At 41.0% G+C, this 57,671-nt stretch carries 45 protein-coding genes and 1 tRNA gene (1 of these 46 running past the window's edge); 1 reads left to right on the top strand and 45 read right to left on the bottom strand.

The window, feature by feature from the left end; translation table 11 throughout:
* From T543_RS10075 to T543_RS10000, 16 genes are all read right to left on the bottom strand, one after another.
* Positions 1 to 201, bottom strand: the 5' portion of a protein-coding gene (locus T543_RS10075) for an acetyl-CoA carboxylase carboxyltransferase subunit alpha (RefSeq protein WP_035768013.1). The gene continues 804 nt to the left of window position 1, outside the view; the window shows 201 of its 1,005 coding nt (coding positions 1-201); the start codon lies at positions 199 to 201; its stop codon lies off the left edge, out of view.
* An 8-nt stretch (positions 202 to 209) separates the two neighbouring features.
* The gene (gene accD / locus T543_RS10070) at positions 210 to 1,061 is read right to left on the bottom strand and encodes an acetyl-CoA carboxylase, carboxyltransferase subunit beta (RefSeq protein WP_035768011.1); all 852 of its coding nucleotides are present in this window, start codon (positions 1,059 to 1,061) and stop codon (positions 210 to 212) included.
* A gap of 50 nt (positions 1,062 to 1,111) precedes the next feature.
* A complete protein-coding gene (acpP, locus tag T543_RS10065) occupies positions 1,112 to 1,339 on the bottom strand; it encodes an acyl carrier protein (RefSeq protein WP_035768008.1) in 228 nt (75 codons plus the stop codon).
* 191 nt (positions 1,340 to 1,530) lie between these two features.
* A complete protein-coding gene (gene feoB / locus T543_RS10060; protein WP_035768005.1) occupies positions 1,531 to 3,876 on the bottom strand; it encodes a ferrous iron transport protein B in 2,346 nt (781 codons plus the stop codon).
* A 179-nt stretch (positions 3,877 to 4,055) separates the two neighbouring features.
* Positions 4,056 to 5,024 carry a substrate-binding domain-containing protein gene (locus T543_RS10055; RefSeq protein WP_035768003.1) on the bottom strand — a complete coding sequence of 323 codons (969 nt, stop codon included), beginning with the start codon at positions 5,022 to 5,024 and terminating at the stop codon, positions 4,056 to 4,058.
* Between the two features lie 5 nt (positions 5,025 to 5,029).
* Positions 5,030 to 7,057 (bottom strand): methyl-accepting chemotaxis protein, encoded by a 2,028-nt coding sequence (locus tag T543_RS10050; protein WP_051638684.1) that lies wholly within the window; start codon positions 7,055 to 7,057, stop codon positions 5,030 to 5,032.
* Between the two features lie 261 nt (positions 7,058 to 7,318).
* Positions 7,319 to 8,089, bottom strand: a complete 771-nt coding sequence (locus tag T543_RS10045) for a PHP domain-containing protein (protein ID WP_051638683.1) — start codon at positions 8,087 to 8,089, stop codon at positions 7,319 to 7,321.
* A 94-nt stretch (positions 8,090 to 8,183) separates the two neighbouring features.
* The gene (locus T543_RS10040; protein WP_035768001.1) at positions 8,184 to 8,876 is read right to left on the bottom strand and encodes a YkgJ family cysteine cluster protein; all 693 of its coding nucleotides are present in this window, start codon (positions 8,874 to 8,876) and stop codon (positions 8,184 to 8,186) included.
* Between the two features lie 117 nt (positions 8,877 to 8,993).
* Positions 8,994 to 9,512: an arsenate reductase/protein-tyrosine-phosphatase family protein gene (locus T543_RS10035; RefSeq protein WP_442856091.1), complete on the bottom strand. Its 519-nt coding sequence runs from the start codon at positions 9,510 to 9,512 to the stop codon at positions 8,994 to 8,996.
* A 265-nt stretch (positions 9,513 to 9,777) separates the two neighbouring features.
* Entirely contained in the window at positions 9,778 to 10,785 is a 1,008-nt protein-coding gene (locus tag T543_RS10030) for a virulence RhuM family protein (protein WP_035767997.1), read from the bottom strand.
* A 52-nt stretch (positions 10,786 to 10,837) separates the two neighbouring features.
* Positions 10,838 to 11,155 carry a hypothetical protein gene (locus T543_RS10025; protein WP_035767996.1) on the bottom strand — a complete coding sequence of 106 codons (318 nt, stop codon included), beginning with the start codon at positions 11,153 to 11,155 and terminating at the stop codon, positions 10,838 to 10,840.
* Entirely contained in the window at positions 11,142 to 11,786 is a 645-nt protein-coding gene (locus T543_RS10020) for a hypothetical protein (protein WP_035767994.1), read from the bottom strand. The genes T543_RS10025 and T543_RS10020 overlap by 14 nt, the downstream gene beginning before the upstream one ends.
* Positions 11,787 to 12,014, bottom strand: coding sequence for a BRO-N domain-containing protein (locus T543_RS10015; RefSeq protein WP_035767992.1), 228 nt, complete (start codon positions 12,012 to 12,014; stop codon positions 11,787 to 11,789).
* Complete coding sequence (locus T543_RS10010; protein WP_035767990.1) at positions 12,001 to 12,231, bottom strand: helix-turn-helix domain-containing protein; 231 nt, start codon at positions 12,229 to 12,231, stop codon at positions 12,001 to 12,003. The genes T543_RS10015 and T543_RS10010 overlap by 14 nt, the downstream gene beginning before the upstream one ends.
* A 383-nt stretch (positions 12,232 to 12,614) precedes the next feature.
* Positions 12,615 to 15,593 (bottom strand): TOTE conflict system archaeo-eukaryotic primase domain-containing protein, encoded by a 2,979-nt coding sequence (locus T543_RS10005; RefSeq protein WP_155843223.1) that lies wholly within the window; start codon positions 15,591 to 15,593, stop codon positions 12,615 to 12,617.
* 21 nt (positions 15,594 to 15,614) lie between these two features.
* On the bottom strand, positions 15,615 to 15,959 hold the full coding sequence (locus T543_RS10000; RefSeq protein WP_035767988.1) for a hypothetical protein: 345 nt from the start codon (positions 15,957 to 15,959) through the stop codon (positions 15,615 to 15,617).
* Positions 15,960 to 16,056: 97 nt separating this feature from the next.
* Here T543_RS10000 and T543_RS09995 point away from each other — a divergent pair, with 97 nt between their 5' ends.
* Positions 16,057 to 16,836 carry a transposase gene (locus T543_RS09995; RefSeq protein ID WP_051638682.1) on the top strand — a complete coding sequence of 260 codons (780 nt, stop codon included), beginning with the start codon at positions 16,057 to 16,059 and terminating at the stop codon, positions 16,834 to 16,836.
* Here the strand turns inward: T543_RS09995 and T543_RS09990 are convergent.
* The 29 genes from T543_RS09990 to T543_RS09845 form a co-directional block, all read right to left on the bottom strand.
* Positions 16,808 to 17,698, bottom strand: coding sequence for an aminoglycoside 6-adenylyltransferase (locus tag T543_RS09990; protein ID WP_051638681.1), 891 nt, complete (start codon positions 17,696 to 17,698; stop codon positions 16,808 to 16,810). The genes T543_RS09995 and T543_RS09990 overlap by 29 nt on opposite strands.
* A gap of 75 nt (positions 17,699 to 17,773) precedes the next feature.
* The gene (locus tag T543_RS09985) at positions 17,774 to 18,700 is read right to left on the bottom strand and encodes a DUF1848 domain-containing protein (protein WP_035767986.1); all 927 of its coding nucleotides are present in this window, start codon (positions 18,698 to 18,700) and stop codon (positions 17,774 to 17,776) included.
* A gap of 76 nt (positions 18,701 to 18,776) precedes the next feature.
* Positions 18,777 to 19,538 carry an HD domain-containing protein gene (locus T543_RS09980; RefSeq protein WP_035767985.1) on the bottom strand — a complete coding sequence of 254 codons (762 nt, stop codon included), beginning with the start codon at positions 19,536 to 19,538 and terminating at the stop codon, positions 18,777 to 18,779.
* A 152-nt stretch (positions 19,539 to 19,690) separates the two neighbouring features.
* Complete coding sequence (locus T543_RS09975; protein WP_035767982.1) at positions 19,691 to 21,733, bottom strand: methyl-accepting chemotaxis protein; 2,043 nt, start codon at positions 21,731 to 21,733, stop codon at positions 19,691 to 19,693.
* Positions 21,734 to 21,901: 168 nt separating this feature from the next.
* On the bottom strand, positions 21,902 to 22,915 hold the full coding sequence (locus T543_RS09970) for an HD-GYP domain-containing protein (protein ID WP_035767979.1): 1,014 nt from the start codon (positions 22,913 to 22,915) through the stop codon (positions 21,902 to 21,904).
* Between the two features lie 24 nt (positions 22,916 to 22,939).
* Positions 22,940 to 24,253 carry an ABC transporter substrate-binding protein gene (locus T543_RS09965; RefSeq protein WP_197023950.1) on the bottom strand — a complete coding sequence of 438 codons (1,314 nt, stop codon included), beginning with the start codon at positions 24,251 to 24,253 and terminating at the stop codon, positions 22,940 to 22,942.
* A gap of 55 nt (positions 24,254 to 24,308) precedes the next feature.
* The gene (locus T543_RS09960) at positions 24,309 to 27,137 is read right to left on the bottom strand and encodes an ATP-binding protein (protein WP_051638680.1); all 2,829 of its coding nucleotides are present in this window, start codon (positions 27,135 to 27,137) and stop codon (positions 24,309 to 24,311) included.
* A 293-nt stretch (positions 27,138 to 27,430) separates the two neighbouring features.
* On the bottom strand, positions 27,431 to 28,471 hold the full coding sequence (locus T543_RS09955; RefSeq protein ID WP_035767973.1) for a threonine aldolase family protein: 1,041 nt from the start codon (positions 28,469 to 28,471) through the stop codon (positions 27,431 to 27,433).
* A gap of 219 nt (positions 28,472 to 28,690) precedes the next feature.
* Positions 28,691 to 29,827, bottom strand: coding sequence for an aldo/keto reductase (locus T543_RS09945; protein WP_035767966.1), 1,137 nt, complete (start codon positions 29,825 to 29,827; stop codon positions 28,691 to 28,693).
* A 107-nt stretch (positions 29,828 to 29,934) separates the two neighbouring features.
* On the bottom strand, positions 29,935 to 32,253 hold the full coding sequence (locus T543_RS09940; RefSeq protein WP_051638679.1) for a glycoside hydrolase family 31 protein: 2,319 nt from the start codon (positions 32,251 to 32,253) through the stop codon (positions 29,935 to 29,937).
* A gap of 27 nt (positions 32,254 to 32,280) precedes the next feature.
* Positions 32,281 to 34,506: a glycoside hydrolase family 95 protein gene (locus T543_RS09935; RefSeq protein WP_051638678.1), complete on the bottom strand. Its 2,226-nt coding sequence runs from the start codon at positions 34,504 to 34,506 to the stop codon at positions 32,281 to 32,283.
* A gap of 226 nt (positions 34,507 to 34,732) precedes the next feature.
* Positions 34,733 to 35,170 (bottom strand): metal-sensing transcriptional repressor, encoded by a 438-nt coding sequence (locus T543_RS16475; RefSeq protein WP_081830014.1) that lies wholly within the window; start codon positions 35,168 to 35,170, stop codon positions 34,733 to 34,735.
* Positions 35,171 to 35,377: 207 nt separating this feature from the next.
* Positions 35,378 to 35,743, bottom strand: a complete 366-nt coding sequence (locus T543_RS09925; protein WP_035767963.1) for a DUF1667 domain-containing protein — start codon at positions 35,741 to 35,743, stop codon at positions 35,378 to 35,380.
* A 43-nt stretch (positions 35,744 to 35,786) separates the two neighbouring features.
* A complete protein-coding gene (locus T543_RS09920) occupies positions 35,787 to 37,061 on the bottom strand; it encodes an NAD(P)/FAD-dependent oxidoreductase (RefSeq protein WP_035767960.1) in 1,275 nt (424 codons plus the stop codon).
* Positions 37,058 to 38,509 carry an NAD(P)/FAD-dependent oxidoreductase gene (locus tag T543_RS09915; protein WP_035767958.1) on the bottom strand — a complete coding sequence of 484 codons (1,452 nt, stop codon included), beginning with the start codon at positions 38,507 to 38,509 and terminating at the stop codon, positions 37,058 to 37,060. The genes T543_RS09920 and T543_RS09915 overlap by 4 nt, the downstream gene beginning before the upstream one ends.
* Before the next feature lie 143 nt (positions 38,510 to 38,652).
* Positions 38,653 to 39,363: an MIP/aquaporin family protein gene (locus T543_RS09910; RefSeq protein ID WP_035767955.1), complete on the bottom strand. Its 711-nt coding sequence runs from the start codon at positions 39,361 to 39,363 to the stop codon at positions 38,653 to 38,655.
* A gap of 123 nt (positions 39,364 to 39,486) precedes the next feature.
* Entirely contained in the window at positions 39,487 to 40,989 is a 1,503-nt protein-coding gene (gene glpK / locus T543_RS09905) for a glycerol kinase GlpK (RefSeq protein ID WP_035767952.1), read from the bottom strand.
* 63 nt (positions 40,990 to 41,052) lie between these two features.
* On the bottom strand, positions 41,053 to 41,631 hold the full coding sequence (locus tag T543_RS09900; RefSeq protein ID WP_035768375.1) for a glycerol-3-phosphate responsive antiterminator: 579 nt from the start codon (positions 41,629 to 41,631) through the stop codon (positions 41,053 to 41,055).
* 273 nt (positions 41,632 to 41,904) lie between these two features.
* Positions 41,905 to 42,807: a ribosome small subunit-dependent GTPase A gene (gene rsgA, locus T543_RS09895; protein ID WP_035767949.1), complete on the bottom strand. Its 903-nt coding sequence runs from the start codon at positions 42,805 to 42,807 to the stop codon at positions 41,905 to 41,907.
* Positions 42,807 to 44,828 (bottom strand): Stk1 family PASTA domain-containing Ser/Thr kinase, encoded by a 2,022-nt coding sequence (gene pknB, locus T543_RS09890; protein ID WP_035767947.1) that lies wholly within the window; start codon positions 44,826 to 44,828, stop codon positions 42,807 to 42,809. Before pknB ends, rsgA begins: the two co-directional genes overlap by 1 nt.
* A complete protein-coding gene (locus tag T543_RS09885) occupies positions 44,825 to 45,568 on the bottom strand; it encodes a Stp1/IreP family PP2C-type Ser/Thr phosphatase (protein ID WP_035767944.1) in 744 nt (247 codons plus the stop codon). The genes pknB and T543_RS09885 overlap by 4 nt, the downstream gene beginning before the upstream one ends.
* A 201-nt stretch (positions 45,569 to 45,769) precedes the next feature.
* Positions 45,770 to 50,782 (bottom strand): family 43 glycosylhydrolase, encoded by a 5,013-nt coding sequence (locus T543_RS15290; protein ID WP_051638677.1) that lies wholly within the window; start codon positions 50,780 to 50,782, stop codon positions 45,770 to 45,772.
* Positions 50,783 to 50,931: 149 nt separating this feature from the next.
* Complete coding sequence (locus T543_RS09875; RefSeq protein WP_035767941.1) at positions 50,932 to 51,792, bottom strand: patatin-like phospholipase family protein; 861 nt, start codon at positions 51,790 to 51,792, stop codon at positions 50,932 to 50,934.
* Between the two features lies 1 nt (position 51,793).
* Entirely contained in the window at positions 51,794 to 52,936 is a 1,143-nt protein-coding gene (locus T543_RS09870) for an alginate O-acetyltransferase AlgX-related protein (RefSeq protein WP_035767940.1), read from the bottom strand.
* Positions 52,937 to 53,050: 114 nt separating this feature from the next.
* Positions 53,051 to 54,499, bottom strand: a complete 1,449-nt coding sequence (locus tag T543_RS09865; protein WP_035767938.1) for an MBOAT family O-acyltransferase — start codon at positions 54,497 to 54,499, stop codon at positions 53,051 to 53,053.
* A gap of 511 nt (positions 54,500 to 55,010) precedes the next feature.
* Positions 55,011 to 55,084, bottom strand: a tRNA-Met gene (locus tag T543_RS09860).
* A 142-nt stretch (positions 55,085 to 55,226) separates the two neighbouring features.
* Positions 55,227 to 56,126 carry a GNAT family N-acetyltransferase gene (locus T543_RS16470; protein ID WP_081830013.1) on the bottom strand — a complete coding sequence of 300 codons (900 nt, stop codon included), beginning with the start codon at positions 56,124 to 56,126 and terminating at the stop codon, positions 55,227 to 55,229.
* 17 nt (positions 56,127 to 56,143) lie between these two features.
* Positions 56,144 to 56,596 carry a GNAT family N-acetyltransferase gene (locus tag T543_RS09850; RefSeq protein ID WP_035767936.1) on the bottom strand — a complete coding sequence of 151 codons (453 nt, stop codon included), beginning with the start codon at positions 56,594 to 56,596 and terminating at the stop codon, positions 56,144 to 56,146.
* Positions 56,597 to 56,658: 62 nt separating this feature from the next.
* On the bottom strand, positions 56,659 to 57,324 hold the full coding sequence (locus T543_RS09845) for a C39 family peptidase (RefSeq protein WP_035767933.1): 666 nt from the start codon (positions 57,322 to 57,324) through the stop codon (positions 56,659 to 56,661).
* Positions 57,325 to 57,671: the final 347 nt, after the last annotated feature.

Below are 57,671 nucleotides of genomic sequence, written 5' to 3'. Positions count from 1 at the left end.
GTACTCACGCATGTGGCTAAGTTCATCTATCTTCCTTTGATACTCACCCCACTTGGAATAATCATCCTCAGTTTCTTCAAGAACTTCCTTGCTCTTAATAGTCTCCTTTACAAGCTTTCCTGTCGTTTTGGCAGCTTTGCTCTTCAAGGTATCTATCTGTAAGTCAAGCTCTTCAATCTTCTTTAACATTGTTTCTATCATAGGTCCCCCTATTTCTGATGCAGCTTTATAAGCTTAATAAGCGTATCCTTCATGTCTTTTCGCTCAACTATCATGTCCACAAAGCCATGTGATTCGAGATATTCGCTCCTCTGAAAGCCCTTCGGAAGCTTCTTGTGGATTGTCTGTTCTATAACCCTTGGTCCTGCAAAACCTATGAGCGCTCCGGGCTCTGCAAGTGTAATATCTCCAAGAGAAGCAAAGCTTGCGGTCACGCCTCCTGTCGTGGGGTGCGTTAAGTAGCTTATATACAGGCCGCCCTGAGCACTGAACTCTTCTATCGCTGCCGCGGTTTTGGCCATCTGCATAAGTGAGTAGATTCCCTCCTGCATTCTGGCTCCGCCGCTCGCTGAAAAAATAATAAGAGGAAGGTGCTTTTGTGTTGCGTACTCAACGGCTCTGGTAACTTTTTCTCCAACAATGCTGCTCATACTTCCCATGAAAAATCTGCTGTCCAGAACAATCACGCATGCCTTGTGGCCACCTATTTTTCCTATCACAGTTACTGCAGCTTCCAAAAGCCCGGTTTCATTTTTCTGCTTACTAATCTTTTCCTTGTATTCCGGAAAATCCATCGGATCGCTTGCAGTAAGATCGGCATTTAGCTCCTGTACACTTCCTTGATCCATGATCAGAGACAATCTGTAATACGCCCCGATATTTTTATACTTGCCGCAAACAGGACATACATAGTAGTTGTCCTTCCAATCCTTTTTAAGGGCTCTTCTTCCGCAGGCCTTACAGGTAGCAAAAGCTGAGTCCTTATCATTTTTCAAAAAAGCTTCGCTTGCCTCTTTGCGGACCTTGGTTGAAAAAGCCATTTTGTTAAGTATAGGTACCATTACGTTCCTCCTGCTGCGCTTAATAAAAGCACACACATCATTTTGCAAATTTATTTATTTGCAGCGATGGCATTAAGTACATCCTGAACTGTATGAAGATCTGTGATAGCTTCATCAGGAATCTTGATCCCTGTCTTTTCCTCGATTTCCATATGAAGCTCAACTATAGCAAGTGAGTCCGCTCCGAGATCATCAATAAGATTTGCCTCAGGTGTTACTTCGCTCTCATCAACTCCAAGTGTCTCTGCGATTATTACTTTGATTTCATCTAAACTCATTTTAGTTATCTCCTTTTTAATTAAATTCTATTTAACTAATTTACTTTGAAATAGTATCCGATTAATTCCCATTTGTCAATCACATAATAAATAAAAAGGACATATAGTTTCCTATATGCCCTAAACTTACAATAATTCTTTTTAATGAATTTGCCCCTTACCGGGTGCATAGTCTCTTGATGTGTGACAGATCACTTAAGAATATTTACCGCCACAAGATAAACAACAAATGCTGCGACCCAGGCCACAAAGCACTGCCATAATACTACTGCAGCAGCCCATTTCCTTCCCATCTCTCTTTTAATGGATGCTATCGCAGCAACACATGGCGTGTACAGAAGCGAGAACACAAGCAGGCTAAGTGCTGATGCTGTCGAAAGATAAGCCTCAGCGCCTACATCTCCAAATAGAACTTCCAATACCGAAACAACACTTTCCTTTGCCATAAATCCTGATATAAGTGATGTGCATATTCTCCAGTCCCCAAGTCCAACAGGTACAAACAAAGGAACAAGTATGCCGGATATTGTGGCAAGTATGCTATTTTTTGCATCCTTAACAACATCGAAGTGAAAATCAAATGTCTGCAAGAACCATACTATCACTGTTGCTACAAAAATAACCGTAAATGCCTTCTGCAAAAAGTCTTTGGCTTTTTCCCACAAAAGCTGCATTACATTGCGTGCGCTTGGCATTCTGTAGTTTGGAAGTTCCATAACGAACGGAACAGCCTCGCCCTTAAACAGGAACTTTTTGTAAAAGAGCGCCGCGAGAACTCCAAGCAAGATCCCGCCAAAATAAAGCGAAGTAATTACTATCCATCCCGTATTTGGGAAAAATGCAGCCACAAAAAATGTATAAATCGGGAGTTTTGCAGTGCAGCTCATAAACGGAGTAAGAAGTATTGTCATCTTCCTGTCTCTGTCACTTGGAAGAGTCCTTGTGGACATAACAGCAGGAACCGTGCAGCCAAAGCCTATGAGCATCGGGACAATACTTCTTCCAGAAAGTCCTATCCTTCTTAGCATCTTATCCATAAAGAATGCTACTCTCGCAATATATCCGCTATCTTCAAGAAGTGATAAGAAAAAGAACATCGTCACTATTATCGGGAGGAAGCTAAGGACACTGCCCACGCCTTCAAATATGCCATCTATAACAAGGCCGTGTACAACTGCATTTACACCGGCTTTTTGAAGGCCCATATCTGTCAGCTGCTTTAGCCCGTCTATTCCCATCGCAAGAAGGTCCTGCAAAAATGCACCTATTACATTAAATGTAAGATAGAACACCAGCATCATTACTATTACAAAAATCGGGATTGCCGTGTATTTTCCTGTAAGCCATTTGTCGATCTTCTGACTTCTTATGTGTTCTTTGCTTTCATGAGGCTTAACAACGCACTCATCACAGATTTTTTTTATAAATGAAAATCTCATATCTGCGATGGCTGCGCTTCTATCCAGATTTCTCTCTTTTTCCATCTGCCTGGTGATATGTTCGAAAGTTCTGGTCTCGTTATCGTCAAGGTCAAGTCTTTTGAGAATCCTCTCATCACCCTCTATAACTTTACTTGCAGCGAATCTGACAGGAATACCCGCTCTCTGAGCATGATCCTCTATCAGATGGATCACGGCATGTATACATCTGTGGACTGCTCCGCCATGATCGTTTACATCACAGAAATCATCTATCTGCGGTTTTTCCTGGAAATGCGCTATGTGGATAGCATGATCTACAAGCTCATCTATACCTTCGTTTTTGGCAGCTGAGATCGGGACAACCGGAACACCGAGCATTTTTTCAAATCTGTTGATGTCTACAGATCCGCCGTTTCCTCTAAGTTCATCCATCATGTTCAGCGCTACAACAACAGGGATATTCATCTCAAGAAGCTGCATCGTAAGGTATAGATTTCTCTCAATATTGGTCGCATCTACTATGTTTATGATCGCTCTTGGTTTTTCTTTTAAAACAAAATCTCTGCTGACAAGCTCTTCACTTGAATATGGAGACATGGAATATATGCCCGGAAGATCTGTGATAAGTGTCTTGTATTTTCCTTTTATCTCGCCGTCTTTTCTGTCGACGGTAACGCCGGGGAAATTACCCACATGCTGATTCGATCCTGTGAGCTGATTAAAAAGTGTGGTCTTTCCGCAGTTCTGATTTCCGACAAGGGCGAAAGTAAGTAGTTCATCATCCGGAAGGGGATTGCCGCTTCCCTTCGGGTGATATTTGCCCTCTTCACCAAGTCCGGGATGCTCTATCTCCGGCTTTTTTTTCGGAATAATCTCTTCTTCACTGATACTGTCGATTAAAGTAGCCTCTATCTTCTCGGCATCAGAGAGCCTGAGTGTGAGTTCGTATCCGTGTATCCTAAGCTCCATAGGATCACCAAGAGGTGCAAGTTTAACAAGCATCACCTCAGCCCCCGGGATAACACCCATATCCAAAAAGTGCTGCCTTAGTGCGCCTTCGCCTCCGACACTGTCTATTCGTGCTGATTGCCCGACTTTTAAATCTTTTATAGTCATAAGTTCCTACCTTGTTTATTAAATAAAAAATGGATTTTACATCAAAAAAGATGATACCACAAACACAATAGTACGCGGAGTGTTTTTTATACAAAGTCATGGCTAATGTAAGAAAAAACTGCGGTACAATGACGCGTATGATCATTGCCCGCAGTCCTTTTACATCTAATAAGTTACTATCAGTAATTCTTGTAATTACCTTTATCTACTGCTTCGAAAGGAACATAAATATATGTTTCACTCTCATCAGCTCCATCAATAGAGCCTACAGGCTGCCCTTTACTCATAAGTACTCCAGCCTGAACAGCTGCAATTCCCTGACCTTTGGCAGACTGATAAACTGTAAATGTAAGTCCGCCTTTATCAATTGAAGCAAGACCATCCGCAGTTGCATCAACTCCAAATACAGGAATGTCATCTGTGCTTATGCCATTTTCCATCATATAATCCGCTACAGCTACTGCCATTGTATCGTTGTGACAAACTACAGCATCATATGCCTGTCCTGTCTTCAAAAACTGCTTAAACTTCTCTACAGCAATTTCTCCTGACCAGTCAGCATAATCTTCAAAGACATAATTTACATTTATGCCATTTGCTTTCATCGTGTTCTTGAAACCGTTTTGGCGTCCCACTGTTCCCGAATGGTCTTTTACGCCCTTGAACATTACTATGTTGAATTCCTTCTTTGAAGGGTAAAGAGCCATCAGCTTTTCAGCCTGGAACTGTCCTGCCTGCTCCTCACTTGATCCAACATAAATGTACTTGTTTGCTTTCATGTATTCTGCATCGGGTTTTGAATTGCAAAAAATGATCGGCACACCGTTTGCTGCAACTTCAAGCTGCTGCGCTGTTGCAGAATTGACAGGAATACACAAGATTGCAGTACATCCGTCAGCTACTGCATTTTTAATTGACTCAACCTGTTTTTCAACAGTATCGTCCTCCGCATTAGCTACAATCGTAACTCCGCTGTTACCTGCTTCCGCAATTGCTGCATCTGCAAATGCCTGTCTGAAGTCATCTTTTGTATATGACAGATATAGTTTTGCCGAGCCTCCGGAGCTTGAAGAATTCTTGGAGCCACAGCCTCCTACGAGCACCGCACACATAACCAGTATCAAAGCAAAGGAAACTATTTTCTTCATGATTCTCAGTCCTCCTCACTTTCTATGTTAAATTTACTCATATGCTCAGACAGACTCTCGGAAGTCTTTGCAAGATTTGTAGAGTCATCAGCAACCTTCTGACTGTTTTCAGTAATATTATCTGCCTGCTCAACCATAGTCTCAGATGTAGCAAGGATTTCCTGTGAGCTTGCCGCCTGCTCTTCGGAAACTGCCGCAACGTTAGTTGCAACTCTGTCGACTTCCTCAATTTTAGTGAGGAACTCTTTAATGAGGACGTTAGTTTCCTGAATATTGTTGTAAATCTCATCAAAGGTATCAACAGATCCCTTAATCGATGCACTGCTTTCATCGATATTCTTTGCACTGTTGTTGGCCTGTGCAACGGCATCTGCAACAAGATCTCTAACCTGTTCGATAAGACCTCCGATAGTATTAACCGACTCAGTACTTGTAGCTGCAAGTTTTCCGATCTGAGATGCAACAACCGCGAAGCCTTTTCCTGCCTCACCGGCGCGTGCAGCCTCAATCGAAGCATTAAGTGAAAGGAGGTTTGTCTCATCAGCGATCTCACCGATAAGTCCGATGATTTCGGTAATTTCCTCAGAAGACTTACCAACCTTGTTGATAGCTTCCTGTAGATTATTCATGTTTTCAAGGATCTTATCCATAGCAGATCCAACTTCTTCCATCTCTCTCTTAGCTTTGATAGAGACTTCTACAGTCTGCTTGATCTTTTCATCAGCCTCAGTACCTTTTTCTCTTGTATCGGAAACAACATTTGCAAGAACAGTAGCGTTGCCGGCGATTTCATTGACAGACTCAGAGAGCTGATTAACCGTATCTTTGAGCTGTGTCATTGATTGTCCCTGGATCTTGGCTGCTTCATACATGTTATTGGCAACATCACTACTTGTCTCTGACTGTTCACTTAAGTCATCCGCAGCCTGCCTGATATCTGCTATCATGTGGCGCATAGAACCGGAAAAGCTGTCAAGGGATCTGCCCATAACTGCGATCTCATCCTGGCCTTTGTTATCGATCTTAATAGTAAAGTCACCGGATGACATATCGGTAATATTCTTGGTAAGACCTGCAATAGGTTTAACAAGATATTTGATGATCTTTGAAAGTACAAACGCAAGAAGAACGACCGAAATAACACCGATTATAAGCATCAGATTTCCCAGCTTATTGGAATCGGCAAAGATAATGCTGTCCGGAATATATGAAACAAGGATCCATCCTGTAGAACCAACTTCTTTTATGCAGGTCATATTGCCTTCTATCTCGAAAAGGTCATATTGACGTGCATTTAATTTATCAGCTACTTTCGACATGAACTTTGATCCGTCGGAACCGATAGTTGTTCCAAGAAGTGCATTATCTCTGTGAGCAAGGATTGCCATATCATTGCTGTCAACAAGGAACGATGTAGCACCTTCCATGCTGATAGAAGAATTAACGATAATCGTAACAGCATCAAGTGACATGTCCGCACCGATAACCCTTACTGTATCACTATCCTCAACGAGCATACCTGTCGCACTTATGATCTTGGCCCCGTCAGCATCCTGGTAAGGCGTGGTAATAGACATATTTACCGTTGTTAGACCATGCTTATACCACTCAGCATTCTGAAAATCCGTCATGATTTTTTCAGAATCCGAAGCCTTATATGTTTTTCCATCGGCAGATGCTATATATATGCCCTCAGGAAAATCGGTGTCATAGCCATAGAAGCCGTCAAGCACGTTCTGGATATCAGCATCCGTAAAGTTTGAACGTTCTACCGTCTGTTTTATTGAAGAAAGAGTCCCCAGGTTCTGATCAACCCAGTCTTTTATCTTGGAAGCCTGGCTTGCAACGGAGGACTGCAGAAGCTCTTCTGATGATTGTTTTATCATATTTTTGGAGACATTATATGATACTGTGATCAGCACTATTACAAGAGCTGTAACGATAGGTACGATGATTGCAAGCATTTCAGCCTGCATAGATTTAAAACCGCGCGGTTTGCCGCTTGTACCCTTAGATGTTTTTTTCTGAGGCATAGCGATACTCCTTTCAAAAGTCGTCATGTCCTCAATATACCACCTAAAAACTGATTGTGCGCGGTTTAATAGTCTTTTTACAAATTTATAATAAATAAGAAAGACCTTATGCTGTTTTTGTTTACAAACGCCTACTAGCATAAAGTCTTTTTACATTCTTTAATCATTATTATATACTTCCCACATCTCGAGAGGTCATTCACCCGCTCCAAGGCTCCTCCGGTGAGAATTAAATGCGCAGATAATGTTTTTCCACCATTTTTAGTGCCATATTACCGGCAATTCCGGATTTTTAGAAATCTCTGTTAGTGACTTTGACTTTTCAACATCAATGAATGGATTTTTCCCTGAAGCAGGGTCAAGCTTGTAAACCGGAGTTCCATCTCCCTTCATAAAGGCTTCCACATATTCGCTGATCGAATTGATCTTATAGTGAAAGCTCATTCCGCCCATCGATATGATCGGGAAAAAATGAATATCTGAACCTGCTGCCATCAAAAAGTCATGATCCTTGGCATACTGATAGCCCAGCGCATTCTGATAGTCAGGATTGCCTGCGTTGAACACCTCAGCACCATCGCAGACAGAAGGCGTAAGATGGATTGCTGACAAATAGCCTCTTTCTCTGTATGGGTGCGCCTGGATCATTATTCCTCCGGCTTCATGGACCAGGTCATATACTTCATGCCTTGTTTTTTCCATGATGTCATCATTTTCAAGAAGCCACTCTTTGTCAACGCCATAAAGAAGATACTCGTCCCCTTGAAAATTGTATTCTATCCCAAACATCACAGTAAGATCTGTTCCCTTTGCTGCTTCAAGTGCATGCTCATATCCACTGCAATACTGCTCAATCCTCTTCTCCCACGGAATATCCTTGGGAACACAGCTGTTGCCGTTAAAGAAATGATCTGTCACGATAAAACCGCTGTATCCGCATTTTATCATGTAGTCAATATAATCCTCAGCAGGTGTTGTACTGCACGCGCTTGCCTCAATTGTATGTAAATGTGTTTCGTATATATAGTTCATCTTGTACCTTTTCGATTATTTTTTCGACTCAATTATATAACCGATGATGCCATAATCAAAGCGCATAAAGGTCTTTTGAAAATATTTGTCTGTTTTAAAAACCAATTCTGGACATGCGTTCATAGAATTGAGGATAGAAATCTTTTTCAATATCATAAGGAGCTATGAAGAATGTTTTTAAAAGGCCCATATTCACTGCTTTTAATTGGCCATCTTCCATTTCAGGTGCTCTCTCTGATATTCCCTTAAAAAAGTAATGCCAGTCATCCACATACTTCTCATATTCAGAAAAATCAGGTATGCCTATCCATTTTTTTATTTTTACTTTTGTCTGTCTTTCTTTTTTGCACTCATTTACCTGAATAAAATACTTGTGAGTATCGTTTTCATAAATCCTTCCAAGCGGAAACAGTCTGCAGAATCCGGGTCTGAATGTATGTATACTGCATCTTCCGTCTTCGTTTAAAAATGAGCAGGCATCATCTTCTCTTTGTGATGCTCCTTCACCTGTGCCATTTACTTGTACCTTACTTTTCATAGCAAGGCAGGGAAGTATTATTCCATCCACAACTCGCAGGTCTATATTCTCTTTCTGCAACTCTTCGAAGCTTTTCCCGAGACCTTTTTCAAGGCTGTAAATATCGTAGGGATCAAGTACAACTGTATCTCCCATTGTGCAACAGCACGAATGACAGCCGGCACAATCGCCAACGCCAAGCTTTGCCATGTCTGCAGCATCATAGAGCTTTCCGTCAGATATTTCCGATAATTCTATATTTCTGATCATTATATTACCTTCGTTTTTCATATTTTTTTGCCGGATCATGTGTAGGTATTTGTTTTTCTTCAAAAAAACAAATACCGGACTCGTATTGGGCCTGGTCCCCTCATAAATCTATTCCCATTATCCTCTTGGAAAGTCATCAAATATCAGCCCCTGCTCCGGTTCATCAAAGTCGTCTAAGTCCATAGCACTGCTTAAATATTCTGCATACTTTGGATCTGTAATAATGCTCCTGAACAGACCATGACACCCTTCCGAGCAGTCAATCCATGTATCATCAAAATTCCCCGTGTACCACGGATCAGCCACATCTCCACTTCTTCCGGCAAACTCCAGCATCTTGAAAATCTTATTTTCAGGGTCACCTCCAAAGAGTCTGTTCAGATCCCTGATATTGGCACTATCCATGCCTATAATAAAATCGAATTTATCATAGTCAGTACGGCTTGTAAGTCTGGCTCTTTTGCTACTAACTCCCAGTTCATTGTCTGCCGTTCCTATCCCATGCTCTCTGAGTTTTTCCTTCGCAGGGGGATAAACAGGACTTCCCTGCCCATTCCATATCTCATCAGTATGCGTCGCCGAAGACTCTATATGAAAAAGTTCAGACATATTCTGTTTACGCACAATGTCCTTCATAATAAATTCCGCCATTGTAGACCGGCATATATTGCCGTGGCAGACGAATAAAATCTTAATCATCTTAGTAAAAAACCTCTATTTCTGCGTATTTACTGGTTTTAAGCCTATTTTCATCCAACGTGTTTTTCTCATTTTCGTGGCAATCCTTGGCAATATTTGGCAAAGTTTGACCGGCAAAAGGTGCAAGTGAAGGTGCAATATAGATGGTCTTGCACCGACATAACTATTCTGTTACAAGAGTCCTCATAAGTAAAGCAGATTCCTATTTTTTCCTGCTTTGTATTTTTGCTTCTTTTGCAACATCTTTTATGCTCTTCATATACTCTTCTTCAACAGGCGAAATGGTTGTCTCCTGGTATTTCCTGTATTCTTCCTTTGCTTTACTAAGAGCCTTTTCATGACTAACTTTCCCCGGTCCCTCCAACAGTTTTCTGTTTCCGGAAGTCAATATCGAATCAAGCTGTTCAACATAATCGCTCATGTACATAGGTTTATGCTCTATTGCATTAATCTCTGCTAAATCAAAATAACCTGATACAAGATTGTTTAGAATCTTTAGTTCATCCTCTTTCAGATAATTCTTTGCGATTCCAATATCCTTAAGTGCGGGCAACTCACCCGCAAATGAAGTTAATCCCATAAAAGGCTTTTCAGCATCTGCTCTTTCATAAATCACTTCAGCTGCGGTATGACCATGTGCTGCATAGTGTAATTTATTCTGAACAATTTTGAAGAATTGGATTGACTCGTCACTTTTTGGATTGTAATCCACGCTGGTTGCATAAAGATCTAGAACCTGCCTATAAAGAACTTTTTCCGACGAACGGATATCTCTGATTCTATCTAATAGTTCTTTCCAGTAATTTCCACCGCCATTACCCTTCAGGCGCTCATCGTCCATTGCAAATCCTTTAATGATATACTCCTTCAGTACGGAATTTGCCCAAATTCGGAACTGTGTACCACGCTTAGATTTAACTCTATATCCAACAGAAATAATAACATCCAGATTAAAGTACTCTATGTTTCTTTCAACTTTTCTTCCACCTTCAATTTGAACTGTTGCAAAAAATGCAACAGTTGCCTCTCTAACCAACTCTCCCTCTTTAAAAATCTTATTTATATGTCTTGAGATTGTTGATTTATCTCTCTGAAACAATTCTGCCATTTGATCGATAGTAAGCCATACTGTTTCATTTTGAAGATTTACATTAAGTTTCGTTAAGCCATCATCTGTTTGGTAGATGATAACTTCCCCATATTCATTCATTATATGAATACCTCCGACTAATATGTTTAGACAAATAAAAAAGTCTTTATCATCAAAACAAACTCATCTGTCCGTTCATAATCTTATAGTAGCCATGCTCTATCCTCTCATTACCCTCATGCGTCATTATTTCGAAGTTTGAAAGTTTCTGTGCCTTTATAACAAGCTTGATAACGCAATCAAAGCAGCCAACAACATCACTCTTATTGATATCTGACAGGCAAATCAACTGTACATTGAAGTGCTTTGCTATATCAAACATCGGCTTCAAAAGATGCGCTGAAGTTATTTTTCCAAAAGGATTATCAAGGATCAGCACACTCTTGACGTTTTTGCTGACAAGCCCCGCTGATGACCTAGTATAATTCATGAGTGTCAGTACCACTGAGAAAAATACCACAAATTTCTCTGCGCCGGAACTCTGTGTCAGGGTTTCTTCCCAGCCCTTGACTTTTTATAATTTCAGAAAGATTCTGCAAAACAAACTCTTGCCCCATCTTGTCATATTCTATCCTATAATACGCGGTTCCGTTCATGCTAGTTTGCAAAGAATGTGTTATTCCAACAGCTTGTCCCTTTTCTGTAGTCAGTGTTACTTTTTTATTTAACTGATTATCCTCTTTTTCTATCAAATAGCCATTCTTCTTGAGCCAATCAGTTATCGCTTTATACGACAGCTTTTTGTATTCTTTTTCATTTATTACAGAATTCAATTGCTCTGTAAATCTTGTTATCGTTTTTGTCTCTATAAACTGATACTCAGAAAGTGACTCCATAGGGAATTCTTTTTTCTTAATCCCTGAAGCTTTTCCAATCACTCCACCATTTTCCTTAAGCGCCAAAAGCACATCTTTGATAAAAAACATACATCTAATAACATTAGGATCATTCATAACATCATCATTATCTGCCGGCATATTGTTTATAGGATTTTTTCCATCTGCTATACGATCTACATAAATAAGTGCTTTATCCAATTTTTCTAAATCAAACTGTCCCATTTAGTTATTCTCCATTTTCAGTTGGTTACAATTTGTAACCAACTGATTTCCTTCCTCCTTAAGCCTGCTTTTTAGCACTTTCCAATAGTCACGAGCTCCATCAAAGGTCTGCTGCTCAGTTAACACACCCACCACATCAACTATTGAAAAATACCACTCTTCTTCGTCTTCTACCCAAGCCGTCCTTATAGGCTGATCTTCGAATAATTGTACCTTATCTTCCATCATCGTTTTTCCCCTTTTCCCCATTATTATTACTATCATCTGCAAGTTTTTCCATCTCGATTTTATACGCCATCAATCTCAAAAGATAATCTGGCATTTTCCTATTTCCCAATTCCCAATCCTGCAGTGTACGATACGGAATTTCAAAATACGCACAAAACTCTTTTCTCGACATTCCAGTACTGTTTCTTAATTCTATCAAATAATCTCTGCTATCCATGCAAGTCACCCCATTCATTCAATGTTTCTATACTCATTGCGTATCATTAGTATCACATACGCGATGCGTGTTGTCAATAAAAAATGTCGATCAACCCTATACAGTCAACCGACATTTTTATTATTGTTGTTTACCCAATTACCCTAACGACAAGTTGCAATTCCTTTTGGTCCTAGGGGACGGGGTTTGTGGTCCATTTTTCAAATTCATATTGCAATTTCCTCTCATCACCATGGCTTAGACACCTTTTTTATTTTAATTTGCCAGCATAAGATCCGACAATTCATAACTGATATGCGTATTGGTATTAATCGCAACGCCTATCTCCGAATGCCCCATCCATTATACTCGTCACTCGATGTTATATGCATCTCACGACTCTATCACCATTCCTGTATATCTACTTTAGAACCAAACGTCATCTCCAGAAGCTCTGCGGCAATATCTTTACTGCATACCCTCATAAGATTGTCTTCAGCATCTTCCTTAGACAGCAGATTCATGCTCCCATACCATACAATCTCATTATCGATCACAGCATAATGCTCGCATGACTCCTCCACAAGCCTGATTTCAAAGCCTGCTTTGCGAAGTCTCTCCATAAGTTCCATCCTGACATCGTCCCTTCCATATTTGTAAGAGTCCGGATGCCAGGTAACAATTGTAACCCTTACACCTAGTTTCTGCCGGTTGCCAAGAACGGAGATGATACGGTTTACTTTTTGATTATTAAGTCTTGGGCTCGAAACAATTACTGTCCTCTTTGCTTCTTCAAGATCTCTCCAATAGGTATCTGCATAGTTTTCTATGTCATAGATAGCATTTGCCTTCTGCTTCTCGCCATCAATATTAACACAGAGTTCATATCCGATCTTTTTATATGCCTTCAATCTTGCAGCATACATTTTATCGAACTTTGGAATATGGCTGTCCACATAGTCGTAAACGATAACATTTTCTTTACCATCATAATCCCTGTTCAGACGGCCTACATACTGTTCCACGACATTTTCACCTGAAACCGGCGTTGCCATAAACAGCGTATCAAGTCTCGGGAAGTCAAATCCCTCTCCAAGTAAAGAACCCGTTCCCACAAGGATCAGGCTATCAGAATCATCCACGTTGTTCAGTTCCTCTACCTGCGCCCTGCGAGCTTTCGTACCATTTGCCCCCGTCAAAAGGATCAGCCTGTCAGCATATGTTTTAAGTCCCTCAGATAGCTTCTTTGCATGATCAACATATTTTGTCAGCACAACCGGTGTTCTTCCTGCCCGAACACAAGCCACAACATCTTTTATGATCTGATCATCACGAACATCGTTATTTCTGATCAGTTCAAAAGCATCATTGCCATATGGTGTTTTTGACAGATGGTGTGGTTTCACAGTCCTTGTAAATCGAGGGTATACCAGATGATCTATATTCTGTTCTTCTGCTCTATCCTTCGCCGTAAATCGGTACCTGATAGGTCCAAGCAGAAACTCATTGATCTTTTCTTTGCCATCTCCACGCTTTGGTGTTGCTGTTACGCCGTACACGTACTTGGCTTTTATCTCCTGAAGCACTTCTATTGCACTGTCTGAAGCTGCGTGATGGCATTCATCAAAATACACCTGAGAATATTCCTTAAGCATCGGATGGAATCCGTCCTTTTTCCTAAGGGAACGTATCATTGCTACATCCACTATCCCAGTCAACGTATCATGTGCTCCCTGAAGGTTTCCTATCAAAGTTTTTCTTTTTCTTGTTCTTCCGGTCTTTGTCTGATATTCCGGTAGTTCTTCATCAATTTCGAGAAACTCGTCCAAACGTTTAATCCACTGGTTCATCAAATCCGCCCTGTCGACAAGGATCAGTGTGCTTACACCTCTTTTTGCTATCATGTCGCAACATACTACAGTCTTTCCGAATGCTGTGGCAGCATGTAATATGCCCACGTCATTTTCAAGCATAGTATCCACAGCAGGAATCTGGGAATCCCTGAGCTCTCCCTTGAATGAAATGTTTAACTTTCGGCCTTCAGTCCTCTTATCTTCAATCTTATATTTCACTCCTGCTTTATCAAACTCCTTTAAGATTCTCTCTCGAAGTCCGCGGGGCAGAACAATATATTTGCCTTCATCCCTTCCAAGATAAATAAACCTGGATTCGTCGTAATTTGGCATATCCATAGCCTGATTCTGAAAATACTGCTTGTTGGAAAATGTTGCCATACGGCGAAGCTGTCTCTTCGCTTTATTCGTCATCCCTGTGGAATCAATGTATATGTGATCAGACAGCACGATATGTACCACCCCCTTCACACTTCCGGCTTCAATCTCAGAATTCTTATCCCAAGGAGTCTCATTACCATCATTCTCATCGGTAGTGCCTGAGCCGTACCACAATGAAAGATAGTCTTCTATCTCCTGTCTGGCTAGGCGTTTTGTCCCTGCAAGAAGTTTTAACTGATCTTCATATGCATTCCAGTTTTCATCAACAAAGGCACTATTCCCTGACTTTAATGCCATCCCTTGAAGAGGAAGAGCAATTACATTTCCGAGTCCGCCTGTGGGGAGAGCATCCTGTGTCGGTATCATTCGATCATAGTATTTGAACGACTTCAGATTGACAGATTCAGCACCTTTCTCAAGCAAAGCAAAACCAAATCTTCTAGCCAGCCTTGCTGGGATCATTTCTTTGAAGAATATCCATAAATGTGCACCTCGTCCTGACCTCGACCGCTCTACGACCACATCCACATTCAGGTTTTTACAAATGTGTCGCAATGCATTTATCTCATCCTTCCAACTGTCATCTACATTTGCATAGTCATCCTGCTCTGCACCTTTTGCATGGTTATCAAAATCAAATACCAGCAACTGACAAAGATTATTCTCAAGCATCGGATATATCGCCACGACATCATTTCCGTTAGGATCCTCTCCCTTCATATGAGCCTTTATAAGAGGCAACGTAACCGGCTTGTACGCCCTAAGTTCACAGTCCTTACACCGAACACTATCCTTTTTCTGTATATGACAGTTTCTATCCCAACGATTAAAGCACTGTGTATAATATCCGTTTTTCCCGGTCTTTGGATTTGTATATCGAAGATCGTACACATCCTTCCTGCCGCGGCAGAACATCATAAAGAAATCGCTCGCAACCTTATCTGTAACATCAAATTTCCTTATTCGCGCTCCCTGATTAGGATCATATAGTTCTGATGAATTATCTTTACTATCAGACACAATATCCGCATACGAAACACCTGCTTCATCCATACGCTGCTTCAGAAGTCGATTTTCATCCGTAAGCGCCTGTATCTTGGATTGCAAATGTTCAATTATGTCTGAATGCTGCTGCACATGTTCATTCATAACTATCACACTTCCTGAATTTTACTTTGAAAACTTGTACTTTCCTTTTCCCATTCCTTCTACCGGAACAATGATCTTCAGTTCATTCTCCATCCTTTTCAAATAGGACGTTGCTGTCACTTCCGAACAACCAAGAATTTCGCCTACTCGAGAATTCCCAAAAACCTCTGTCCCGATTTCCTCATATAACTTCAATACGTTTTGTTTTATTTTATTTGTATACCCCGAATCCAAGATTTTCTGCTTGAAATCTTTGGTTTCAGTCTCAATCCAAACTTTTTTCTTTGGTTTGGAGCCATTTTTTATTTCATAGTATTCTTCATTTACAGGTACTTTTGGTCCTAGGGGACGGGGTTTTTGGTCCATTTTTCAAATTCATATTGCAATTTCCTCTCATTAAATATATACTTCTAAAGTCAATGATTTTGACATTCTAAATTATATATCTTACAGGAGTTATTTTATGCCAAGAAAACCCAGAACACTGAGTTCAACCGGCATATATCATATCATACTTCGGGCTGTCAATCAGCACATCATATTCGAAGAAGATTCCGATTATCAAAAATTCCTTTTTATTTTATCAGATTGTAAAAAGAAATATGATATTGATATTTTTGCCTATTGCCTAATGAACAATCATATACACTTACTAATTCATATCCCCGATGATAAGCTTGCTAGCTTTTTTCAAAGTCTGGGAACCAGATTTGTTCGTTGGTACAATAATAAATATTCTCGCTGCGGTCATCTTTTCCAAGAGCGATTCTATAGTTCAGCAGTTGAAAGCGAACAAGCTTTTCTGTCTACTCTAGTCTATGTTCATAACAATCCAGTGAAAGCGAATATGTGTCGTTATGCATCAGATTATCGTTGGAGTAGCTTTAACGCTTATTTGGGCGCAAAAAATCCTTTGATCAACACGTCATTCTCATATAACATTGCCGGCTCAAAGGATTCTTTACTTCATTATTTTGCAAAAGAAGCTGATTCACCTGAAAATACACTATTTGAAAATGATCATCGTGAAACAAATCATTTTTTCACAGATGAAAAAGCTTTGGATATATTTAGATCAATAACTCATCTTACATCAGCATCTGATGTAATCACGCTTAAAAAAGTTAAAAGAAATGAGTATGTTCGACTGTTAAAAAAAGAAGGGCTGACAATCAAACAGATTGCACGAGTCATGGACATTTCTGGGACAACTGTCAAAAGAATCTGCAAAATGGGCCACTAACCCCGTCCCCTAGGTCCATTCTATTTTTCATGAACTCCCGGACATTTCGTGATTCCTCAAGGTCAAGTGCAAATCCAAGCTTCTCTGCCACAAAAACTGACAGTTCCTCAAAGTAATCGTACATAAGAAATATCTTATCCCACATATCTTCATAGGATCCGCCGGCGAAGATTCCCTCAAAGCGCTTCATCTCGTCTTCAGTTAGATATTTATCAAGATATTTGGAAAAAGCGCCTGTTGTAACCTTAAAGTCATTGCATACTCCAACCTTCCAGTTGATCATCTTCATAAACATGTTCATCATCAGTTGCTCCATGGAGTATTTCGCATAGTAGAACTGATGCCGGCAAAGCCCCTTTGTAGCATAGTTGCTGACCCATCTGAATTCATTGACGGTATTATAAAATTCAAACTCACTTGGTTTTTGGATAAAAAAGATATCGCCAGATGTGATTTCTTTTAGCTCAGTGAAGCCATCTTTATTTATGAGTATTGTTCTAGGTTCATTAAATTCTGTCTGCTTTCCAATCTCAGAAACATCAATAAAAGTCAGATCAATCCTGTTTCCATCCTTATACTGTGTCAGATATGCAAAACGTTTTTTCCCATTATAGTCATAGGGTTCCATGTACCAGTCATCCGGAGTCTGCATGATAAGAATATCTCCAAATTTCCTCATATAATTCTTATCTGCAGTGAATTCTCTGATATCAGAAACAAAAAAAGTTATATCAAAGTCTGAAAAGCCATCCCGGACTGCACCCGGAGTAACTATAGAGCCTTCCATCGTGGCAGCGCGAATTCTGTCATCTTCAGTCGCTGTTTTTATAATCAGGTCATACATTTCATCGTAAGTTTTCATAGTTTCTCCGTTTCTAATATTTTAATAACTGTCAAAAAGATATGTAAAATGGTCCACTAACCCCGTCCCCCAAGATCAAAAAAAGCTAAGCTGATTATCAATATATGATTCCATTTTAACATCATGAATGACATCGTCCTCTTTATAATTCCCGATCAGGAAAGGGGAATGCGGATCGTTATGTTTCATATTTCTTTTGACTGCTTCTATATCATTATTGGCATAGCAGTATCTGCACAAATGTCCGCAGCTATCGTAAGCACCTATATCTCCCGAAAGATAGCAGGCGCACTCTTTTCTTGCAGGCTTTTTATTTGGAACGATCAGCTTCTGCCCGATAGCTTTTTCATAAGTTGCTATCGTCATGCATCCGCTGCAATCTGCTCCATATTCTGCAAGGAACTGTCCTTCACCACAGGGTTTTACAACCATGCCATAGGAATTTGCAATCCTGACCATCTCTTTTCCCAGAAAATGTTTATCTTCTCTTGATACTGATCTGGCCTCCGAGAAGTTTCTCTTAACCTTCTCGTACAGATCGATAAAGCTGATCACAACAGTTTCTGTATATCCGCTAAGCACTGATGCCATCTGCTCGAATGCCTTCAGATGATACTCTACGGTATATCTGTCATTTATGAGTATTGGATCATACCTCCAGCCTATGCTGTTAATCCCGACCATCTTAGATAGAGTTTTAAAATCATCCAGAATCTTATGTTTATCAGGAACATTTGGCTCTATATCTCTTCCATAGGAAGTTATGGTCACAAACCAATACTGTCCGTAGTCCTTTACCGCATCCATATATTTAAAGAAAGGCGCCGGGTTCTTGGAGCAAAATCCAACCACATCCACCATATCAGGGCTCAGCCTGTATCTGCTGACCTGGTCCGGATTAAACGGATTTCTTACACACACTATTTGCTCTTTGAATCTGTTTGCTAGCCACTCCGGATAAAATGCCGGAATATCAGTTCTTTGTCCTGTATTTATTATCATGTGTTAATCCCTGAAAGCTCCTCTATAGATCACAGAAAACGGATAACCAAAATGTTTTAAAGAAGGAAAAAGCACCCTATAAAAATTTTTCAATTTCAGTTTTGGTTTCTGCCAAAGCCTTTTTGGTACTCTCATTCTTTGTGGGAAATTCAAACATTTTATAAAGATATCCCTGTTTGCGCGCGATTTCCCTGCTCTTTGGATAAACGATTTCAAATGTAAGTGCGATATGTCCGATCAAATGTTCCGCCGGAGAATCCATAATATCGCGGTTTACCGCACGGTGCTCTCTGACCTGCTCCATAACCTTTTCTGAAACACCGGAAGATAAAAGAACTTCTTCAGTTACGTTATATATTTCTTCCATTGGAGTTTCTACATTAACTCTCAGAATATCAACCTTGTCCGCATCCCTTAATATATTGCAAAAGACAAGCTTTTTTCCCGATATTGTTTCATCCATCCTGTATTTATTATGCTGCCTTATTACTGTTTCAAGATCATTGTCCCAAGCCCTGTTATCCGTATATGCGGTGATCAGTTTATCTTCTCCAAATAAAAGGTCAGCCCCAAACTCAGCATGGTCAACCGACTCAGAATCGATAAATGTATTATATCTTTTGACCTGCTCAAACCTGCCAACATCATGAAGCATGCCTGACAGCCAAGCAAACTCAACATCCTCATCATCAAGGTCAAGGCTTTTGGCTATCTCTTCACAGTTGTCCGCGACCCTGTAAGTATGTGCAATCTTAAGCGCTATTTTAGGGTCCGATGGATCATATTTTCTTGTATAAGCTGCAAATTGCTCCCTGACCCGCTGTCTGTCTATTATCATTTTAATCTATCACTCCTTATAGTTTCTTTGCTTCTAAAAATTTTAGCAACTGTCAAAAGATCTGTAAAATGGTCCACTAACCCCGTCCCCCAGGATCATCCGGGACTCAACAAAAATCCGCAGCAGATGCTGCGGATTTTCTGATTTTCTGATTACTGAATTGTAAATCTATCAAGGTTTCCGTTGATTGTGTCAACTGCTTCAGATACTGAAGAAGCAGCACTTGCAACTAGCTCTGAGGATGATGCAACACCCTTGGCAGCTTCCGTTACTCTCTCTACATTGTCGGCAATTTCCTGAGTAGATGCTGATTGTTCCTCGGAAACTGATGCCATATTGGTTGCTACATCATTAACCTTTTCCATATGTCCTGCCATGGTAGTAAGTATCTCATTGGCATCAGATAACTGCTGCGTGATTTCCCTAAATGTCGTAGCTGCATTGTTGATCGATTCAGCACTGGAATTGATCAGCTGAGTATTGGTCTCTGATTTATCAGAGAGCTGCTGAACTCTTGCAGACATATCTTTAATGATATCGCCGATCTGTTTGGTTGCATCTGCTGAGTTCTGAGCAAGCTGTCCAATCTCCTGAGCAACAACTGCAAAACCTTTTCCTGCCTCTCCTGCTCTTGCAGCTTCAATGCTGGCATTAAGAGACAAAAGATTCGTCTGTGAAGATATGGAATTAATGAGATCAATGATCTGATTGATCTTATCCGCAGCCTCATCAACACTTGAAACTGCATCTGCCATATCCTTCATGGAATCAACAATATCATTCATTTCATTTGCAACATCAGCCATCTCATGCTGACCGGAATCAGCTTTAGATACCAGCTCATTCATCGTCTCTTCAATGTTCTGTTCCTGCTCAGTTACATTTGCTACCGTCTGAGCCAGGATTGTAGCATTTTCAGCGACATCATTAACAGCCTGAGCCATATTTTCAATATTTTCGCGGATCTGATTCATGCTAGCAGACTGTTCATTTGCTGCCCCTTCAAGGTCTTCCGCTGTATTCTTGGAATTTTGGGCATCTCCAAGAAGTCTTCCTGAAACATCTTTTATCTCACTTAGCGAATCCCTCATACCATTTACAAAATTGCCCATTGCATTGTTCATATAAGCAATTTCATCATTTCCGTTTGAAGAAATATTAACGGTAAAATCTCCACCTGAAATCTTTTCAATATTGCCTGTAAGACTTGTGACAGGATTTTTGATCATCCTCTTAAGGACTATGTTCATAACTATGATCACAACAACTATTGCGATAATTGTTACAAGAGTAAGAATTCCAACAAGACTGAACAGGGCTGCAAGAACCTCTTTTTGCTTAGCATAAGTTATTACAAACCAATCAGTACCATTTACAGGAGACGCTACAATATAGTAATTCTCCCCTCCTATCCTGGTATTGAGTACTTCATGATTTTCTTTTCCTGATTCATCTGCTACAAACTTACCAACAGACGTAAGGAATGGATCATCTGTAATATCAGCGACGTTGCTGCCGCAAACATCAGCATTCTTGTAAGTAAGCAAAAGCCCCTGACTTGTTATCATCATCGCTCCACCGGTCTGGTAGATCTTAACATTGCCCAGTTCTTCCTGAACGCTTGACAAAAACATATCTGCAGCAAATGCACCTTCTCGTCCATCTTTAAGATGGATTTTCCTTATAACTGACGCGCAAAGCCCGCCGGTTACTTTATCAAAATAAGGAACATCGTAATAATAGAACCAGCTGTTAGTGTAGGTCATAGCTTCCTTGTACATTACATTTTCTGTACAATCTTCTATTTCATATGTCGGATCAGCAGGATAAAGAAAAGTCTTATCACTAAGCATCACATAAGCTCCGGTTGGAAGAAGCGCGTATCTTCCCACTGTTCCGGCAAGATATCCCATAATATCTTCATCAGAAGCAAATTCATTCTGTTCGACAGCATCTGCAACACCATTAAGGTAATAGAAAGTAGCATTAAGCTCTCTGTTAACTTTGCTGGCATCAACTGTAACTTCATTTTGCAAAGAATTGTAAATAAGATCCTTGATCATTGAATAACCAAGGGAAAATGTGATTCCCTCTGCGATCAAAATTGTGACCAGAAGCATCGCTACAAAAAGTACGGAAATCTTTGCACTGATTGCCTTTGGTGATGCACCTGTTTTTTTTGCCGGATCCTTCATTTTGATATACCTCCATATAGAATCATATATTTTAAAAAAACTACGATAACTATAAGTATATATGATGAATATAAATATTATATTAAGTAAAAATATAATCGTTATTAAATAAATCTATTTTTATGGTATCAGTGACCAAGAGTACCCCCCGCAACGATCAAAAATATTTCACTGCTCACGAAGTTTATATTCCACATCCTCATCAACGATCCTTAGCATTATCTTAGCAAACTGAGGATCAAACTGAGTTCCGCAGCCTTTTTCCAATTCTTCTTTTACTACATCCTGCGGAATAACACCTCTGTAGCTTCTGTTACTGGTCATCGCATCATAAGCATCTGCAACAGCGATTATCCTTGCCTCTTCCGGAATTTCTGCACCTGTCAGTCCGTCCGGATATCCGCTTCCGTCAAACCTTTCGTGATGCCATCTTGCTCCGATAAAAAGTTTAGGCATTTCCTCGATATTTTTAAGTATCTTGGCGCCTCTTTCGGGATGCGTTTTTACCTTCTCAAACTCTTCATCAGTGAGCCTTCCCGATTTATTTATCACAGCATCAGGAACTCCGATTTTTCCGACATCATGAAGAAGTCCCATCATATAGATTTCCTCCTGCCGCTCTTCAGAAAAGCCTGCCCTTCTGGCTATTTCTCTGGAATAATCGGCAACCCTTCCTGAATGGCCCTTTGTATAAGCATCTTTTGCATCAATTGCATCTGCAAGGGTCTGCACAACATGAAGCGACATTCCTTCTATCTCTTTGGTCTTTCGCTCGACTTCGGCATGAAGATCCCTCTGCAGTCTTATAAGGTCAAGCAGGTGCCTTACGCGAAGGGTAAGAACCTCCGCCGCAAATGGTTTTCTGATAAAATCCATAGCTCCAAGAGAAAGACCCGTTGTCTCTGCCTTGCAGTCATCATCAGCAGTAAAGAAAATAACAGGTATCTCATGCACCCCGTTTTCTATTTCCCATTTTCTAAGAAGCCGCATTGTCTCAAAGCCGTCAAGCTCAGGCATTTTGATGTCCAAAAGCAGCATATCTATTGGATTTTTTCTGACATACTCCAATAAAAGCCTGCCACTTTTAAGACAAGTAACCTTAAATCCGGCTTCCTCAAGAACCTTATTAGCATTTTTTAATATGATCGCATCATCATCTACTACTACAACGCGCTCTACCATACAGTATCCCTTCCGTGAACTATTTTAGTCATCCCACAAATTACCGTATTCACTTACAGCCTCATCCACAGTCAAAATTCCATTTGCGACTTTATATGCCGCGGCACGAAACTCGTTGTTAACATCGTCATTTAATCCGATTTCACGATTGTTAAATGATCTATCCTCCGGGAAATCATCGAGTGATGAATAAACCTCATCCAATGAAAAATCGTTCGTCGGGGTGATGAGTCTTTTAACAGCAGACATATTTCCAAGTTCTTTTTCTCTCATTAGAAATCTTATGAATTCATTGGTCATATCCAGGTTACTGCTATTTTTGTTTACGCTGAAAAACAGGTTGACTGAATCCAAAAAATATCCCCCATCATCTCCTGAAGGAACAACATAAAATTTGTATTTAAAGGGATCAGCTATAAAAGCTTCCGACTTACTCTCACGCTTTTGTGTACCGGAAACCATATCACCGCTTCCAAGCATCATCGGAACATCCCCCTCGAAAAAGCGCAATATCACTGCATTATAATCATCCTCGATTTCTTCTGAGCATAACGCAGGATTCATATATCCCTCATCAACAAATGTCTTTATTTTTTCAAGAGCCGGCCGCATCATTTCTCCGGCAGACTTATCCATTGAATTAAGAGCGCTGACAGATTCAGGATGCTCTATTACATTTGCGCAAAAAAGAGGAAATGAAAACGCATAGTACATTCCTGCAACGGTAGTTACATTTGCCCCCATTATCGGGTTTTCATATCCTGCTGCCTTTAGCTTATCGCAAGTCTCCACAAGTTCCTTGTAGTTCTCCGGAACCTTAAGTGAATTCTTTTCAAAAATGTCCATGTTCACAAGCATTCCGTAAGACCTTGTAAAGATCGGAAGCATGACCACATCTCCGTTATCAAGAGTCCATCTGGCGCCTTTTCGGACACAGTCAAGATTGATGTTAAGCGCAGGATCTGAGAGTATCTCCGCATTTTCAAAAACCGGCTTCATTTTCTCTTCATCCAGCATCCATGATCCTGTCACATAAATGTCCGGAGCCTCATCGCTTGAAAGTGCGCTTGAAATAGTATTTTCGTAATCATCCAGATAAACATAGTTCAGAGTCACATTGGGATAGTATTCGTAAAAACGTTCAAATTCACTCTCAAGTGATTCAAAATTAGAATAGTTACCCGCAACCTTGATCTGACATGTTGTATCAGAGGGCAAGCCAGGCTTGAATTCCGCATCATCGCCTTTTGAGATCCCGCCACAAGCTGCAAGTGCTGATACTAACGAAATAACAGATACTGATACCAGTGTATTCTTTAATATTCCCTTTGTTTTCATGATCATGCTGCCTCCTTCCATACCAATAGTTTTTTCTTTTCAAAGCCTGTTTTTATCATCCATCTTTTCTATGTAAAATTTCCGGTATCTTGTCATAATCAAAATTATCAACAGCCTCTTTGAGAGCTTCAAAACGAGCTGTCTCAGCTTCAGGAAACTTATATTTTTCAAGTTTTTTCAAAGTATCGATCACGCTGTCATAGTCAAATGAGTCGCAAAAGCCTGCCAGCTCTTCATAAGCCTTTTTAATATCTTCATCAGCAATAAGTGGCTTGCCATCCTTCGTCTCATCTGTTTTTTCATCATATTGATAAAGAGGTTCCAGATCGCTTATAAGCTTCCTGTACATAAAAAGCAGCTCATTAAGACCTTCTTTTACCTTCTCCATATCTCCTGCTTTACCCAGATCCTCCAGCCTTGCAGCAAACTCTCCCAGCTTCGCTGCTCCGATCATTCGAGAGGTGCTCTTTAGCGCATGTATCTTTATTGTGAGATTTTTTATATCTCCCGCATCAGAGTATTTCTCAATTTCGTTTGCGTTATTTTCAGCAGCATCAAGATAAGACTTAAGTGTGAGCATATAATTTTCTCTTCCGCCGCAGTAGGTAATGCCCCGGTCAGCATCAAGCGATCCAATCCCCCATATAAATTCCGGGATAAAAAAATCATCATCTTCGCTATCCGGTTCTGCAACGTTGATCTTGTCCTTTGGAAGATACTTAAGCAAAAGCGCCTCTAAGTTATCAGGATCGATCGGCTTGGTGATATAGTCATCAAATCCGGCATCTATATACGTTTTCCTCATGCCTGAAATAGCATTAGCTGTAAGACATATAACAGGCACCTCCCCGTTGGGAGTATCTTCAATGCCCTTCATTTCCTTAAGAGTCTCTATTCCGTCCTTGTCAGGCATCATATGATCAAGAAAAACTATATCGTAGATTCTCCTCTTCCACAGTAAAATCGCTTCATCTCCGCTATTAGCTGAATCAATCTGCACTTTGGTGCGTTTTAGGAGATTAGCAAAAACAGTAAGATTAACCGGAGTATCATCAACTACAAGTATCCGTGCCCCGGGTGCGGTAAAGCTCTCACGATATTTTTCTCTGTTAAGAATGCCATTTTTAAAGGCTTCCTCATAATTGCCTATAGGACTAAAGTCCTTTACTCCCTGCACAAGCTCGAAGGAAAAAGTAGAGCCTTTTCCATATTCACTCTCAACCTCAATCCGGCTCCCCATCATTGCAAGAAAATTCTGTGCAATGCTCATTCCAAGACCGGTTCCTTCAATGTTCCTGTTTCTGCTCTCATCTATACGTTCAAATGCAGTGAACAAACTATTCATATTTTCCGGCTTAATTCCAATTCCTGTATCGCTTACACTTACGATCAGCCTGATGGAATCCGGCTCTTCTTCTATTTTTTCAAATCCCACCCTGAAGGTGATCGATCCTTCTTTTGTATATTTGACAGCATTTGAAAGAATGTTGGTTATTATCTGTTTAATGCGGATCTCATCACCATGAAGTATCATCGGGATATTTCTGTCTATATCAAGATTAAACAAAAGTCCCTTTTCCTGTGCTTTTCCCTGGACCATATTTACCAGATCATTAAGCATTGAAGCAAAATAATAATCCACGCAGATGATATCCATTTTGCCTGCTTCTATCTTGGAAAAATCCAGGATATCATTAATGATCCCTAGTAGCGTTTTTCCGGCGGTCCTGATACTTTCGGAATAAGCAATTATTTCCTCTTCGCGGCTGTTTCTAAGTATCATCTCGTTAAGTCCGAGAATGGCATTCATTGGCGTACGGATGTCATGCGACATAGTGGATAAAAAATGTGATTTTGCGGCATTTGCCTGATTAGCCGCTTCTGCTGCTTCTGCCAGTTTTATGTTATATAGCCTTAGTACCAGATAATTAAATCCAAGAAGTACCATAAGCCCAAGTGTAACCATGCCAAGCAGCAGCCAGTCCACAACTGAATTGGTTGCTTTTAGTTCCTCAGCAGGAATATATGACAAAAGAAACCACGTATCCATTGACGTCAAGGGCGTATAGGATATTACACATTCCTCTCCCTTTGAGTTAGTAAGTGTCATGGTCCCCGTCTTAGACGTAACCTCTTCTATCATGTTTTCATAATCTGCAATATTTGCATTATTATAGGATTTATAAAATTCGAAAAAGTTGGAATTTTTCAAGGATTTGCCATGGACGAGATAATCGCCATCCTTGTTGATAAGTGAGATCTCCTCGTTTTCATACTCACCTTTTAAAAAGACAAATTTATCCTCCAGAAGGCTTACCGGTTCGACGCGCATCAGAAGCGCCTCTTTGAGCTCGCCTGTGGACTCATCGAGGATAGTTACAAAATTCATAAATGCAATTGACTGAACTCCATTCTGAGGATTCGTGTAGGCTCTTGTAAGACTAACTACGCCGTCTTCCCTGCTGATTTCATCAATCCTGTCAAAGAGATTGATATTGCGATAAGAAACTGAATAATCATCAGGATCCTTGGCATTGGGATGAGTGGATATTCCGCTTTTGGAGGAATCGTCAGTAAGGATAAGATGCCCATAAATAGTGGGATACAGCTTAGCCTTCCTTACAAAAGAAATAGCCTCCTCCATAGTCATAGGCTCTCCCGCTTCAGCCATACGGTTAATATAATTAGCCCAAATATCGCAAAGATGCTGCTCATCCTCAAGATAATTGGTGATTATCTGCTCAGCAGTCACAGTCATTTTCTCGAAAGCTTCAGCAACACTCTCATTGCTTTCGTTCATTTTGGTATTGGCATATTGAATTATGAAGAAGAGTATCAACATCATTATTATGAGGTCGATAACAATGATAAGCGTTTTTTTCACGCCCTCACCTCCAACAAATCATCCCTACAGCCGCTTTCATGCATAATAATTGCATGATTTTACACTATAAATATACCATATTGCGTATATATACATCGTTAAAATTGTATAAATTTTCATTTTGGGTGACCCCCGGGGACGGGGTTCGTGGTCACTTTTTTGGCCCCCGGGGACGGGGTTAGGGGACCATTTTTAGAAAAATGTAATTGAGATGCATATCGTTTTCAGAAAATGGTCCCCTAACCCCGTCCCCGGGGGCCAAAAAGTGTACCCTACCTCCGTCCCCGGGTGCTTCACAGCAGTTCGATCAGCCGGTCAACATCCTCCTTCGTAGTTGCCCAGCTTGTAGCTATGCGCATGATCGCATGCTCTTTATCTATGTTCTGCCAAAAGCCCATTTCAATGTCGCTTGAAAGGTCATCAATCTGCTTTTTGCTAAGGATAATGAATATCTGATTTGTCGGTGAGTCAAAAGCCTGCTTATATCCCTTTTTATCCAGTGCTTCACGAATTCTGTCTGCCGCTTCTATAGCCACTTTTCCGACATTATCGTAGAGATTGTCTGTAAAGAGAGTATCAAACTGAATTCCTGCTATCCTTCCCTTTGCAAGCAGCGCCCCGTGCTGTTTTATGATAGTAAACAGATGCGGTATGAAATCGTGCCTCGGTATGACAACCGCCTCTCCAAACATGGCTCCGCATTTGGTGCCGCCAATATAAAATGCATCGCATAAGGAAGCAATATCCTTAAGCGTAACATCATTTTGGGGGCACGCAAGCGCATAGGCAAGTCTTGCACCGTCAAGGTAGAGCGGCACGTGATTGTCTCTGCATACTTCGCTGATTTCCTTTAATTCATTAAGTGAATAAAGTGTTCCGAATTCTGTGGGCTGTGACAAATAGACCATCCCGGGCATTACCATATGGTCATGATTTTCATCATTAAAATATTCCATGATAACATGCTTTATATCTGAAGCTTTGATCTTCCCGTCGTGCTGCTCGATCTCAAGTACTTTATGTCCTCCATGCTCGATAGCCCCGGCTTCATGCCCACTAATATGCCCGGTTGTTGCAGCTATAACTCCCTGATAGGGTCTAAGGATTGAATCTATCATAACTGCATTGGTCTGAGTTCCTCCTACAAGGAAAAACACATCTGCATCCGGAGCCGCGCAGGCCTTTCTTATCTTATCCCTGGCTGATTCTGAAAAATCATCAAAGCCATAACCTGCAGATTTCTCCATATTGGTTTCAAGCAGCCTTTTAAGTATTTCCGGATGGGCACCTTCCATGTAATCTGAAACAAATGATAACTTTCCCACTTTTTTCATATCCTTTCATTTACCTTTTCTGACAAAAAACTATTTAAAAACAGGATTTTGCTTGCAAAATCCTCGCGCGCGAGCGGTATTGCAAAGCAATTATATACATCTCCGCGAGCTGCGCATCCTCGCGGAGCGTTTTTATTACATAGTAATAAAAAAGGGAAGGGAATGATAACCCCCTCCCATTTTTGTAGAATACTATCTCTTTTTATCTGCCACTGATCATTAAGCTTTTTCAAAAGTATCAGCTACCTTAACAAGAAGATTTCTGATCTCAAGATGCTGAGGGCAGACCTTTTCACATTTTCCACACTTGATACACTCTGATGCTTTGCTGTGTCCGCCGGTAGTAAGAACGCTGTTGTAGTACATAGCTGAATTCCAGTTATGGAATGCCTCGTGTGCATTGAGTGCAGCGAACATGTCAGGTATTCTGATTTCCTTTGGACAATGGTTCTCCTCAACACAGTATCTGCATGATGTACAAGGTACCAGATTAAGTCCCTTGAAAATACCGCAAACATTGCCAACAGCAACTCTCTCCTCTTCTGTAAGGGGCTTGAAGTCTTTCATTGTACTGATGTTATCTTCCATCTGAGCCATATCGCTCATACCGGATAAAACAACAGCTATCTGAGGGAAACTTGCCGCAAATCTTACAGCATAGCTTGCATTACTTCCGCCGTTAAGGCTTCTTAATACATCGTCAGCTTCCTTTGGAAGATTCACAAGGCTGCCGCCTTTTACAGGCTCCATTACAAGAACGGGCTTATTGTGCTTCTCACAAACTTCATACACCCTGCGGCTCTCAACATTTTCATCCTCATAATCAAGGTAATTGAACTGAATCTGTACAACCTCGATCTCCGGATGTTCAGTAAGGATCATATCAAGCACTTCTGCCTTATCATGGAAAGATAAGCCAAGGTGCTTTATCAGACCTTCCTTTTTTAATTCATAAGCGGTTTCATAGGCATTGCAAGCCTTAAACTTCTTGTAGTTTTCCCTGTTCTGAGCATGCATGAGATAAAAATCAAAATACTCAACTCCGCACAGCTCAAGCTGTTTTTCAAAGAAAGGACGGATGTCTTCCTGCTTGTTGAAATAAGGATCTGTAAGTTTATTTGTAAGAAGGAATCTGCTCCTGTCATATCTCTTAGAAACACAGTCCCTTATTGCTGTTTCCGACAATCCGTTTATATATCCATGCGCTGTATCAAAATAATTAAATCCCGCATCTATAAATGCGTCCGCCATCCTGGAAAATTCTTCGTAATCCACCTGCTCATTTTTCATCGGCAGGCGCATACAACCAAATGCAAAATTGCCATGAACCTCCGGAAAAAATTTGTTTGCCTCCATAATTACCTCCTACCAAATACATCTTAAATACTTGTTCTTTACCACAACTTCTCTATGAAGAAAAAAGAACGCATATAATTATATTTTATACGTTCTTTTTACCCTTATCAATATAAATCAACCTTTAATTTTCCATTTCTGAATCTGACATCACCGGTTGTATGATGAGAAACTTTTTGCTCAGAATCTTTCCACTTGATGTGGGTTATGGTATACTCTCCATCCTCATATCCATAGCCGTCTCCTTCATCCTCATATAGCTCGAAAAGCGCATCTCGCCCCGGATAGATTCTTAGCGTAATATCTGCTCCGTTCATGTCATCTGTGCATGTCCCGGGCTCTTTTACAGGTATAATGGAACCTTCCGGTACGAACACTGGAATCCTGTCAAGGCTGCACTCATATCTGATGAACTGCCCGCCGTCATAAATATCCCCTGTATAATAATCAAACCATGCCCTGCCTGCAGGAAGATATACTCTGCGTGTGTCTTCAGAACTTGTAATGGGGCATACCATAAGTGATGGGCCGAGCATAAACTGATCTGTTATATCACGCACATTTCTATCCTCAGAAAAATCAAACAGGAGCGGTCTTATTATCATGCCATCCTCAATGCTTGCCCCCGCACCAATTGAATAAAGATACGGAAGCAGCTTGTATCTTTCTGTGATAGTGCTCTTTATTGCTTCATAGTATGCATCATTCTCATCGCCAAATGCCCAGGGTTCTCTCCTTACATCTGTTCCGTGAGCTCTGAAAACAGGAAGAAAGGCAGCAAACTCAAGCCAGCGAACATAGAGCTTCTTATAAGCATCATCTATGCCTTTTTCAAATTTGCCGTCCCAATACCATTGAATTCCCTTCTTTACAAAAAATGCACCGGTATCCATAGTCCAGTAAGGCATGCCGCTTACCGCCATCTGAAGCCCTGCTTTTATCTGCCTTCTAAGGCATTCCCAACTTGCAGAAATATCTCCTGACCACAAAATAGTGCCATACTTCTGGCTTCCTGCCCATCCGCTTCTAGTAAGATTGACTACTCTCTTCTTAAGACTGCACTCTCTTTGTCCTTCAAAAATCGTCCTTGCATGATACTTGCCAAATGCATCTGACTTCTCATACGGCATTATCTTTTCCGCGTCATGTTTAAATTCATTGTATTTATCGCCATCTTCAGGCTCTATAAGGTGTTCCCACTCAGGTGTGATCGGCTCACTTGAATCGCACCACCAGGCATCGATTCCCATTGGATACAGATCTCTTTTTACCTGAGACCAGTACAGTTTTCTGCCTTCTTCCGAAAAAGCATCATAGATATCAACTCCGGGCAAAAGCAGGTCTTTTTCCTTAAACTCTTTATTATTGGCAGTATCAGAGCTCATGTTTGGCCAAATTGAAAGCATTAGCCTGATTCCCTTTTTATGAAGCTCATCTGTCATCTTTTTGGGATCGGGAAATCTTTTCTTGTCAAAGCTCTTCTGCCCCCACATGTTATCTTCCCAGCTCATCCAGTCCTGAACCATGCAGTCCAGCCCGATTTCTCTTTTTCTGAATTCATCTGCAATATCAAGGATCTCTTTCTGGCTCTCATATCTTTCCTGAGACTGGATATATCCATAGCACCATGCAGGAAGCATAGCAGCCCTGCCGGATAGCTTTCTGAATCCTTTAATTACGTCAAACAGATTTCCTCCGCCTATGAAAAAATAATCCTGGTAATGATCAGCCTCTGTCTGGATATAAGCCTTTCCATCTTTTTCACTGAAAAGAAAAGGTGATTCTGTACTTAGAAGAACCCCGTAATTATTTGTTGAGATAAAAAATGGGATCGCAATTTTCCTGTTTGCCTGATTTCCATAATATGTAGTGTGCCTGAGATTCCACTCATCACGCTCGCTCTGACCAAAACCAAGTAAAATCTCATCTTCCTCAAAAACAAAATAAGTTCTTGTTCTATAGGCGTTACCACATTCTTCCCTGTCTGCTGCCTTTATCTTCTTTTTCTTTCCGTCCGCTGTTTCTACCTCTTCAACAACAGCTTTATCAGTTCCTACTGTCCTGTAGAGTGTGATCTTCTCCATCTCTCTTGGACATCTTTTATCTTCAGACATAAGACGGTTGCCGCTTCTATCATAGAATTCGATCGCTGCTGTAGCTTTATCGACGAAGGCAGACACAAGTTGGGTTTTTATCACATATTTCTCATCATCTTCCGTAATCTCATATGAGTTTCTTCCTCCGCTCTGATAGTCTTCGCCTTGTTTCCTGTCGAAGTCACCATCTTCTGAAAAAGACACTCGAAATATACCCTTATCAATCGGGATCACCCTTAAAAGTCCTTCATCCGACTTAAAAAAGATCACTCCGTATTTTTCATAATACTCAGTTATATTTCTCTTTTTGGGAACAAAAACATTTAGCATACCTTTTGTAAAATCGCTCCTTAGATCCTAAAGCGATATTTCCTCCTCCTTGCCATTTACTAATACTGTAATCTTATCATTTTCTCCATGCAATGAGTTATCACTTCGGCTTATACTATATCTCACAACTTCCATATTTTTCCATTCCATTGTAAGGATCAGTCCCCCGCGAAGCTTAACTCCCGATACCATTCCTTCTGAAAACTCCCTTGGAAGTGCAGGTAGAAGCCTCACATAACCATCTCTGCACTGCGCTATCATTTCAAGCATAGCTGCTGCTGCCCCGAAATTACCGTCTATCTGAAAAACAAATCCCGGTCCGTATGGATGATTGTCCATCAGGTTATCGAAGGTGCTCTTACAAAGCAGCGCTTTTAAATTCTCGTAAACCTTTTTCCCCTCAAGGAAATGCGCCCAAAGCCCGATTATCCACGCTCTTGACCATCCTGTATGACCGCCTCCGTTTGCAAGTCTTCTCTCAAGAGTAACTCTTGCCGCCTCCATAAGCCTCGGTGTTTTTTCATAGTTTATGCTACTTCCCGGGTACACTCCGTATAGATGTGAAATATGTCTATGCCCGGGTTCCTGCTCATCATAGTCCTCCATCCACTCCTTTATCTGACCGTGTTTTCCAATGCGTATTTCGGGAAGCCTTTTAAGAATTTTCTTAGCGCGTTCAATTTCCTTATCATCCTTGCCAAGGACTTCACATGCCCCTATATAGCCATTTAAAAGTTCCGTCAAAATCTCTATATCCATTGTCGCACCTTCGCATAGGCACCCTCTGGTTCCATTCTTCATAATATAGACATTTTCAGGTGATACGGAAGGCGATGTCACAAGTAAGCCCTCATCATTTTCTATAAGGAAATCTTCAAAAAAGCTAAGACATTCATCCAGTACTTCGAAATTATCCGAAAGGAAATCCTTGTCGCCTGTGTAGAGATAATGCTCCCAGATATGCGTTGCCATCCAGGCTTCGCCCATTACCCAGAAGCTTGCAGGAATATAGTGGTCCTGAGGCGCTGTATCAGCATAGATATCTGAGTTGTGATGTGCAACTGAACCCCTGCAGCCATACATCTCTTTAGCAGTTTTTTTGCCATTTTCACACACCCTTTTAAGGAAGGTAAAAAACGGCATATGGCATTCTGAAAGATTGCCGCTCTCAGCGATCCAGTAATTCATTTCCGCATTTATATTTATAGTATACTTGCTGTCCCAGGGCGGAGTAAGAGAGTTATTCCATATTCCCTGAAGATTTGCAGGCAGACATTTTCCCCTGCTTGATGAAAACAGAAGATATCTTCCATACTGAAAATACAATGCAAAAAGATCCGGATCCTTCTTTCCCTTTTTCAGATCGGATAGCCTGATATCTGTTGGAATATTGCGCTTTTCCAAAGCTTTTTTATCTCCAAGAGAAAGCTTAAGCTTGCCAAACTTTTGATCAAACTCTTCCATATGTTTTTTTAATATATTATCCCAGCCAAGGCTACGTGCTCTTTCGATCCTTTCTTTGCCTGCAGCAATATAATCTTCGTCATAAAAAGCGGAACTGATATCTATAAAAAGTGTGACCTCTGACGAGTTTTCCACTATCAGATGCTCACCTATTGTGCATACTTTTCCATCCGATACTTCTGCTGCTACCCTTACAAAAAAGGGAATCCCCGTAGTAGATGACACGTTAAATCCAATCTCATTTTCACCGGCGACGATTTCATCAATTCTGTTATTTGGTCTTGAAAGCCTACACGTAAATGACATTGTTCCTGCATCTGCTTTCATATGATATGCCATGACAGCACTATCGTAGGAAGCTACAAAATCACGTCTTATTCGCCTGTTTCCTGAAGCATAACATACACTTGCAACTCCCTCATCAAGATCAAGTTCTCGCTTATAATCAGAAGTTTTCTCATCTGATTCAAAATATATATTCAGCTCTCCTGCTGTCTGATATGACCTCTCAGAATTCGGAGTTCCTGAAAGCGCCATTAAAGAGAGCTTTTCTGCCTCGGGAATTTTCCCTTCTCTTATCAGCTTTCTTATCTGTCCCAGATATTTTAAGGCATCTTTATTTATTCTGTTTACCGATCTGCCGCTCCATATACTGTCTGCATTAAGGTATATCGTCTCCGTTTTTGTTCCACCGCAAATCATGGCTCCAAGCCTTCCGTTTCCTACAGGAAGTGCTTCCTCCCACTTTGTTGCAGGTTTTTCATACCATAATCTCATTCTGTCATCCATTAGCTCATCCCCTGATCTATCAGTTTTTTACTCTTTTCTGATTTGTAGAATACCAACTACAGCCGCTAAATACTCATCAATTGTTGCTCTTTTATTGCATCAAAAATTGTCATAAAAAATGAAGGTATCTTCGAGCGAATTCGAGAATACCTTCTTATATTTGCGCCTTGATGCGGGTGCATGGCCTCCCGGTATGCGGAAAGTTTTGCAATAGTGATAACAAACCTTAGATCATCTTATCAATAGCCTTGTTGAGTTCCTCAAGGGCCTTTTGATCACCCTCTTCAATGGCATCAACAATGCAGTGCTCAATATGGTCTTTTAGAATTATTCTGCTAAGAGAATCAAGCGATCCCTTAACTGCAGCAAGCTGAACCAGAACTTCAGAACAGTCCCTGCCATCCTCAACCATCTTCTTAACAGATTCAAGATGACCTATTGATCTGGAAAGGCGATTCAAAACAGCTTTTGTATGCTTGTGGCTATGCACATGTCCGTGACTATGTTCATGGTCATGTTCGTGAGTATGCTCATGATCATGAAGATGGTCGTGTTCGTGATAATGGTCATGGCTATGGTTATAGCTATGCTCATGATCGTGTTCATGACTATGTTCATGCTCTTCATATTCGAATGATTCATCTGTTTTTCTGTTCTGATCCATTTCTTTCGCCTTTTCTCATTAGTAAAATCAGTGGCCAACTTTTGCCCACAAGAATTCACAGTATTTCCTCTTGAGCATCAATTTTATCATCTTATTTTTATGTTATCAACGAACTTAAGGCGCCACGATGCAACAAAGGATCGGGGCAGTCATAGACTGCCCCGTAAATCCCTCTGCTTATCCTTACTTATCCTTATTACTCCTTACTTATACAGCAGGTACTTCTCTTGTTGCGACAACGTCAACGCCTGTTCCTGCAACATTTTTAACAACAACATCTCCGATGTGAACAGGTGCTTTTACGCATGCCCTGTCTATTTCTTTCATGCAGTCAAATATCTTATCCTTTGGAATATTTGACTTTGTTTTAACAGATACACGAGGCTTATCACCGCCAATTATCACCGCGGTACTGGTAACCGTTCTCTCCGGATGTGTAACCTCATTTCTTGCATACTTATCGCCAATAGCGCAGGTATTGCCATTCACGGACAAAACCTCACCATTTTCCATTTCGACTGTGATCTGGCAGCCCATAGGACAGCCAATACATGTAAGTTCTCTCTTCTCCATGACTTACTCCTACTCTTTCTACATTTAATGAAACACTCTTACTTTAGTTGGCATCTTCAGCTTCGATCCTGATAGTGATCTTTTTAAGGCCGCTCTTTTCTTTAAGCTTTTCCTTCTGAAGAATAACCTGTTCCATCTCACCAGGTGCCATGATACGTTTTTTGTTGTGCATTACTCTCTCGTCATCAAAGTAAACGCTTACATAAGAGTTCTTGTAAACGGCGCCCACTCTGAATCTTACTGTAAGAAGGTCATCCATCCTCTCCACATTGATCGTAGAAGGAACTGTGTATCTTGCGCCATCGGTCGCTACTATGTCTATTACCTTATCACTGTTTTCTGCCATCTCGCCTTTTACAAACTTAGCTGCGTTTGCGCCTGCTCTTGTTGCTTCTTCTGAAACATAGTCGACAAGGTCATGCACATGCAGTACATTTCCACAGGCAAAAACTCCGGGAATATTGGTCTCAAGGCTTTCATTTACAACCGGTCCGCTGGTAACAGGGCTCATCTCAACCCCCGCATTCCTTGACAGCTCGTTTTCAGGGATAAGTCCGCATGAAAGAAGAAGTGTATCGCATGTATACCGCTCTTCTGTTCCCGGTATGGGCTTCATATTCTTATCAACCTCGGCAATCGTGACTGCGCTTAGATGTTCTTTTCCCTCAATATCAACTACGGTATGAGAAAGCTTAAGCGGTATTCCAAAGTCATCAAGACACTGAACTATATTTCTCTTAAGGCCTCCGGAGTAAGGCATAAGCTCTGCAACAACCTTAACCTTTGCTCCCTCAAGTGTCATACGTCTTGCCATGATAAGACCGATATCACCTGAACCCAGGATCACCACTTCTCTGCCGGGCATATATCCTTCCATGTTTACAAGTCTCTGAGCTGTACCTGCTGAAAAGATACCTGCGGGTCTGTATCCGGGAATATTGAGAGCTCCTCTCGGACGTTCTCTGCATCCCATGGCAAGGATAACAGCGCCAGCCTTTATCTGATACATTCCATCCTCCCGGCTCATAGCTGTAACAATTCTGTCAGAGGATATATCCATAACCATTGTGTGAAGCTTATATTCTATTTTTTCATCAAGCACCTGTGTTATAAATCTCTGTGCATATTCAGGTCCTGTAAGCTCTTCCTTAAAAGTGTGGAGTCCGAATCCATTGTGAATGCACTGGTTTAGTATTCCGCCAAGCTCCTTATCTCTTTCCAGGATCAAAATCTTATCTACTCCGGCCTTTCTTGCTGAAATAGCGGCAGCGAGTCCTGCAGGACCTCCACCGACAATTACAATATCATATGAAATCATGCCTGCTCTCCTTTCTGGTTCTTGGTGCGCTCCAAAACAATATTGGAACGTCCTCCGCTCTTTGTTATTTCTTCGTATGAAAGACCTAGTTCTCTGTTCAGGATTTCCATGGTACGAGGTGAGCAAAATCCTGCCTGGCAGCGTCCCATGCCTGCTCTCGTTCTTCTCTTTACACCATCAAGAGATCTTGCACCAAGCGGTCTGTGAATTGCATCAAGGATTTCACCTTCTGAGATTGATTCACATCTGCAAATGATATTTCCGTATGCAGGATTCTTCTTTATAAGTTCGTTTCTCTCTTCTATGGAAAGCTTGGAAGGATCTAATATATCCTTTCTCTTGCTGATCCAGTTATCCTTATTTTCAAGGTTCATTTTTTCTTTGAGCATATTGCCGACCATCTCTCCTATAGCAGGACTTGATGACAATCCGGGAGATTCTATTCCAAGACAATCAATGAAGCAAGGTGCATCAGCAACTTCCTCAATTACAAAATCATGCTGCTCAAGATGAGCTCTCAGTCCTGCAAAAGAAGTAATAACTTTTCTAAGAGGCAGGTTCTTTACATGGTCGTTAGCTTTAGCCTGAAGATCAGCTATTCCTTCAGCCGTTGTATTGGTTCCTTCCTTATCCTCGATGTCAACAGCTGTAGGTCCCACTATCAGATTGCCGTGAACTGTAGGCGATACAAGTACACCTTTTCCAAGCTTTGTAGGCTGCGGGAAAATAGTGTGCGTTACATGAGTTCCTGCTTCCTTATCAAGAAGGCAGTAATCACCTCTTCTCTCTATAATATGGGCTTTTTTCTCACTTACCATATTATGTATTTTATCTGCATAAACACCTGCTGCATTAACAATGTAGCGTGTTAAATATTCGCCGTTATTGGTACGGATTTTCCATGTACCGTCATCATTTTTTGTAATATCTTCAACTTTGGTATTAAATCTGAATTCCACGCCATTCATATTGGCATTTTCAGCCATGGCAATGGTTAATTTGAACGGACAAATGATTCCGCCTGTTGGTGCATAAAGAGCACCCTGAACATTGTCAGAGAGATTGGGCTCCATCTCAAGCGCTTCCTCTCTGCTAAGGATCTTCATATCCTTTACTCCGTTAGCCACGCCTCTGTCGTAAAGGTCTTTAAGGCCTTCAAGTGCCTCTTTGTGTATGCATACGACCATGGAACCGTTTCTCTTAAAAGGAATATCCAGGTCTTCGCACAGTTTATCCATCATTTCATTTCCGCGAACATTGAGTTTGGCCATAAGGGACCCTTGGGCAGCATCAAAGCCCGCATGTACTATAGCGGAATTAGCTTTTGAAGTGCCTTCACAGACATCTTCACATTTTTCCAGAACACATACATTTGCTTTATAACGTGACAATTCTCTTGCTACAGCGCACCCTGTCACCCCTGCGCCTATGACTATGACATCATACATAATTTTTCTCCTCTGTGAACTTTTAAAGCCTCATATTGAAAAATGGAGTCGGCAACAAGACGTATCTCATCATACGTTCATACCGACTCCATCCCTCAGTGTATCCATAATTTAGTTAATTCAATTATAGCACATATTTTTATTTAAAAAGGAAGAGCATTGTAAAGAAGTGAAGCTACAATTGCTCCGCAAATAGGTGCTACAAGCGGGATCCAGCCGTATGCCCAGTTTGCATTCTTGTGTCCCTTATTGGGTGCAAGAAGCTGATAAGCTAAACGAGGAGCTGAATCTCTTGCTGCGTTCATAGCGTATCCGGTAAGGCCACCAAAAGATGCACCGCATGCAACGATAACACCGTATACAAGAACCCAGCTTACTGCAGAATCACCGGCATTTCCGGGAATAGCTGCAAGTGTAAATACAAGAACAAATGTTGCAACAAATTCTGAAAGGAAGTTCAAAACTGTGTTAGGTATTGAAGGTGCTGTGCAGAAGCATCCGCGAACAACGTCATCTTCAGCAGTTGCTGCTATATGATCTCCGTAGAGAACAATAAGGATCGCTGCGCCGCAGAAACCACCGAGCATCTGAGCGATTATGTATCCGGGAACCATTCCCCATGCCATGCCGCCTCTTAAAGCAACGCCGATAGTAACCGCCGGATTGAAGTGTGCACCTGACATTGCGCCGAATGTAAATGCAGGAACCATAACTGCCATACCCCATCCGATAAGGATGTGAACGGTTCCGCCGCCCTTCATACCAGACTTATTCAAACTAACATTACAGCAAACACCATCTCCTAAAAGAACAAGTAACAAAGTACCTATAAACTCAGCTATATAAGCAGACATATATTTACCCCCTTTGGTAGATAGGCCCGCGCCCTATCGCGGGCCCGTTAACTTTTTTTCACTATATTCCCGTTTCTCCTAAGAAAAACAAATGTTGCTCATTATATTCTTTTATTTAATTTTTCAACCTTCCTTAGCCCATCCTCTTGTGGATGCTACGGCTCTTGACCATCCCTTAAGTGCCTTAGAACGGTCTGCGTCAGCCATCTTGGGCTCAAACTCTCTGTCTACAGCCCAGTTCTTGATTACGTCTTCCTTGCTTGACCAATAGCCAACTGCAAGACCTGCCAGGTAAGCAGCACCCATAGCTGTTGTCTCAACGCATGAAGGACGAAGAACGTTGGTGTCGATAATATCTGACTGAAACTGCATCAGGAAGTTGTTCATTGATGCGCCGCCGTCAACCTTAAGAGCTGTAAGGTGCTTGCCTGAGTCAAGCTCCATGCAATGAAGCACATCATAACTCTGATAAGCAAGTGACTCAAGTGTAGCTCTGATAATGTGATACTTATTAACACCACGGGTAAGTCCTGTAATAGCTCCGCGTGCATAAGGATCCCAGTAAGGTGCGCCAAGACCTGTAAATGCAGGTACTACATAGCATCCGTTTGTATCCTTAACTCTTGTAGCAAAATACTCTGAATCCGGTGAGGAATCCACGATCTTGAGCTCATCTCTGAGCCACTGGATTGCTGCACCTGCAACGAATACTGAACCTTCAAGAGCATATGTAACCTTACCGTCAAGTCCCCATGCAATAGTGGTAAGGAGGTCATTCTTGGAGAATATCGGCTTATCGCCTGTGTTCATAAGGATGAATGAACCTGTACCATAAGTATTCTTTGCTTCGCCTTCCTTGAAGCATGTCTGTCCAAACAAAGCTGCCTGCTGATCACCTGCAGCGCCTGCAATACGGATAGGTCCGCCGAAGAACTCAGGATCTGATTCACCATAGATGCAGCTTGAAGGCTTAACCTCAGGAAGCATACTCTTTGGCACTTCAAGTATCTGGCAGAGCTCATCATCCCATTCAAGAGTGTTGATGTTGAAAAGAAGAGTTCTTGAGGCATTGGAATAATCTGTTACATGAACCTTGCCCTTTGTAAGCTTATAGATAAGCCATGAATCAACAGTACCAAAGCACAACTCACCTTTTTCTGCTCTTTCTCTTACTCCCTCTACGTTCTCAAGAATCCAGCGAATCTTTGTTCCGGAGAAATAAGGGTCAAATTTAAGACCTGTCTTCTGCTGGAATTTTTCAACGATTCCGGGGATTTTGCCCTTCATTTGCTCTGCATAGTCTGCAGTACGGCGGCACTGCCATACAATTGCATGATATACAGGCTGACCTGTTGTTCTGTCCCAAACGATAACGGTTTCACGCTGGTTAGTGATGCCGATAGAAGCTATATCATCTGCAGTTGCCCCAACCTTCTGCATAGCTTCACGTGCAACTGAAAGCTGTGTCTGCCAGATTTCATTGGCATCATGCTCAACCCAGCCCGGTTGCGGGAAAAACTGTGTAAACTCTTTTTGTGCAACAGAGCACATTTCGCCCTTCTCGTTAAAAAGAATACATCTGTTGCTTGTTGTTCCTGCATCCAGAGCCATTACATACTTTGCCATTTTTCATTCCTCCTTATGTCTTTTTAGTATTTATTTACAGCCACGAGGGCTTTAGGCACTTTTTTACAGTTCCCACACATCTTTGTTCGTGGTGGATACTGCCATCGCACCACCTGAGAGTGCGTTCATAACATCTTCTTTATCAGAAATAAGTCCTCCTGCGATCACGGGAACTCTGCTTATCCCGTTTACCTTTTTTATTATCTTGGATACTACGATTCCCGGAAGTATCTCTATCACATCCGGCTGACAGACACCGTGGGCTGCCTGCTTCTCTATATTTACAAGAGCCATAGAATCAATGACGAAATATCTAAGTACTGTGTAAAGTCCCAGATCCTTTGCGTGTTGAATAAGATTACCTTTTGTTGTGATTATTCCGTCTGCTCTTGTATTATTCTTGATAAAATCCAGGCTTACATCCTTACTGTTATTAAGACCTGTTATAAGGTCTACATGTACCATGGCTATCTTGCCGGCATCCTTTATCTTTTGTACAATTTGCCCAATTGAACAAATGTCACCGTAGAGTATGAAAATTATTTCTACTTCAGTCCTTATAGCCTGCTCTAATCCCTTATCATCCTTAATTGCAGCTATAATCGGGTTGTCTTCTATTTTTTCTATAAATTCTCTGTGCATATGCAGCTTATCCAATCATTTCAATTTCTTAAAACTATCCCGTTTCCCTCAAAAAGGGCGCAAAAAAAGAACATGTCTAACAATCAGGATACGCCCTGAAATTTTGTATAAGCCACATTCTCTCATCTCAACGGCACTTATTAACTTGTAATGTTATGATACAGCTAACTTGTATAAATTTCAATAGAAAGTTTATTCTTTTTTTATTTTTTATGTGCAGTTTTATCATATGCAATAAAAAAAGCACATTTTGTTTGTGCTTTTTTACCAATCTTATTTCCATGCCGGTCTGGCATTCTTTAATTCATTATAAATAATCTTGTAATTGTCATATCTGACCTTTGATATCTTTCCCTCGGAAAGAGCATTCTTCACTCCGCAATCAGGTTCTGCTATATGACTGCAGCCGCCAAATCTGCAGGATGGCTCAAAGGGTTCAAATTCCGGATAAAATGTCGGAAGATCATCAATCGTCACATCCTTAAGTGTAAGAGAAGTAAATCCCGGAGTGTCAAATATAAAGGTCTTTTCATCCTCCGATGAAAGTGAAGATATATAAAAGAGCTCAGAATGCCTTGTTGTGTTCTTTCCTCTGTGGATTTTTTTGCTAAGTTCACCCGTCTCCATCTCTGCGTCAGGATGCAGCCTGTTTAAAAGAGATGACTTCCCTACACCACTCGGTCCTGCCACAACAGAAGTCTTTCCCCTCAGCTTTTCACATAGTCTGTCTATTCCATTGCCCTCATGAACACTAATAAAAATAACCTCATATCCGCATTTTTCATAGGCGTCCATAAGCTCTTGCTGTTCCTGAGGTGAAGCGATATCCTGCTTGTTAAAACAGATAACAACGGGAAGATTGTTTTTTCTCATCTGAATAAGAAACTTATCAAGAACGTTGTAATTCGGATCAGGTTTTACTATCGCAAACAGAACAACCGCCTGGTCGACATTAGCGACCGGCGGTCTTATTAGCTGATTTTTACGCGGCAATATCTGAGTGATATTGCCGGTAAAATCTCCATCATCAATTACTTCTATTTCTACATCATCACCTACAAGCGGCTTTACATTGTCTTTGCGGAATATGCCCTTGGCTTTACATTCGTAAACCTTGTCACCACCTACGTTTACATAATAAAATCCTGCAATTCCTTTAACAATTTTGCCCTGCATCAATTCTCCTGTGTGAAAGTAACGGCTCTGGTTACGGTATATTCCTGAGTAGAGCCTTCAATAACGTTGCCCTCTGCGTCAGTAGTCGCGGGGCTGGTTGCCGTGTAAGTAAATGTTATAACACCCGTAGCAGATGTAAGTCCTGTTCGAACAACTCCTGCTATAGGGAACGAATTCACTGTTGTATCTAAGAGTGATACTCCGTCAGCTGTAACGAATGATACATGAACCGTAGTTCCGTCTGTATAGTTCTGTCCCTCCGTGGGAGCTGCTATATCGCCTGAAAAGCTATATGTAGCTGCGCTTGCAGGGCCTATTGATTTTTCCATATTGATCGTAGTACCCTTGTCAACCATAGTTCCTACCGGCTGGCTCTGAGCAGTAATGGTATCAACTGCATAGGTATCATTGTTTACATCAACGATCTTGCCCTGGGTAAGTCCTGCTTCTGCAAGAGCCATTACGGCTTCTTCAACTCCAAGACCTACAAGATTAGGTACAGCAACTTTGTTACTGTCTGTTGTAGTAGCTTCCGAAGAAGCATTGGAAGCTGCGTCTGTAGCTGTACTGCTCTCAGATGAAGATGCACTCTCAGATGAACCTCCTGTGCTGACTGTTACAGTTACTGTGGAACCATTAGCAGCATGCTCTCCACCCTTGGGGCTCTGTGAAACAACTGTATTCTTGGAAAGCTCGCTTGAGGAATCCTCAACCTTTTCAACTTTAAATCCCTTTGCTTCAAGAACAGACACCGCTTCGGCATACGAAGTTCCCTCTACATTTGGAATCTCAATCCCGTCAACAGTTTCTCCATTCTCGGTTATCTGCTCCGTATTCAAAGTATCAGAGTCATTACCTCCAAATGCTCCCATAGCTCTTCCTACAATAAAGATTATAAGAAGTCCTATAAGTGCAGCACCTACTATGGCCAAAGCCATTGTCATTCTCTCTATTCTTGAGCCGTATATTTCGGAGTCCTCATCAAAATCATCTTCATCATTGTATTTATCTGATGAACCGCGGCGTCTCCTCTGTTCATCAGCTTCTCTTTTCTTCTGTCTTTCATGCTCTCTTAATGCCTCTTCATTAAGACGCATCTGCTCAGTATCAGACATTCCGTGAATGCTTCTCTGATCTTCCTCTGTTGCTATTCTTGTAGCACTTTCCTCATCGGGGTCCACAAGATCAACAAAATCCTCATCAGGTGTAATGAGTGACCTCTTTAAGTCAGTAATGAGTTCATCAGCATTCTGATATCTTCTGTCAGGACTCTTCTGACAGCACTTCATTACAATCTTTTCAACACTTATCGGTATCTCATCGCTAAACTCTGACGGTGATGGCAGTTCCTCCTGAATATGCTTTATTGCAATAGCAACTGTCGTATCGCCATTAAAAGGCAGTCTTCCTGTAAGCATTTCAAACAGTGTGATACCAAGTGAGTAAATATCGCTCTTGGCATCTGAATACCCGCCTCTTGCCTGCTCAGGCGATGTATAGTGAACAGATCCCATAACATTTGAAGTTATCGTGTTACTGGTTGCAGCTTTGGCAATACCAAAGTCTGTGACCTTAACCTTACCTTCTTTTGAAATAATTATATTCTGAGGTTTGATATCCCTGTGAATAATATGGTTGTTGTGAGCTGCTTCAAGTCCCATTGCAACCTGTATTGCGATGCTTACCGCTTCTTTTACCGTAAGCCTTGATTTTTTCTCTATATAGCGCTTAAGAGTAATTCCGTCTACAAGCTCCATAACTATATAGTGAATTCCGTTTTCATCGCCAACATCATATACGTTTACTATATTGGGATGCATAAGTCCTGCTGCCGCCTGAGCTTCAACACGGAACTTGGAAACAAAATTATCGTTTTCGGAAAACTCCTGTTTAAGCACCTTGACAGCAACCGGTCTGTTTAATTTATGGTCTTTTGCTCTATATACATCAGACATACCGCCGGTTCCGATTTTCTCGAGAATCTCATAACGGTCTCCGATCATCATTCCAATCTTAATCATTCAGCACCTCCGTCAGCAAATGGTTCTATCAGGATAACGGCAATGTTGTCCTTTCCGCCATGCTGGTTTGCCATGTCCACCAACTTTTGTGCCTTCTCTATAATATCTCTCTGACCACTTACGATCATTCGGATCTCTTCGTCCTCGAGCATATTGGTAAGCCCGTCAGAACACATGAGCACGATATCCCCCTTCTCGAGCTCAACATTAAAGAAATCCACATCTACTGTGTCGTCCGCACCTATGGCTCTTGTGATGATGTTTTTCTCGCTATGAGTTCTTGCCTCTTCCGGATCAAGACCTCCTGCGCGGACCATCTCCTGCACAAGTGAATGATCTCTTGTAACCTGTCTGATCCCATCACCTATCACATATAACCTGCTGTCACCTACATTAGCTACCTGCAGATAACGCCCCATAACAGTTGCAGCTACTACTGTAGTTCCCATACCGTACAAATGCTCATCCTCCGCTGCCTTAGCACGAAGCTTCTGGTTAGCGCGTTTTATAGCATTCTCAAGTATGCGTACAGGATTTTGCTCCAGCGACCTCTCTATCTCCTCTACCATTGTATTAACGGTATATTTGGATGCATAATCTCCGGCATTGTGACCACCCATTCCGTCAGCAACGATGAATACGTTTGACAGATTACCTATGCGTCTCTCGGAGGAGAATACGTAGTCCTGATTTAGTTTTCTTTTCTGACCTACATCAGTTATTGAAAATGTCTTAAGCAAAGGTGCCTCCGATAAATGAAATTATTCATTCCATTTCATACATTTTTTTGGCATAAAGCACCACATGAAACGAACCTATGCCAATTAAAAAATATACCACAATATGCTGATTATTACAATTATTACGAAAAGCCGTAAAAAGAAAGAAATAACCGGAAGTGACCATAACAGATCTCTTCCGGTTACCTGATTCATCTTATATTACTTTGCAACAGAGATTTTCTTTAGCTTTCCGTTTTTGCCGAATTTATAAACAAGCTTGCCTACCTTGATCTTGCCGGTAGTCATGGTTCCGTCCTTATCAAAATGGTACATGGAACCGTTAATAAACTTAAATCCTGTAGCAACCTTTCCTTTGGCATTGGTATATATCTTCTTGCCGTTTACTTTTTTGAATCCCTTTTTGGCGATTCCGTTCTTGTTAAAGTAATAGGTCTTTCCTCCAAACTTAACAAGTCCTTTTGCGTATCCTCCGTTTTCAAGTGCGATACGATAACTGCCCTTGTTCTTGCCCTTCTTTATCTTTTTAAGGGTACCAGTTACAACAGGTATTTCATCTTTAACAGCTTCCTGTGACTGGTTCTGTACTCCTGCTGCCTCGGGTGTTTTTTCATCAGGAACATTTACAGTATCGGCTTTTCCGGATTCCTGGGATTCTCCGCTTTCATTATTGTCTTCTGTGTTTCCGGAATCATTTCCTTCGCCGGATCCGGGGTTATCTCCTGTGTTTCCGGGATCTTCTCCTTCACTGCCTCCGGGATTAACCTCCGGCTTTTCATCAAAGTTTACTTTGCCTTCGTAAAGAGCCATTACTTCGCTATCGTTTATAGCGCGATCAAAAATGCTGAACTCGTCTATCTTGGCAGTTGTATACTCACCGCCTCCCCAGTTTGCTTTTCCAATCTGAGCAATGCCGTTTTCTCCGAATATATCGGAAAGTGTTACGCTACTTTCTACAACGCTCTCAAGCTCTCCGTTTACATAAACCGCTGTCTTGTCCTTGTATAAAACAACAGTTATCATCTTCCACGCATTGCTCAATTCCGAAACATTCACAACATTGTTTGGAAGTCTTGAGCCCTTGTTGTTATATCTCTCCACATGGAACAATGTGTCATTTGAAAGCGGATCGATTATTCCGAGATATTTCTCATTGTTGTAGCTTGGAGCATTTTCATTTTCTGCTGCATAGAATAACCACTGTGTTACTTTAGCTACATTTGTGTTGCTGAAGAAATTGATGGTCATTTCATCAAGTCCTGTAAGGATTGATGAGCCGTCTTCTTTTGCTATGCTAAAGTACTGTTTTGAACCTGCTGTGATCGAAACAGCTTTTCCGCCATCTCTATCTACAAAGTCATATCCGTTATGAGGAGTTGCAACTGCTCCGTTTCCTGCAAAGCCTTTTTCCTCATCGTCAAATGTAAAGTGCGCAATCGCAGCCTGAGGAAGTGTTGTGTCGTACTCAATTTCTGGAAGTGTCATCTTTACATGCCACTTATCTTCAAGAGCTTTGTATTCCTCATCAGTGATACCTATTACAGTACCATGTCTCATAGTTGAAGGGAAGCTATATTCGCCTTTTTCCAGTTTGGTAAACTCACCGCTTGCAACATCTGTTGTAACGCTGGGGAAATATCCACCTGCCCCGAACGAATCAAGAAGCAGGCAATATTTATCCTCTCCGTTAAACTTAAACATTGTGCCGCCTTCAACACCTGTGGTGCTGCTAAGGTACGAAGAAGGAATTCTTGTCCACTCACCAAGAAGTGAAGTTGCAGTCTCCAGTATCTCAAATTTACCGGATGCAGGATCGCCCTCTGCAACTGTTGCGTTGCTGCCTGCCTCATCCTTGGAAAATCTGTAATAAGTCTTTGTGCCATCAGCATTATTTACTGCAAATACCGATGTATCGATTATGCTGATATCATCACCGTTTATGTTCTTAAGTGAGATCCATATCTGCGGCTTAGAGAATGAGTAAAAGTCTCTTGTTGTTGCATACCATATCTTATGAACACCGTTTATCATTGAAGCCCAGAATACGATGTATTCGCCTGTCTGATCATTGTAAAATGCTTCCGGTGCCCATGTGCAACCTGAAGCTTCATCGGCAACTTTTACCATTCTCTGCTCGCCCCAGTTCACAAGATCTGTAGACTCCCAAACCATGATAGACTTGCTGCCTGCTCTCTGAGCCTTGCCCCAGTCTCCGTTTCCGTTTATCTTAAGGTCTGTAGCTATAAGGTAGAACTTATCGTTCTCAGGACTTCTTATTATGAACGGATCTCTGAGTCCTTTCTCTCCAAGGGTAGATTCTATTACCGGATTGCCCTTGTTAAGTGCACTCCATTTAAGTCCATCATTACTGTCAGCAAAATAAATCTGCTCGCCGTTTGAAGTTCCTTCACCTGTAAAATATGCAAAGAGATAATGTGTAAACTCTTTATCATCTGCCTTTGCTTTTACTGTGACATCAAAAGACTTCTCAATCTTTTGTCCGCCAAGCTCTAAAGTAGCTGTAAGCACTACATTTTCATCTGCGCTTCCTCTTGTAACAACACCCTTTTTGAAATTGCCATCATCTGTATCTGTGATGACATCCGGGTTTGATGACTTCCATGTTATTACTGAGCCGTTTATGCCGCTATCAGGAAGAGTTATGTTCCCTCTGATATCGTCTGCAGAGGGAATAACTATTTCATCCGCATCTGCATTTAATTCATCCATTACGTTACCAACTTTTACTGTCATGCTAAATGTAGTATCACTTTCACTTAAATCCTGCATTTCAACTTTTTCCGTACTTGTGAAAACAGGATTATTGTTTTCGTCAAATCTTAGGATTGCCATATTGGCATTTCTGCAAGGGTCATAGAGTGGATCGCAATTTGCCCATTCGCATTCGTTGTTATAACACTCCTCATCTCTTGCATGATAAACGATGATGATATTGCCATCTTTATCAACTGTAAAGCTATTATGACCGGGTCCGTACTGCCCAACAAGGTCTTCAGTTGAAAGTGCAGCAGTTTTCCTCTTAGTCCAGCTTGAAGGATCCATCAGATCTGCATCTTCATCAGCAGTAAGGATTCCCATGCAGTACTCGGGTCCTGTTGTCGATCCCGAAAAAGCCACATATATTTTTCCATCTTTTTTAAGAACAGCAGGTCCCTCATTTATTTTCTGATTGCCGTTCATTTCCCAATAATAATCAGGCTTTGAGATAGTTACGGGATCAGAAGAGAGTTTCCAGGGTTCCTCTTTACTTACTTCTGCGATCTTAAGGACAGATGCATCCGTCTTATATGCCCATATCACATAGCTTTTATCGCCATTTTCAAAATATGTCATATCAAGAGAAAAGGCATCAAAAGCACCCGTGTATCCGCCATCCTTATTAACAAAACGTCCCATAAGCTCCCATTTATTATGGTTCAACAGATCACTTGAATCTGTGCATCTGAGCACATAAGGTCTGATATCCCATATACCACCTGCTCCGCAGCCTGCAAAGTATATGTACCAGTTATCACCTATCTTGTGAAGTTCAGGTGCCCATATATGAGCGCTTAATTCTCCGCTACTATTAGCTGTCCAGATAGCAACATCTTCTGCCTCGGACAGTCCTGCAAGAGTTTTGCTTCTTCTTAATGCGATCCTGTTGTAGCCTTCATTTACGCTGCCGTATGCAGGCCATGAAGATGTAAAATAATAGTATTCGTCTTCACTATTGTAGATCACATAAGGATCTGCCTTTTCATCTATTACAGGGCTTCCAAAATATGAAAGCTTACCTGTCAGGTTATGTGTTCCCGCAGAAAGTTCCTTAGTGTTAAGGACTCTTTCTCCATTTTCGTCATACCATACTATTACAGCATCTTCTTTTGTCTTACCATTGTTAAAGCTAAGCTTTGCACCGGTATTCTCTATAAGAGAGTAATCCTGTCCGATGTTCACTTCCAAATCACTTTCATAATTTGCATCAACATCTGTGACCCTAATTCCAAGGTCTTTTTCGATCACATCATCTTCTACGGTTTCCGGAGATTTTTCATCATACAAAGCGCTGACTTCCTCGCCTGTTAATGCCTTGTTGTAAATAGTCATATCATCCAAATAAACATTAGCATACTCACCGCTTACCCAGTTTGCTTTTCCTATCTGGAGTATGCCGTTGTCGCCTCCGAATATATTCTCAAGTGCAGCCTGGCTTGCTTGTGTGCTCTTTTTTTCACCGTCAATGTACAATGTCATTCCATCAGCATCTGCCGTAAAAGTGACCATTTTCCATTCATAAGAAGCCGGAGCATATACCGAAGCAGGTCTATCCAGGTCAGTGCTGTAATAGCGCTCAACATTTACGCTGCCTTTTATCATATCTCCGATACCCAGATATTTTTCATTTCTGTAGACCTGACCGCTATTATCAGGAGCTGCAAAAAACGTCCAGGATGTATCACTGTCCAAACACTTACTAAAATAGTTGATCGTTATTTCACTAAGCCCCGAAAGAATATTTTTCCCATTTTCATCCTTAACATCAAACCAGTCACCGCGTTCAAGGTGGATTGCCCCATCTCCAAGAGGTGATTCCTCTATGAAAGTGGCATTTCTCTTGGGGGTTGCGACCGCTCCGTTTCCTGAAAGACCGCTTTCCTTATCATTAAACGAAAAATAGGCTATGACATCGTCTTCGCCATTTTCATCGCCGTCTTCATTAAGGGCAGCCTTTCCCGCCTCATCATCCGATTCCGCATCTTCCATAAGTGGTTCGCCAAGCTCTGCAGATTCCCCATTATCTGCAGCTTCTGTACCATCAGCAGTTTCTCCGTCATCAGAAGATGTCTCTTTGGAAGGATCAGCTGTGGCATCTTCTTTATCAGCTTCATTGCCATCAGAGTTTGTAGTCTGATCAGCATTGCTTGCATCTTCCTCCAATACAGGATCTGACTCGTCCTTATCGGACTCTCCTTCCGTTTCTGCCGCATCTTCCTTGGCAGCATCCTCTGCTACTTCGGACTTTACTTCACTACCCTCATCTGATTCTTCCCCAATACCATCAGTGGTAGTTGTCTCTTCGGCCGCCACAGATGTCCCTTCATCTGCGGAAAGCCCCTCGGCATAAGCTGTCATTGAATCTGTAGTCGTACTGCACATTGCCATAGCAGCAGACAGAACAATAGCCAGCAATCTGCCATTTTTCTTCACCATACGTTATTCCTCCTCCATTGTGCCCTTGTGACAAAATCGCAAGTAAATTTAGTAAAAATCTAAGTAAATTTTACCAATCCGACTTTTTGAATTCAATGGATTTTTGGAGGAATTAACTAACGAAATTTATAATCCGTTTTTGTATATTTTCACTCTTTGACAGCTTCGCCGTTCAGCCATGTGTTTTGTAAAAGGAGCTTCTCTGCTGCCCTGCGTCCGAGATTGTATACCCTTTCAATTTCAGCAGGATCCTTTTCCATAGGGCTTATGTTTAATGGCTCCATTGGCCGTATAACAAGTAATTCTCCCAGGTCTTCCTTTTTTCTGATATACTCTTTTTCCTCGTTGTACATAAGATATCTGCTTTCAACAGCCTTTAAGTACTCGGGATATTTATTGTATCTCATCTTAAATAAAGGCATATATCCCTGCTTCTTTTTCACATAATCCCTGGGCTGAGTCTCTATTACAAGGATATGGTCAAATCCCTTATCTTCCATGAACTTTACAGGGATTGAATCACTTGTTCCGCCATCAAGGTATCTTTTCCCGTCAATCATAACGGCATGTGATACCAGAGGCATTGAGGCTGATGCCTGCATCCAGGTGATATCTTCACCAAGTCCGTCGCGGCATTTATGATATACCGGCTTTCCTGTTTCAAGGTCTGTTGCAACCACATAGAACTCCATGGGATTATCCTTAAATGTCTTGTCATCCCACAGATCAAGCTTAAAAGGCAGCTCATTGTAGCAAAAATCAACATTGAAGATGTTTCCTGTTTTAATAAGCGATGATAAGCCTTTATATCTTTTATCCGCGCCATATTTTTTGTTGTATCTAAAGGCTCTCCCTATCTGTCTGGATTTCAGATTGCAGCCAAATGTAGCACCTGCAGAAACTCCTACTGCACCATCAAAATTTATTCCATTTTCCATAAAGACATCGATAGCGCCGCATGTAAACATACCTCTCAGCGCACCGCCTTCCATTACAAGTCCTGTTCTCACCTTACAAAGTCTCCTTTATTTTTTTAGCAGCTTTATCCAGTTTTCCATAAGAAGCATATCTTTCAACCATTTCAAATATAACTATGTCGGGATCATACTCTTCAACCCATGAAGGAAAATCCTCTCCTATATCATTCCAAACCATGAGCATATCTCCGAAGGATTCAGCAAAGTCTTCTTTCAGATAATTCACTATAAAGCTGTTTCCGACTATCATGACTCTGGTGTCGTTGCCGGCAGCGTCATTCGTAAAATGATAAATCTTGGTATCGCCGAATACTTCATGCTCATTTTTATAATTTTCATCCAAAACTGCATTCGCATTTTTAAGCTTGAAGTCCTCAGAGAAATTGCTTCTTCTTACACCGCCATAAAAACTCATTCCCTGATCGGTTATCGTGATGTCGAAATCATCTTCGCCAAGTACCTTGAAATCATGCTTTTTGTTCAGCGTATCCATCACATCATTGTATGAAAGAAATGCGCCTCTCTGAGTCCAGTGCACCGGATCACCGTATTTGCTGTACACTTCATAATCATCTTTGCCATCTATCAGAGTCTGTTTTAACGGTATAACGTCTATGTCCGTGCGGCTGCCAAGTGCCTCAAGAAGCTGATCAGTCCTTGAAATATCACCATACTGATTGACGCTTCTTGGGAAATACTCAGGATAGATCGACTGTTTATCCCAGCACTGCATGTAGTAAAACTCGCAGTTTCTTTTTTCAAGATAATCTTTGACTGTCTCAAAACTATCAACGTGCTTTGTAAGCTTCTCATCGCTAAACAGATTAAGATGCTGATAATCCTCCAGCATACTGTTTTCAATTATATGAAACTCTCCGTCAGGTCCAAGTCTGTATCTCTTACCGTTCTCCATCCTGTCAAAAATGTGATACTGCATAAGAGCATTGGCTGATATGAGTGCATCTCTAAAGCCAATCCTGTCGTTTAGATAATTCTCGATGTCTGTGGTGATATTCTTATTTATACTGCCATTTTTAAAAAGCTGCGGTAGTGCGGAAAGCGGTCTGTTTTCCTGCTCTGAAATAGCTTCGCTGTCCCTGTTTATCGCAAGTAGCGGCACAACAAGTATGGCAAAAAATATACCAATATATATTTTATTAATAAGATTCTTCTTCATACAAACTAAAACCTCTATGAAAATTTCTGTTAAAAATGTTCTCTCGAAAAGCACGGCGCCCCGTGCTCGCTGAGGAAAATCATCCGCTGCGCGGCTGATTTTCTCAGCTCGCACCTAGAACTGGAAGTAAATAAACGGATTATATGTACCTGATAAAACTCTCATTATAGCAAGAATAAATACGACGAATACAAAACCGTATTTTATTATCGTATAACCGGTTTTTGGAAGGGTCATACTGATCTTACCCGTTAACTTTTTAAAGATTCCGGTTATATCAAGGACAGCAACTATCATTATGAAGATAACCCATCTGTTTATATACCAGAAAATTGTAAATCCGGGAGTCTGTGAAAGTCCCATTCCAAGCATGGTCTTCATATATCCTATGCCATCCGTAATGGTGTCAGCTCTGAACAATACCCATCCAAAATTAATGACAAGCAGTGCATAAATGTGAGACAAGATTGTCTGAACCGGATTTTTTTCCTTGTTCTTGTTTTTATTTTTACTTCTTAAAAGTCTCTCGATAACGATAAATACACCGTTCCACAATCCCCAAAAAACATAATGCCACGCAGCGCCATGCCACAAGCCCGTAAGAAGGAATATGGTCAAAAGGTTCCTGTACAGATGCTTTCTGTTTCCTCCAAGCGGAATGTACACATAATCTCTAAACCACGTTGAAAGTGACATATGCCACCTTCTCCAAAATTCAGTAATATCCTTGGAAATATAGGGTCTGTCGAAGTTCTCGCAAAAATGAAATCCCAGCATTTTGCCTATTCCAATGGCCATATCACTGTATCCTGAAAAGTCATAGAAAATCTGCAGCGAATATGCAATACTGCCAAGCCAGGCTATTGCCACGGTATTATTTGAAATTCCTGCAGTCCATATTCCATCAGCTATTTCAGCCATCGTATTAGCTATTATCGCCTTTTTTCCAAGACCTATGATAAATCTGGTAATGCCTGAAGAAATATCAGGAATTGAAACACTTCTGTCAGATACTTCTATTTCTATATCTCTGTATCTAACAATAGGGCCTGCTATAAGCTGCGGGAACAGAACTATATAGAGAGCAGTTTTGAAAGGATTCTTTTGAACTTCCACGTCCCTTCTAAACACATCAATAACATAGCTCATCCCCTGGAATGTAAAAAAGGATATTCCAATGGGAAGAACTATGTTCTGAAGTTCAAATTTTGATCCTGTTATAGAATTTACAGATTCGATCACGAAATCGAAATATTTAAAATAAAACAATAGTCCCAGATTAGCACATACAGATATGGCAAGTACTAATTTGGAAGCCGTAGTATGTATGGCTTTGGCATCACCATTATCTTTCTGAAATCTGTCCACCAAAATCGCTGACAGATAATTGATAATGATGCTTGCCAGAATTATCCAAACATACTGCGGCTGAGACCATCCAAAAAATATAATACTGACTGCCAGGAGCCAGGCATTTTTTGCGGGTATCCCTCTGAGCAGATAATAAACAAGAAGTGTAACCGGCAAAAAGAAAAATAAAAATGCAGTAGAGCTGAAAACCATCTTAAAATCCTTCTAAGTCTTTAATGTTTAATCTTATATATTAAAAACTTTTCAATAGAATTAATCAATGTTTTTTTATCTATTATCTTACCTTAAAAACTATTTCTGCCTGCTCATCAAAAAAGATTATAGAATACTCTATAATTCTTTACTTGATGATCATTAAAATCCGCTATTTTACTGGTGTTCTCGGCCACAGCGTACAAGTGAATGCAGACCACTACGACTACTCAACTGCCAGCAACACGCAGAAAATTGGAGCTTTAGAGGACGTGTATTCAAATGTATTCAACAATAAAGGCAAATAAAAACAACAAAAAAATACGGGAAGTGGCTTATTTAAGCCATTTCCCGTATTTACCATTTAGTAGCGAGAGGGGGATTCGATCTACGCTCCGCTTCGGTCGGCGCTAAGCGCTCGTCTCCCAGACGAGCAGCGCCCTCTCCACCGCGGACCCGCGGTGTCTGGGTAACAAAAAAGACCAGGATGCTTAGTTCCTGGTCTTTGTAGTAGCGAGAGGGGGATTCGAACCCTCGACACCGCGGGTATGAACCGCGTGCTCTAGCCAACTGAGCTATCTCGCCATATACAGTTTTCCTCGGTCTCTCGTGCCGACCGAACAATAGCTAGTATATCTCGGCAGTATATTCTTGTCAACAACTTTTTTTATTTTTTCAATTAAAAAAATCTTTTCAAGTAAAATCTCTTTATATATAAAAAAACTACTTATCTGCTTAGATTCTTCTCTTTTTCAAAGAAGGCTCTCTTTAGCATCTTATATTCTTCATCGGTGCAGACTTTTTTGCACATAGGCTCAAAAGACTTTGTAACTTCAAAGCATTCCTTCATATTATAACAAGGATATTCTTCGCACTCTGCGCAAGTCTTAATTTTTCTTTCCTCACAGCATTTTACAACATGATATCTGCACCAGTTCTCCGGTTTACAGCCAGTGCATGATATCTCTTCATTAGAAACAACATGGTCACGGTATCCTATCTTAAGCCATAGCTCTGCTGTATGGTGCAGTTCTTCAGCTGTTTTTTCATAAGGATGCGTAATATATCTGGGACAGGATGCACAATCATTTCCGCATGCAGCCAGAACTTTTACATCCCTATAAATAACCGAAACATGGGTGATCTCATTCGCAGGATCCGGATATTCTTTTTCAAAATGCATACCGATAGATTCCGCTGTTTTGATTGATGGGGTATTTGTATATTTACAATATGAGTAAAAAGCCGGATAATCTGTATTTTCAAAAGCCCAGTCAAGGACTGCTTTAGCAGCTTCTTTCGCATAGCCCTTTCGCTGACAATTCGCACGTATGTGATATCCTATCTCCGGAAGCATTTCTTCATCAATATTCTGTAATGTCAGCCCGCAGTCACCTATCATTTCACCCGAATCTTTTAGGCAAACAGCCCATAGTCCAAATCCGTTATCACGATAGCGGGCTATGTTTCTTTCTATCCAATCACGTACCCTTTCCTCATCAAAAGCATACGGATAATGCTGCATTATATCAGCATCAGAAAGCACCTGATATAATGCAGCAAAATCATCCATATTCATTTCCCGCAAAAATATCCGCTCTGTCTCAATAATTGCTTTCTGTTTCATTTTTATCCCCTACTTTTTTAGAAATCAGACACTGTCCACTCTGTCCATTCTATATGGTTGTACTGCATTACATCATCTGACTTCTTCATGCCAAGTTTCTCATAGAAAGGTATGGCATTTTCATTGGCAATCAAATATACAGCAATATCTTTTTCGCCACCTGCAATTTCATGTGCAGTCCTCATTAGCTTACTAGCGATACCTCGCCTCTCATAATTCCGGTCCACTCCCAAGTCAGTCACGTATAGCCAATAACAGAAATCAGTAAGTCCAAACAATGCCCCCACTACCAGTCCTTCATCATTGCGGGCTATCAGACTGATTGAAACATTATTAACCAGCTTCCTGATCCGGTCTTCAAATCGCTCCTTCGGATACTGCGACCCCAAATCAGTTCTCTTTAAAAAGTCAATGTATTCCTCAGCAGTAATGCGTTCTTCTGTGATATGAATGTCATCTTTTTTTACCATCACTCACTATCCTCATCCTCTTAATTCGCGTATTGCTCCGAGTAGTTCCCATAGCTGTTATATCAAGACTTTGGGGACACAGTAAAAATTGTGTTTTTCTCAAACATCCCTATAGCAAATGCCAATTTAAAATAAAAAGGCATGTTCTCATAGGCTTCAAAACTTGTGCGCTGTAAGAATTCATCTACGGATATGTCTTCAACATAACCATAAGGATTCGCTACACTTATCTTGTTGTTAGGAATATCCATTCCTACAAGCAGGGAATAATGCAGAGTCCACACATCACCATACTTTGCTGCCCACTCGAATGGTACAGGTACTCCATTTGCCAGATTGGCATAGGCTGCATCTATCAGGTCTGCATTTTTCATATACTTATGGATTGTTGTGGTATATTCAGGAAAGCGCTTATTCATTTCTTCGCTGAATTTATCTCCGGTCGAAGTAACAACCTTGCCATATTCATTGTATAGATCTTCTTCTGTCAGACTCCCACCATTCCATGCTGAAAACATCTCGATACATGCATAGCCACAGGAAACATCCTGGGTTATTACTTCTACCCCTTCTACATGTACCGGAGTATTGTATTTCTCATTTTCATATATTGTTGAATAGTCTGTTAAAATCTGCCTTGTTTGAATCTGTAGCTTTATAAGAAGTACTGCCACTACTCCTAAAATCAATGCAACTAATATGATAATAATACGAATAACTTTTTTCAAAAATGCCTCCTTTTATTTAGAAAAACGGAATATAACCATTCCTCCTGACTGCTCAGCGTACATCTCTCATTATGGTAAAGATTCCTGTTTTTCTGAGGAAAACAATAATCTTTAGTTTGTCACTCCGTGAGCACCCACAAAGAAAGATTCCTGTTTCAGTTTAAAGTACATCCTACTTTTTATGCAACATACAAAAAGCAAAAACCGGATGGACATATATAAATGTTCATCCGGTTTTTGCCAATGCCGAGACACAGGGCAGAAAGTGAAAAAGCAACAAGTCTGTCCGTTTTCCTATATACTTGGGGCTTTTCGTCCTTCTCACAAGAAGAATTCGTTCTGTCATC

The sequence above is a fragment of the Butyrivibrio sp. NC2002 genome (assembly GCF_000702265.1).
Taxonomy (GTDB): domain Bacteria; phylum Bacillota; class Clostridia; order Lachnospirales; family Lachnospiraceae; genus Butyrivibrio.
This window is presented reverse-complemented; position numbering and strand designations above follow the sequence as displayed.

Bases quoted from the DNA above. Each gene is read 5' to 3' on its own strand.
- T543_RS09900 (WP_035768375.1), bottom strand. From the start codon at position 41,631: ATGCACAGAGAATTTATAGAAAAAATAGAAGACAACCCGATTATAGCT.
- T543_RS09850 (WP_035767936.1), bottom strand. From the start codon at position 56,596: ATGGTAAAAAAAGATGACATTCATATCACAGAAGAACGCATTACTGCT.
- T543_RS09870 (WP_035767940.1), bottom strand. From the start codon at position 52,936: ATGAAGAAGAATCTTATTAATAAAATATATATTGGTATATTTTTTGCC.
- T543_RS09965 (WP_197023950.1), bottom strand. From the start codon at position 24,253: ATGAAAACAAAGGGAATATTAAAGAATACACTGGTATCAGTATCTGTT.
- T543_RS09975 (WP_035767982.1), bottom strand. From the start codon at position 21,733: ATGAAGGATCCGGCAAAAAAAACAGGTGCATCACCAAAGGCAATCAGT.
- T543_RS09980 (WP_035767985.1), bottom strand. From the start codon at position 19,538: ATGATAATAGACAGACAGCGGGTCAGGGAGCAATTTGCAGCTTATACA.
- T543_RS09940 (WP_051638679.1), bottom strand. From the start codon at position 32,253: ATGCTAAATGTTTTTGTTCCCAAAAAGAGAAATATAACTGAGTATTAT.
- T543_RS16470 (WP_081830013.1), bottom strand. From the start codon at position 56,126: ATGAAACAGAAAGCAATTATTGAGACAGAGCGGATATTTTTGCGGGAA.
- T543_RS16475 (WP_081830014.1), bottom strand. From the start codon at position 35,170: ATGGATCAGAACAGAAAAACAGATGAATCATTCGAATATGAAGAGCAT.
- T543_RS09990 (WP_051638681.1), bottom strand. From the start codon at position 17,698: ATGAAAACTTACGATGAAATGTATGACCTGATTATAAAAACAGCGACT.
- T543_RS10040 (WP_035768001.1), bottom strand. From the start codon at position 8,876: ATGATCAGAAATATAGAATTATCGGAAATATCTGACGGAAAGCTCTAT.
- T543_RS10000 (WP_035767988.1), bottom strand. From the start codon at position 15,959: ATGGACCAAAAACCCCGTCCCCTAGGACCAAAAGTACCTGTAAATGAA.
- T543_RS09920 (WP_035767960.1), bottom strand. From the start codon at position 37,061: ATGATTTCATATGATATTGTAATTGTCGGTGGAGGTCCTGCAGGACTC.
- T543_RS09915 (WP_035767958.1), bottom strand. From the start codon at position 38,509: ATGTATGATGTCATAGTCATAGGCGCAGGGGTGACAGGGTGCGCTGTA.
- glpK (WP_035767952.1), bottom strand. From the start codon at position 40,989: ATGGCAAAGTATGTAATGGCTCTGGATGCAGGAACAACAAGCAACAGA.
- T543_RS09925 (WP_035767963.1), bottom strand. From the start codon at position 35,743: ATGGAGAAGAGAGAACTTACATGTATTGGCTGTCCTATGGGCTGCCAG.
- T543_RS09955 (WP_035767973.1), bottom strand. From the start codon at position 28,471: ATGAAAAAAGTGGGAAAGTTATCATTTGTTTCAGATTACATGGAAGGT.
- T543_RS09970 (WP_035767979.1), bottom strand. From the start codon at position 22,915: ATGGTAGAGCGCGTTGTAGTAGTAGATGATGATGCGATCATATTAAAA.
- T543_RS09985 (WP_035767986.1), bottom strand. From the start codon at position 18,700: ATGATAATAAATACAGGACAAAGAACTGATATTCCGGCATTTTATCCG.
- accD (WP_035768011.1), bottom strand. From the start codon at position 1,061: ATGGTACCTATACTTAACAAAATGGCTTTTTCAACCAAGGTCCGCAAA.
- T543_RS10045 (WP_051638683.1), bottom strand. From the start codon at position 8,089: ATGAACTATATATACGAAACACATTTACATACAATTGAGGCAAGCGCG.
- T543_RS10035 (WP_442856091.1), bottom strand. From the start codon at position 9,512: ATGAAGGACATTGTGCGTAAACAGAATATGTCTGAACTTTTTCATATA.
- T543_RS10025 (WP_035767996.1), bottom strand. From the start codon at position 11,155: ATGAATTATACTAGGTCATCAGCGGGGCTTGTCAGCAAAAACGTCAAG.
- T543_RS09945 (WP_035767966.1), bottom strand. From the start codon at position 29,827: ATGGAGGCAAACAAATTTTTTCCGGAGGTTCATGGCAATTTTGCATTT.
- T543_RS09935 (WP_051638678.1), bottom strand. From the start codon at position 34,506: ATGGATGACAGAATGAGATTATGGTATGAAAAACCTGCAACAAAGTGG.
- rsgA (WP_035767949.1), bottom strand. From the start codon at position 42,807: ATGCAGGGCAAAATTGTTAAAGGAATTGCAGGATTTTATTATGTAAAC.
- T543_RS09995 (WP_051638682.1), top strand. From the start codon at position 16,057: ATGCCAAGAAAACCCAGAACACTGAGTTCAACCGGCATATATCATATC.
- T543_RS10005 (WP_155843223.1), bottom strand. From the start codon at position 15,593: ATGAATGAACATGTGCAGCAGCATTCAGACATAATTGAACATTTGCAA.
- pknB (WP_035767947.1), bottom strand. From the start codon at position 44,828: ATGATTAAGATTGGAATGATGATCGGAGACCGTTATGAGATTCTCGAG.
- T543_RS10015 (WP_035767992.1), bottom strand. From the start codon at position 12,014: ATGATGGAAGATAAGGTACAATTATTCGAAGATCAGCCTATAAGGACG.
- T543_RS10010 (WP_035767990.1), bottom strand. From the start codon at position 12,231: ATGGATAGCAGAGATTATTTGATAGAATTAAGAAACAGTACTGGAATG.
- feoB (WP_035768005.1), bottom strand. From the start codon at position 3,876: ATGACTATAAAAGATTTAAAAGTCGGGCAATCAGCACGAATAGACAGT.
- T543_RS10020 (WP_035767994.1), bottom strand. From the start codon at position 11,786: ATGGGACAGTTTGATTTAGAAAAATTGGATAAAGCACTTATTTATGTA.
- T543_RS09910 (WP_035767955.1), bottom strand. From the start codon at position 39,363: ATGTCTGCTTATATAGCTGAGTTTATAGGTACTTTGTTACTTGTTCTT.
- T543_RS09865 (WP_035767938.1), bottom strand. From the start codon at position 54,499: ATGGTTTTCAGCTCTACTGCATTTTTATTTTTCTTTTTGCCGGTTACA.
- T543_RS10055 (WP_035768003.1), bottom strand. From the start codon at position 5,024: ATGAAGAAAATAGTTTCCTTTGCTTTGATACTGGTTATGTGTGCGGTG.
- T543_RS10050 (WP_051638684.1), bottom strand. From the start codon at position 7,057: ATGCCTCAGAAAAAAACATCTAAGGGTACAAGCGGCAAACCGCGCGGT.
- acpP (WP_035768008.1), bottom strand. From the start codon at position 1,339: ATGAGTTTAGATGAAATCAAAGTAATAATCGCAGAGACACTTGGAGTT.
- T543_RS10030 (WP_035767997.1), bottom strand. From the start codon at position 10,785: ATGAATGAATATGGGGAAGTTATCATCTACCAAACAGATGATGGCTTA.
- T543_RS15290 (WP_051638677.1), bottom strand. From the start codon at position 50,782: ATGGTGAAGAAAAATGGCAGATTGCTGGCTATTGTTCTGTCTGCTGCT.